The organism is Paracoccus shandongensis (assembly GCF_017315735.1).
In the GTDB taxonomy this organism is placed as follows: Bacteria; Pseudomonadota; Alphaproteobacteria; order Rhodobacterales; family Rhodobacteraceae; genus Paracoccus; species Paracoccus shandongensis.
Map to the genome: position 1 here is coordinate 1 of NZ_JAFLRK010000011.1, position 56240 is coordinate 56240.

The window sequence follows — 56240 nt, forward strand, 5'->3', positions numbered from 1 at the left end:
GATCGTGACGCTGCCCCCGTCAAAGACGCAGAAGCTGCCCGGCGGCACCTCGGTCCAGTCGTTTTCATCCGTTTCCAGCGGTTCGGACACCACCGCACGCCCGTTGCGGGTTTGCGACCAGCGATGGAACAGGCTGGGCGCCCCATCGTCGCTGGCATGGCGGATCGCGTAAAGCCGCTGTCCGTCCGAAAACGCGCAGGCCGCCCGCACATAAGGCGCGCTGCCCCGCCGCATCGCCAGATCGGTCAGCCGCGCCACCGCCCGTTCCATCGCGCCCTTGGGATCGCGGTCCAGCCCCTCGCCCAAGGCGATCAGGAACAGCGCCTCGCTGTCGGTGGCGCCCTTGCGGTGGGGATAAAGGTCGTCGGGGATCATCACGTCGGCATCCCGGCGGAAGGCGTCATAGCCGCCGAACTGGCCGTTGTGCATGAAGGACCAGCGGCCCGACACGAAGGGATGGCAGTTGTTGCGGCTAGTCGCCGTTCCGGTGGATGCGCGCACATGCGCCATGAACAGCCCCGACCGGACCTGCGCGACCAGGCTGTGCAGGTTCGGATCGGACCAGGCGGGCATCACATCGCGGTAAAGACCGGGTTCGGGCCGTTCGCCATACCAGGCCAGGCCAAAGCCGTCCGCATTGACCGGCGTCACGCAGCGCCGCGCCCCCTGGCTTTGCCGGATCAGCGAGTGATCCGGGCGGCTGACGATCTCCTCAAGGAAAATCGGTTGGCCCACATAGGCGGCCCAACGGCACATGACCCTGCCCCTTCGTGTCTTCTTTGCGTCATGAATACCACGAAAGGATGAAGAAAATAGCCTAATCCGCAGGCGGGGGCGTTTCCTCGACGATCACAAGGTCGCGTTCCGAGGCGCCCTTGGCATGGGCCAGCGCCGCCTGGTATTCGCTGCTGTTGTAGCAGGCAACGGCGGCGTCAAAGCTGGGAAAGCGCGCGACCACGTTGCGGGCGCGGTCGTTGCCTTCCAGTTGCTGATACCGCCCGCCGCGCGCCAGGAAAACCCCGCCATGCGCGGCAATCGCAGGCCCCGCGGCCTGCGCGTATTTCCCGTAAGCCTCGGGGTCGGTGACGGTCACATGGGCAATCCACAGCGCGGTCATGCCGTTTCCTCCAGCAGTTTTTCGACCTGGGCAATGGCATCATCCGCAGCCGCCAGGCTGGGCGCGCCGCCCTGCGCGCGGTCGGGCCGCCCGCCGCCGCCCTTGCCGCCAAGCGCGGCGGTCGCGGTCTGCACCAGCGTCACGGCGCTGATCCGGTCCACCAGATCGGGCGTCACGCCTGCGGCGACCGTGGCCTTGCCCTCCGCTTCCGCCAGGACCAGCACCGCGCCGCTGCCCAGCTGCGACTTCATCTCATCGACGAGCGCACCCAGTTCCTTGCCGCCCACGCCCTCGACCCGGCGGCCGATGAACTTGACGCCGCCGATATCCTTGACCGCCTGGGCCTGACCGCCACCCATGGCCAACTGGCGCTTGAGCTGCGCAACCTCGTTCGCCAACGCCTTGCGTTCGTCCGCTAGCGCCTTGACGCGGTTCACGACATCGCCCGCCTGCGCCTTGAGGATGCCCGCGATTTCCGACAACTGGTTGTCCGAATGGCGCAGATGCGCCAGGGCCGCCTGGCCCGTCAGCGCCTCGATGCGCCGCACGCCCGCGCTGGACGCACTATCGCCCAGCAACGCAAAGGCCCCGATGTCGCCCGTGCGCGCGACATGGGTGCCGCCGCAAAGCTCCAGCGAATAGGTCTGGCCGTCCGCGCCCTTGCCGCTGTCGGCAAGCTGGCCCATCGACACGACCCGCACCTCGTCGCCGTATTTCTCGCCGAACAGCGCCTGCGCACCAAGTCCGCGCGCATCGTCCGGCGTCATGATCCGCGTCTCGACCGGGCTGTTCTGGCGGATGAAATCGTTCACCTCGGCCTCGACCCGCGCCAGTTCCTCGGGGGACACGGCGCTGTTGTGGCTGAAGTCGAAGCGCAGCCGGTCGGGCGCGTTCAGGCTGCCCCGCTGCGCGACATGCTCGCCCAGGGCGCGGCGCAGCGCCTCGTGCAGCAGGTGCGTGGCGGAATGGTTCGCGCGGATGGCGCTGCGGCGGGCGTGATCGACGGACAGCGTGGCCCCCTGCCCCCGGCTGATGGTGCCCAACGTCACCTCGGCCACATGCAGGAAGACGCCCGCGACCTTGCGGGTGTCGGTCACGCGGGCAGCGCCCGTTTCGGTCTTGATCAAGCCGGTATCGCCCACCTGTCCGCCGGATTCGGCATAGAAGGGCGACTGGTTCACGACCAGGGACACGGACTGCCCCTTGGTCGCCTGGCCCACATCGGCACCGTCCGCGACAACGGCGAGGATCTGGCCCTCGGCCTCCTCGGTGTCATAGCCCAGGAACTCGGTCGCGCCGTGCTTTTCGGCCAGCTCGAACCAGATGGCGGCATCCTTGGCCTCGCCCGAACCGGACCAGGCTGCGCGGGCCTTGGCCTTCTGCTCGGCCATGGCGGCGTCGAAACCGGCGGTATCGACCGACCGGCCCTGTTCGCGCAGCGCGTCCTGCGTCAGATCCAGCGGGAAGCCGTAGGTGTCATAGAGCTTGAAGGCCGCCTCGCCCGGCAGGTTCGCGCCTTCGGGCAGCCGGGCCAGTTCGTCGTCCAGCAGCCGCAGGCCCCGGTCAAGCGTCTGGCGGAAGCGCGTTTCCTCGCTGCGCAGGGTTTCCTCGATCATGGCCTGCGCGCGGGTCAGTTCAGGGTATGCCGCGCCCATCTGGCGCACCAGCGCGGGCACCAGCTTGTGCATGACCGGATCCTGCGCGCCCAGCATATGCGCGTGCCGCATCGCCCGGCGCATGATCCGGCGCAGCACATAGCCGCGCCCTTCGTTGCTGGGCATCACCCCGTCCGCGATCAGGAAGCTGGTGGACCGCAGGTGGTCGGCGATCACCCGGTGATGGACCTTGCCCGGCCCGTCGGGATCGCTGCTGGTCGCGTGGGCGCTGGCCTCGATCAGGCTGCGCATCAGGTCGGTGTCATAGTTGTCGTGCTTGCCCTGCAACAGCGCGCCGATCCGTTCCAGCCCCATGCCGGTGTCGATGGACTGCATGTCCAGCGCCCGCATGGACCCGTCCTCGAACTGCTCGTTCTGCATGAAGACCAGGTTCCAGATCTCGATGAAGCGGTCGCCGTCCTCATCCGCCGAGCCCGGAGGGCCGCCCCAGATCTTGTCGCCGTGGTCGAAGAAGATCTCGGTGCAGGGGCCGCAGGGGCCGGTCGGGCCCATCTGCCAGAAGTTGTCGGAGGTCGGGATGCGGATGATCCGGTCGTCGGTCAGGCCCGCGACCTTCTTCCAGATGTCCGCAGCCTCGTCGTCGGTGTGATAGACGGTGACCAGCAGCCGGTCCTTGGGGATGGCGAAATCCCTGGTCAGCAGTTCCCAGGCATAGGGGATCGCCTGTTCCTTGAAGTAATCGCCGAAGCTGAAATTGCCCAGCATCTCGAAGAACGTGTGGTGGCGCGCGGTATAGCCCACGTTGTCCAGGTCGTTGTGCTTGCCGCCCGCGCGGACGCATTTCTGTGCCGTGGTCGCGCGCTTGTAGTCGCGGGTTTCCACCCCCGTGAACAGGTTCTTGAACTGCACCATGCCCGAATTGGTGAACATCAGCGTCGGATCGTTGCGCGGCACCAGCGGAGAACTGTCCACGACGCGGTGGCCGTTGCGTTCAAAGAAGCTCAGGAACGTCGAGCGGATGTCGTTCAGTGTGGGCATGGTGGGCCTTCGCGTTCTGGTGGCGCGGCCGGGGATACGCGCGCGGGGTTTGCGCATGATCTATAACCCGCGGCCTGCCCTGTCCAGCAATCGCCGCAAGGGCGCGTGCGCGGGGGCCTCGGACAAGGAAGAACGCGCGGGCAAGGGGTGCCCGCGCGTCCGAAAGGTCATGCCCGGCCGATCATTCCTCGGTCAGGCTGTCGTCTTCGCTTTCGCCGCCCGCCACTGCGAATTCCAGGCCGTGGCTGGCGCGGATCTTGTCCTCGATCGCGGCGGCGCGGTCGGGGTTGTCGCGCAGGAACTGCTTGGCGTTCTCGCGGCCCTGGCCGATGCGCTCGTCGCCATAGGAATACCAGGCGCCCGATTTCTCGACCACGCCGGCCTTGACGCCCAAGTCAATCAATTCGCCGACCTTGCTGATGCCTTCGCCATACATGATGTCGAATTCCACCTGCCGGAAGGGCGGCGCGACCTTGTTCTTGACGACCTTCACGCGGGTGGCGTTGCCGATCACCTCGTCCCGGTCCTTGACGGCGCCGGTGCGGCGGATGTCGAGGCGGACCGAGGCATAGAATTTCAGCGCGTTGCCGCCCGTCGTGGTTTCCGGGTTGCCGAACATCACGCCGATCTTCATGCGGATCTGGTTGATGAAGATCACCATGCAGTTGCTGCGCCCGATGCTGGCCGTCAGCTTGCGCATCGCCTGGCTCATCAGGCGGGCCTGGCTGCCCATCTGCATGTCGCCCATGTCGCCCTCGATTTCCGACTTGGGCGTCAGCGCCGCGACCGAATCGACCACCACAAGGCTGACCGCGCCGGAACGGACCAGCGTGTCCACGATCTCCAACGCCTGTTCGCCCGTGTCGGGCTGGCTGATCAGCAGTTCGTCCAGGTTCACGCCCAGCTTTTTCGCGTATTGCGGATCCAGCGCGTGTTCCGCGTCCACGAAGGCGCAGACGCCGCCCTTCTTCTGTTCCTCGGCCACGACATGCAGCGTCAGCGTGGTTTTCCCCGAGCTTTCCGGCCCGAAGATCTCGATGATGCGGCCCTTGGGCAAGCCGCCGATGCCAAGGGCGATGTCCAGCCCCAGCGACCCGGTCGAGGTCGCCTCGATCTCGGCCACCGGGCTGTCCTTGCCCAGCTTCATGATCGAGCCCTTGCCGAATTGCCGCTCGATCTGGGCGAGGGCGCTGTCGAGCGCCTTCTGCTTGTCCGCGCTGCGCTTGTCGTTCATGTCGAAGATGCTCGCCTGTGCCATATCGTCCTTACCGTTATTTCACAGCCCGGCCGTTACAGCAATCTGCCGGCCACGGGAGGTTGATGTTCACTTCTTGTTCCTGTCCCTAGATGCGTGTTCACCGCCGCTTTTTCAAGCGCAATCCCTTGGGGGGAATCACGTTTTCTTAACCAGTCTGGACCGGAACGGTTAACAAACCGTTCACGCATCCAGGCGGCGCGGCGGGCCCTGCAATTGACGGGCGACGGTCTGGGCAAGTTCGTTCAGGGTGAAGGGCTTGGCGAGGAAGGTGGCGTTGGGGACCGGGTCATGGCCTTCGCCGAAGATGTCCTCGGTATAGCCGGACATGAAGATCACCTTGGTGCCGGGGCGGTCCCGCAGGGCCGTGCGGACCCAGCTTGGCCCGTCCATGCCGGGCATGACCACGTCGGTCACGAAGATGTCCACGGCCAGCGTTCCGTCCAGCAACGACAGCGCCTCCTCGGCGCTGGAGGCCTCGTGGACGTCATAGCCCTTGAGCCGCAGGGCGCGGGCGGCGAAGGCGCGGACGGGGGCCTCGTCCTCGACCAGCAGGACGGTGGCGCGGCGTTCGGGTTGGGGAACGGCGGCCAGGACAGGCGCCGGGCGCGGGGCGGGCTGGCCCGCGGCTTGCGCGGGGAAATAAAGCGAGAAGCAGGTGCCCTTCCCCAGTTCGCTGTCGCAGAAGATATAGCCGCCGGTCTGCTTGACGATGCCGTAGGCGGTGGAAAGGCCCAGGCCGGTCCCCTCGCCCACGCGCTTGGTGGTGAAGAAGGGCTCGAAGATCTTGTCGCGCAGCGCCGGGTCGATGCCGCAGCCCTCGTCGGTGACGCGGATGCGCAGGTAATCCCCCTGCGGCAGCGAGACCTTGCCGCGCGCGCCATCGGCGCCGATGGTCGCCACGTCGGTGCGGATCTCGATGTTGCCGCCCAAGGGCATGGCGTCGCGGGCATTGACGACAAGGTTCATGATGACCTGCTCCAGCTGTCGTTTGTCGGCGCGGATGGCGCGCAGGGCGGTGTCGTGGGCGATGGTCAGCGTGACCTTTTCGCCCACAAGACGGTTCAGAAGATGGGTGAGATCCGCCAGCACGTCGCGCGGATCCAGCGTTTCCAGCTTCAGCTGCTGGCGGCGCGAGAAGGCCAGAAGCTGGCCCACCAGGGCGGCCGCGCGGTTGGCGTTCTGGCCGATCTGGTCCAGGTCGGCATAGTCGGGATCGCCCTTGTCGTGGCGCAGCATCAGAAGGTCGCAATGCCCGCGAATGGCGGTCAGCAGGTTGTTGAAGTCATGCGCCACGCCCCCGGCCAGCTGGCCGATGGCCTGCATCTTCTGGCTTTGCACGAACTGCGCTTCCAGCGTCTTGAGCGCGCTGGCGTCGTTCAGCACCGCGATGACACCAGGCTGTTCCACCGGATCAAGCGCCAGCGTGACCTGGAAATGCTGTTCGCGGGCGGCATCATCGGGGACGCGCAGGCGCAGCACCTCGGACCGGCCGTCGGTGCGCCGCGCCGCGTGGGTTTCGGCGATCCATTCCCCCGCCGGGCGGCCGGGACCGTCCAGCAGGCTGCCGATATGCACGGGATCAGGGCCTTCGGGCAGGCTGTCGCCCAGAAGCCGCCGGGCCGCTGCATTGGCCCGGCGGACATAGCCGTTCGGCGCAATGCGCAGCAAGGCCACCGGGATCGCCTCGAAATCGTCGGGGGCTTCCTCCTCGTCCTCGGCAGCAGGGATGGGCGCGGGGCTGCCCTGGCGGTGATAGGACCAGATCTGCAAGGGCGCATCCTCGGCCCGGCTGAGCGTCAGCGTATCGCCCGAGGCCAGCGCCAGGTCCGCGCAGCCCGCATAGCCCGAGCGGCGCACCAGCCCCTCCATGTCCTGGACGGCATCGGCCCGCAGGCCGGACACCAGCCGCAGGATGTTCTGCCCGGCAATGTCGCCGAAGCCCGTGCGCGAGGCGTCGTTCTGCAGCATCACCAGCCCGTCGGAATCGCAGATCCAGACCGGATCGGGCGCGGCCGCGACCTCGTGCCGGATCTTGGCCAGCGCCCGCCGCGCCGCCAGCCGGTCCAGCACATAGCCCAGCGAGATCACGCCCCCCAGGATATACCAGGCCACCGCAATGGTGCCGACCGCCAGGGCCAGGGCGCCATAGCTGCTTTGCGGGGCCACCAGGGCGACAATGGCCGCGATCCCCACCGGAACCATCAGCAGGGGCAAGGCCATCGCGGCATTGCGCGACAGTGCCGATTGCGTATCCCCCAGAACCATGCGCCGAGCCCCCTTGCCGTTCCTCCAGATGCTCGATACCGCCAAAGCCCTTAAGATAGCGTTAATGGCAGCGCGCGGCCTCATCGGCGGGCCAGCAGCGCCAGGAAGAACCCGTCCCCGGCATCAAGGGGGGTCCAGAAATGGCGCGACAGTTGCGAAAAGTCCGGGTGGCCGCGCAGGAAGGCCGCCACCTGGCCGTCATTCTCGGGGGCAAGGACCGAGCAGGTCATATAGGCGAGATGCCCGCCCGGCGGCACATGCCGCGCGGCCTTGCGCAGGATTTCCGCCTGCAGCGCGACGAGATCGCGCAGCGCGGGTTCGGTCAGGCGCCATTTCGAATCGGGGGTGCGCCGCCAGGTGCCCGACCCCGAACAGGGCGCATCGACGATCACCAGGTCGAAGCGGCCCGCCGGATCGGCGTCCAGCCGCACCCTGACCCCTGCCCGTTCGGCCCGCTGTGGCAGATCGCGCATCCGGGCGGGATCGGCGTCATGGGCCACCAGCGCCAGGCCCTTGGCCCGGGCGGCCACGGCCAGCGTCTTGCCGCCCCCGCCCGCGCAGTAATCAAGGACGCGCATCCCCGGCGCCACCGGAAGGGCGGCGCAGGCCAGTTGCGGCGACAGATCCTGCAACTCGACCAAGCCGTCCCCATAGGCGCGGCCTTGCGACAGGCGGCGTTCGTTTTCCGTCACCCGAAGGGCCGTCGCCAGGCGCGCGTCGGGCACGGCGGCGATGCCGTCCTCGGCCAGGGCGCGGATGGCATCGGCAGGCGTGGCCCTAAGCGTGTTGACGCGCAGCCAGACCGGCGCCCGCTGCCGCATCGCCGCAGCGACCGCATCGGCATCCCCGCCCAGCGAGCTTTTCCACAAGGGGGCAAGCCAGTCGGGTATGTCGGACACGCCATCGGCCGAGCCCGTCCCCTCGCCCGCAGCCAGGGGCGCGGGCGCATGCCCCTCGCCCGTGAAGACCGTTGCCGGATCGCGCCCGGCGGCGCGCAACCCGCCGATCATCAGCCCGCGCCCGCTCAGCGACCCGCCAAGCGCGGCATGGCTGTTGCGGCAGCGCAGCGCGTCGAAGACCAGGTCGCGCACCGCCGCCCGGTCGCCCGAGCCCGCGAACCGGCTGGCCCGCGACCAGCGCAGCAGCGCCTGTTCGGCAGGCTGGCCCGCCAGGATGCGGTCCAGAATGGCGATCGCGGCGGATATGCGGGCGCCCGGGGTCATGCGCCTAGATGTCGCGCTGCAAAAGGTCGCGGGTGAACAGCTTGTCCGCGACATCGGCCAGGTCGTCGTGGCGGCGGTTGGCGATGATCAGGTCCGATTTCGCCTTGAAGGCCGCAAGGTCGCGTTCCACCGGCGAATGGAAGAAGTGATCGGCGTCCAGGGCGGGCTCATAGACGATGCAGGGAATGCCCTTGGCCTTGATCCGCTTCATGATCCCCTGGATGGCGCTGTCGCGGAAATTGTCCGAGCCTTCCTTCATCACCAGCCGGTAGATGCCCACCGTCCGCGGATTTCGCGCCACGATCTGTTCGGCGATAAAGTCCTTGCGCGTGCGGTTGGATTCAACGATGGCCGCGATCAGGTTCTGCGGGACCAGGGAATAGTTCGCCAGCAGCTGCTTGGTGTCCTTGGGCAGGCAATAGCCGCCATAGCCGAAGGACGGGTTGTTGTAGTAATCGCCCACCCGCGGATCCAGCGCGACGCCCCGGATGATGGCGTGCGGATCCAGGCCATGGGTCAGGGCATAGCTGTCCAGTTCGTTGAAATAGGCCACGCGCATCGCCAGGAAGGTGTTGGCGAAAAGCTTGATCGCCTCGGCCTCGGTCGAATCGGTGAACAGGACCGGCACGTCGGAGGCCAGCGCGCCCTGGACCAGCAGGTCGGCAAAGCGGTGCGCGGCCTCGCCCTTGTCGCCCACCACGATCCGGCTGGGGTGAAGGTTGTCGTGCAGCGCCAGCCCCTCGCGCAGGAACTCGGGCGAGAAGATGATGCCGTCGAATCCGGTGCTGGCCCGCATCCGGCTGGTAAAGCCCACGGGCACGGTGGACTTGACGATGATGGGCGTGGCGGGGGCGTGCTGGCGGGCCAGTGCGATCACCGCCTCGACCGAGGAGGTGTCAAAGCCGTTGGTGCGCGGGTCATAGTTCGTGGGCGTGGCGACGATCACGAAGTCCGCGCCGGACAAGGCCTGCGCGGGATCGGTGGTGGCCGTCAGGTCAAGATCGCGCCCGGCCAGGAAGCGGGTGATGTCGGCATCCTCGATCGGGCTTTGGCGGGCATTGACGGCAGCGACCCTGCCCTTGTCGATGTCCAGCGCCACGACGGTGGAATGCTGCGCCAGCAGCACCGCGTTCGAAAGCCCGACATAGCCCAGGCCGACAACGGCAATCTTCATAACATCCTCATTCGCAACGGGCCTTGTGCCCGGTTTTGCCGCAACGACGATGTAAGGGAAAGATGGTGCGGTCGAGAAGACTCGAACTTCCACTCCGGTTAAGGAACAGCGACCTCAACGCTGCGCGTCTACCAATTCCGCCACGACCGCATCCGGGCAGTGCGGCGGGTGATAGCCGAGGCGCGGGGGATTGAAAAGGGGTATTCTGATCTCGCTTGACGGCACCGCCCGGCCGGTCCAGATCCCGCGCATGGTGGACTGGATCACGGCAGACGGGCTGACCGATTACGACGCGGCCCTGGCCTTCATGGAGGCGCGGGTGGCCGCGATCCATGCGGGCCGGGCGGACGAGGCCGTCTGGCTGGTCGAACACCCGCCGCTGTATACCGCGGGCACCAGCGCCAAGGCCGGCGACCTGCTGGAGGCGCGCTTTCCGGTGCATGTGACCGGGCGGGGCGGGCAATACACCTATCACGGGCCGGGCCAGCGAATCGTCTATGTCATGCTGGACCTGAACCGGCGCGGGCGCGACGTGCGCGCCTTTGTCGCCCGGCTGGAAGCCTGGGTGATCGCCGCGCTGGCCGAGTTCGGCGTGACGGGCGTGATCCGCGAGGGGCGCGTGGGGGTCTGGGTGCCGCGTCCCGACAAGACCCCCCTGCCTGACGGATCCCCCCGCGACGACAAGATCGCGGCCATCGGCGTCAAGCTGCGCCGCTGGGTCAGCTTTCACGGCATCGCCATCAATGTCGAACCCGACCTGTCCCATTACGGCGGCATCGTGCCCTGCGGGATCAGCGGCCACGGCGTCACCAGCCTGGTCGATCTGGGCCTGCCCGTCGGCATGGCAGACCTGGACGTGGCGCTGCGCCGCGGGTTCGATGCAACCTTCGCCTGACTTTCTCGTTTTGGCTGCGACCTTCTGACGGGTGGCAAATGCCTCGCGCGGGGTTATGTAGATCCGCTGGGAACTCCAGTTTCTTGGACGAGCGAGGAAAAGAATGAAAATTGCGATCATTGGCGCCCTGATGGGTGCAGCCCTGGCCATGCCCGCACTTGCACAGGACGGCGACGCCGCCACCGGCGAAAAGGAATTCCGCAAGTGCAAGGCCTGCCACATGATCCAGTCGCCCGAGGGCGAGGACATCGTGAAGGGCGGCAAGACCGGGCCGAACCTCTACGGGGTCGTCGGCAGGCCCGCAGGCAGCGAGGAAGGCTTCAAGTATTCCGAGGCGCTGCTGGCCCTGAAGGATTCGGGCGAGGTCTGGACGGTCGAGGATCTGGCCGCCTATGTCACCGATCCCAACAAGTTCGTGCAGGAAAAGACCGGCGACACCTCGGCGCGCACGAAGATGACCTTCAAGCTGAACAAGAACCAGGCCGATATCGCGGCCTATCTGGCAAGCGCCTCGCCCGCCGCGCAGTAACAGCGGGAACCTTTCCTGCAAGGGGCCGGTCCTCCGGGGCCGGCCCCTTTGATTTGATTTGGATCATTCTGCCCTGCCGCCGGACATGGCAGGTTCCTTCCGGGCCCCAAGGGCGGGCCCATTAGCGATGGAGGGGCAATGTTCAAGCATATCCTGATCCCGACCGACGGGTCGGAACTGGCAACCCAGGCGGTGGACAAGGGGATCGCCCTGGCCGCAGGCACCGGCGCGGCGGTGACGGTGATGATCGTGACCGAACCGTTCCGCATCCTCAGCACGGATTCGATGCAGGTCGAAAGCACGCGCGCCAGCTATGACGCGGATGCCACCGCGCACGCGGACCGGATCCTGCAGGCCGCGCGCGCCAAGGCCGAGGCGGCGGGGGTTTCCGTCCGGACCCATCACAAATGGCACGACAGCCCCTACGAGGCGATCATCGACACCGCCCTGGCCGAGGGCTGCGACCTGATCGCCATGGCGTCCCACGGGCGGCGCGGGATGGCGGCGGTGGTGATGGGCAGCCAGGCCACCAAGATCCTGACCCATTCCAAGATCCCGGTTCTGGTGTATCGCTGACCCTTGCGGCGGCCTCTGCCGCCAAAAGCTGCCGTCCCGGCGCCCTTAGGGCATTGCCGGGTCGGCACGGCTGGTCTAGAACAACCTCAGGGAATTGCCGGTCTGCCGGACCGGATCACTATATCTGAGGGAGTTCGGGTATGGCAGACGCAGCCGTTCATGGCCACGACGACCATCACGACCAACGCGGGTTCTTCACCCGCTGGTTCATGTCCACCAATCACAAGGACATCGGTATCCTTTACCTGTTCACCGCAGGGCTGGTGGGGCTGATCTCGGTCAGCTTCACCGTCTACATGCGGATGGAACTGCAACATCCCGGCGTGCAGTACATGTGCGTCGAAGGGGCCCGCTTCATCGCGGACGCCACCGCCGAATGCACGCCCAACGGGCATCTGTGGAACGTGATGATCACCTATCACGGCGTCCTGATGATGTTCTTCGTGGTGATTCCCGCGCTGTTCGGGGGCTTCGGCAACTATTTCATGCCGCTGCACATCGGTGCCCCGGACATGAGCTTTCCGCGCCTGAACAACCTGTCCTACTGGATGTATGTGGCGGGCGTGGCGCTTGGCGTGGCGTCCCTGCTGGCGCCGGGCGGGTCCGACCAGATGGGCTCGGGCGTCGGCTGGGTGCTTTATCCGCCGCTTTCGACGACCGAGGCCGGGTATTCGATGGATCTCGCGATCTTCGCCGTCCACGTCTCGGGCGCGTCCTCGATCCTGGGGTCGATCAACATCATCACCACCTTCCTGAACATGCGCGCCCCGGGCATGACGCTGTTCAAGGTGCCGCTGTTCGCCTGGTCGGTCTTCATCACCGCCTGGCTGATCCTGCTGGCCCTGCCGGTGCTGGCCGGCGCCATCACCATGCTGCTGATGGACCGCAACTTCGGCACCAACTTCTTCAACCCGGCCGGCGGCGGCGACCCGGTGCTGTACCAGCATATCCTGTGGTTCTTCGGCCACCCCGAGGTCTATATCATCATCCTGCCGGGCTTCGGGATCATCAGCCACGTGATCTCGACCTTCGCCAAGAAGCCGATCTTCGGCTATCTGCCGATGGTGCTGGCCATGGCCGCGATCGGCGTTCTGGGCTTCGTCGTCTGGGCGCACCACATGTACACCGCAGGCATGTCGCTGACCCAGCAGTCCTATTTCATGCTGGCCACCATGACGATCGCGGTGCCCACGGGCATCAAGGTCTTCTCGTGGATCGCGACGATGTGGGGCGGAAGCGTCGAGTTCAAGACGCCCATGCTCTGGGCCTTCGGCTTCCTGTTCCTGTTCACCGTGGGCGGCGTCACCGGCGTCGTGCTGAGCCAGGCGCCGCTGGACCGCGTGTATCACGACACCTACTATGTCGTGGCGCATTTCCACTATGTGATGTCGCTGGGCGCGGTCTTCGGGATCTTCGCGGGCGTCTATTACTGGATCGGCAAGATGTCGGGCCGCCAGTATCCCGAATGGGCGGGCAAGCTGCACTTCTGGATGATGTTCATCGGCGCGAACCTGACCTTCTTCCCGCAGCACTTCCTGGGCCGCCAGGGGATGCCGCGCCGCTACATCGACTATCCGGTCGAGTTCGCCTATTGGAACTACATCAGCTCGCTGGGCGCCTATCTGTCCTTCGCGTCCTTCCTGTTCTTCATCGGCGTCGTGTTCTACACCCTGTTCGCAGGCAAGCGCGTGACCGAGAACAACTACTGGAACGTCCACGCGGACACGCTGGAATGGACCCTGCCCTCGCCCCCGCCGGAGCACACCTTCGAGCAGCTTCCCCGGCGCGAGGATTGGGACCACGCCCACGGCCACTGATGCCTTATGAATGGATCGACACGGCCCCGGATCACACCGGGGCCTTATCATATCGGCTGCGGCTGTGGCCCTATCAGTCGCTGCCGCGCCGTGGTTTCGTCTGGTTCATCGGGGTGACGGCGGGCTTCATGGCGCTGCCGGTGGTGGCGATGCTGGGCACGGCGGTCCTGTGGGGGCTCTTGCCCTTTGTGCTGCTGGTGATCGGCGGGGTCTGGTATGCGATCCAGCGCAGCTACGCCCAAGGCGAGAGAACCGAGGAACTGGTGCTGGACCGCAAGACCGCCCGGGTGTCGCGCCGCGATCCGGGCGGGCGGCTGCGCGAATGGACCACGAACAGCTATTGGCTGCGCGCCACGCTGCGGCGCGGGCCGGTCGAATCCTACCTGACGCTTACCGATGGACAGCGGGAAATCGAGCTTGGCGCCTTCCTGACGCCCGAGGAACGCCGCAGCCTGCACGACGACCTGCAACGGCGGCTGGCCAGCCTGCGCTGACCTTTGGCCCGGACGGGTTTGTCCCCGTCAGTTCAGCAACCGCGCCTTGACCATCGGCCCCACGGCGCCGAAATCCATCTGCCCCGCATGGCGGTCGCGCAGTTCCGCCATGACGCGGCCCATGTCGCGGATGCCGGTCGCCCCCAGGGCGGCGATGGCCGCGTCGATGGCCGCAGAGGTTTCGGCCTCGGTCAGTTGCCGGGGCAGGAATTCCTGGATGACGCCGATCTCGGCTTCTTCCTTCTGGGCCAGTTCCAGCCGGCCGCCTTCCTCATAGGCCCTGGCCGATTCCTGGCGCTGCTTGACCATCTTCGACAGGATCGCGATCAGGTCGGCGTCGCCCAGCGTTCCTTCGCCATCGCCGGTGCGGGCGGCGATCTCGCGGTCCTTGATGGCGGCGGCGATCAGCCGCAGCGTGGACAGGCGCGCGCTGTCCTTGGCCTTCATGGCTTCCTTCGTGGCGGCTTGCAGCGTGGCTCGCAGGTCCATGGTCGTCTCTCCGGGGCGCGAAAGCCTGCGGTCTAGGCCAGTCCCCGGGGCAAATCAAGATAGGGCGATGTCCTTGACCTTGCCGCCCCCTGCCCCTATTCACCGGCAGATTTCACACAAGGGGTGCCCGCCATGGCTAAAAAACCGACCGCCTGCCTTGCGCTTGCCGACGGGACCGTCTTCCACGGCCAGGGCTTCGGCGCGCCCGGAGAGGTCGTGGCCGAGCTGGTCTTCAACACCGCGATGACCGGCTATCAGGAGATCATGACCGATCCCAGCTATGCCAGCCAGATCGTCACCTTCACCTTTCCCCATATCGGCAACACCGGCATCACGCCGGAAGACGACGAGGCCCCCGATCCCGTCGCCAGCGGCATCATCGTCCGCTGGGATCCGACCGATCCATCGAACTGGCGCGCGGCGGGCGACCTGCCCGGCTGGATGGCCCGGCGCAACCGCATCGGCATGGGCGGGGTGGACACGCGCCGCCTGACCCGCGCGATCCGCCAGCAGGGCGCGCCCCATGTGGTGCTGGCCCATGACCCGGACGGCAACTTCGACATCGCCGCCATGGTCGCCAAGGCCCGCAACTGGACCGGCCTCGTGGGCCTGGATCTGGCGCGCGACGTGACCTGCCGCCAAAGCTATCGCTGGGACCAGGGCGCATGGGAATGGGGCAAGGGTTTCGGCACCTCGCCCGAGCCCAAGCCCTTCAAGGTGGTCGCGCTGGATTACGGCGCGAAACGCAACATCCTGCGGTCGCTGGTGGCCTTCGGGGCCGACGTGACCGTCCTGCCCGCCACCGCCACGGCCGAGGAGGTCCTGGCCCATGAGCCCGAGGGCGTGTTCCTGTCGAACGGCCCCGGCGATCCGGCGGCGACCGGGGAATATGCCGTGCCGATGATCCAGACCCTGCTGGACCGCGACATGCCGATCTTCGGCATCTGCCTGGGCCACCAGATACTGGCGCTGGCGCTTGGGGCCAAGACCGTGAAGATGGGCCACGGCCACCACGGCGCGAACCATCCCGTGCGCGACACCGAAACCGGCAAGGTCGAGATCACGTCCATGAACCACGGCTTCGCGGTGGACAGCCAGACCCTGCCCGCCGGCGTGATTGAGACCCATGTCAGCCTGTTCGATGGCAGCAATTGCGGCATCCGCGTGCAGGACAAGCCGGTCTTTTCCGTGCAATACCACCCCGAGGCCGCGCCGGGCCCGCAGGACAGCCTGTATCTGTTCCAGCGGTTCGCGGACGCGATGCGCGCCCGCCGCGGGGCTTAACCCCTTCTTAACCGCTTTCGTGCCACCCATGGGCGATCCAACAGGGAATCGCCCATGGCCAGTCCGCACACCTCAGCCGTTCTGCCCGCTGACGCAGCCGCGCCGACCATGGCGCCCCGCAACCAGGCGCCCCTGGGGCAGCTGCTTCTGGAAGACGGCGCCGTCGATCCCGGCAACCTGCTGAAAGCCAGCGTGATGCGCGGGCGGCAGGACAGCCGCCTGGGCCAGATCCTTCTGTCCCAAGGCTGGGTCACGCCCGAGGCGCTGCTGCGCGCCCTGTGCCGCCAATGGCGCACGACCGCGCTGGATCCCGCCAAGACCCCCGGCGATCCGCGCCTCATCGACGCCCTGGGGGCCGAGTTCTGCCTGGCCAATGCCATCCTGCCCTGGCGGCGCATCGGCGGCGTCACTTGGATCGCCACCGCCCGCCCCGAGGCTTTCGCGGCCCTGATCCCGCTGTTCCCCGCCAGCTTCGGCCAGGTGCGGATGCTTCTGTGCAGCGAGGATCAGGTCCAGGCCGCCGTTCTGGCCGTCCGCCGCATCGCCATGATCCGCCAGGCCGAGATGCGCGTCCCCGCTGCGGAAAGCTGCCGGTCCCGGAACGAGGCCCGCACCGGCCGCATCGCCCTGGGCGCGATGGCGGCCCTGGCGCTTGGCCTGTGGCTTGCGCCCGTGATGATCCTGTCGGCCCTGACGCTGTGGGCCACCGCGTCCTTGCTGGCGCAAAGCGGGCTCAAGCTGCTGGCCTTCCTGTCCAGCCGCCGCATCCTGGCCGAACAGGACGCCCTAGCCGAGGATCTGGCCCGGGGCCGCGCCAAGCGGGCGGAAATGACCGGCCCGCTGCCGGTGATCTCGGTCATGGTGCCCTTGTTCCGCGAAAGCGATGTCGCGGGCAAGCTGGTCAGCCGGTTGTCGCGGCTGGATTACCCGCGCGAGTTGACAGACATCCTGCTGGTGATCGAGGCCAGCGACCAGGTGACCCGCAACGCCCTGCAAGGCGCGCGCCTGCCCGGCTGGATCCGCGTGGTCGAGGTGCCGGACGGCCCCGTCCAGACCAAGCCGCGCGCCTTGAACTATGCGCTGAACTTCTGCCGGGGGGCGATCATCGGCGTCTGGGATGCCGAGGACCGGCCCGATCCCGACCAGTTGCACGCCGTCGCCCGCCGCTTCCATTTCGCGCCCGCCGATGTGGCCTGCCTGCAAGGCGCGCTGGATTTCTATAACCCCCGGACCAACTGGCTGGCGCGCTGCTTCACTATCGAATACGCGGCCTGGTTCCGGGTGATCCTGCCCGGTGTCGCGCGGCTTGGCCTGGTCGTCCCCCTGGGCGGCACCACGCTGTTCTTCCGCCGCGACGCGCTGGAACAGGTCGGTGCCTGGGACGCCTGGAACGTGACCGAAGACGCCGACCTGGGCGTGCGCCTGGCCCGGCGCGGCTGGCGGACCGAGATCATCGACACCACCACCGACGAGGAGGCGAACTGCCGCGCCCTGCCCTGGATCAAGCAACGCTCGCGCTGGCTGAAAGGCTATGCGATGACCTGGGGCGTCCACATGCGCAACCCGCGCCTGTTGTGGCGCGAACTGGGGGCTTGGCGCTTCATCGGCTTCCAGATCCAGTTCCTGGGCAGCCTGTCGCAATACCTGCTGGCCCCGGTGCTGTGGAGCTTCTGGCTGCTGAGCCTGGGCCTGCCCCATCCCCTGCGCGAGCCCTTGGCAGGCGTCTGGGGCGGCTATGCGATCCCGGCGCTGTTCGGCACCTTCATCGCATCCGAGCTGCTGTCCATCGGGGTGGGCATGTGGGCCGTGCGCGCCGACAAGCACCGCCACCTGATGGCCTGGGTGCCCAGCCTGCACCTGTATTTCCCGCTGGGCTGCCTGGCCGGGTGGAAGGCCATCTACGAAGTGGTCGTGAAGCCCTTCTACTGGGACAAGACCGCGCATGGCCTTTACGACGCCGACGCCGACGCCGCCGCCGTCGCGGTGCCCGAAGGCACGGTGTCGGTCCCGCTGCTGGGCGCCATCGGCGAGCGCAAGCCGGATGCGGCGCCCGCGGCACCGGTGATCGACGAAGGCCTTGCCCCCGCCGCGGTGCCTGCCCGGAAACGCGCCTAGCCCGCTTCGACCGGCAGGGCCGCGTCGATCAGGGCGGCGGCCTCGGCGCAGGAATCGCGCAGGCGGTCGGCCAGATCCGCGATCGACTTCGCGCCGCTTTCCCGCAGCAGGAATTCCTGCCCGCCCAGGCCGATCTCGTCCATGTCCAGGGGCTTCATCGTCAGCAGCCGCCCCGAGGCGTGAAGCCGCCACAGGAACCGCCAGATGGACGCCAGCCGGTCGGCATCCCGCGCGGCGATCAGTCCCGCCCGCCGCCCGGCGCGCAGTTGCGCCAGCGTCCCGCGCGCCGGATCGCCCGCCCGCAGCGCCAGCGATTGCGCCAGCAGGTCGATGTCCTGCAACCGGCCGGGACCGACCTTCGCTTCCCACGCGCCGTCCAGGGGACGGGCGGCGAAGATGCGTTCGCGCATGTCGGCCAGATCGGGCATGACGCGCGGATCGGTGCCGCGCCCGCGCAGCACGGCCAGCCGCAGCGCCTCGACATCGTTCGCCAGTTCCTCGGCCCCCTCGCCCGCCATCGCCACCACGCGGGCACGGGTCAGGGCCAGGTGTTCCCAGGTCCAGGCCTCGGTCATCTGGTAGCTTTCAAAGCTGCCGATGGCGGTCGCCACCGGCCCCTGCCGCCCCGAGGGGCGCAGGCGCATGTCCACCTCGTAAAGCCGCCCTTCCGCCGTCGGGGCGGAGGCGGCTGTGATCATCGCCTGCGTGAGGCGCGCGTAATAGGGGCGCGCCGCCAGCGGACGCGGCCCGTCCGAACTGTCCGCCCCGTCCGCGTCATAGATCACGATCAGGTCCAGGTCGGATCCGGCGTTCAGCGTGCGCGCCCCCAGCGAGCCCATGCCCAGCACCACCGCCCCCCGTCCCGGGGGCTGCCCGTGCTTGCGGGTGAAATCGCCGGCGGTGACGGGAAACAGCGCGCCCACGCAGGCATCCGCAATATCGGCATATTGGCCCGCGGCCTCGTCCGCGTCGATCAACCCGCGCAGGTGGTGGACGCCCACGCGGAAATGCCATTCATGCGTCCAGCGGCGGGCGGCGTCCAAAGCGGCCTCGTATCCGCCGCCAGGCCCGGTCAGCGCCCCTTGCAGCAAACGATCCGCATCCGCGCGCAGCCCCTGCCCCCCCGGCCAGGGCGAGAAGAAGCTGCCGCCCAGCACCCCGTCCAGCACCGCCGGATGGCGCGTCAGATAGGCGGCAAGCCCCGGCGCGCTGCCGCAGATATCGACCAGCAGGTCGATCAGCTGGGGGTTGGCCTCGAACAAGGAAAAGATCTGCACGCCGGCGGGCAAGCCCGACAGGAAGCCGTCGAAGCGGCGCAGCGCCTCCTTGGGGTGGCCGGTTTTCGCCATGCGCGACAGCAATTCGGGCTCGACCCGCTTGAAGATCTGCTGCGCGCGGGTCGAGCGCAGGGCCGGATAGGCGTGCCACCCGTCGATGATCGCCTGCGATTCGGGCGAGATCGGCGGATGCTCGGCAACCTCGCCGGGGGCGAAGAAGGTTTCGGTCAGCTCGTGCACATGCTCCAGCCGCGCGCGCAGGCGGGCGGACCAGGCCTCGGCGTCCGCCTCGCCCATCATGGCGGCGATCAGCGCCACGCCCGCCGCGTCCCGGGGCAGGCTGTGGGTCTGGGCGTCATTGACCATCTGGATGCGGTGTTCGATGTCGCGGTGCTGGCGGTAATGATCGGTCAGGTCGCGCGCCACATCCGCCGGAATCCAGCCCTTGTCGGCCAGCGCGGCAAGGCCGCCCACGGTGTCGCGCTGGCGCAGGCCGGGGTCGCGCCCGCCCGCGATCAGCTGGCGGGTCTGGGTGAAGAACTCGATCTCGCGGATGCCGCCCCGGCCCAGCTTCATGTTATGGCCCGGAATCTCCAGCCGCCCGCCCAGGCCCTTGTGGTCGCGGATCCGCAGGCGCATGTCGTGGGCGTCCTGGATGGTGGCGAAATCCAGGTGCTTGCGCCAGACGAAGGGGTGCAGTTCGCGCAGGAAGCCTTCGCCCGACGCGATGTCGCCCGCCGCCGCGCGGGCCTTGATGAAGGCCGCGCGTTCCCAGGTCCGGCCCTCGGCCTCGTAATAGGCCAGCGCGGCGGCGGCCGAGATGCAGACCGGCGTGACCGAGGCATCGGGCCGCAGCCGCAGGTCGGTGCGGAAGACATAGCCATGGGCCGTCACCTCGGACAGCATCGCGGCCATCTTGCGGGTGGCGCGGATCAGGGCGGCGCGCGCGTCCTGCTGGTCGGCCTCGCCATAGGCGGCCTCGTTGAACAGCACGATCAGGTCGATGTCGGAACTGTAGTTCAGCTCGCGCGCGCCGCCCTTGCCCATGGCCAGCGCGAAGATCCCGCCCGCGTCGGCATCCGTCGGGGGCAGCTTGCCGCGCCGGCGTTCCTGCGCGACATGGACCCGCAGGGCCAGATCGACGGCGCAGTCGGCAAGATCCGACAGCGCGCCCGTCACCTGTTCCAGCGGCCAGACGCCGCCCAAGTCGGCCAGCGCGGCATGAAGCGCGACCCGGCGCTTGGCCCGGCGCAGGGCGATCGCCAGATCCTCGGGGCCCAGGTCGTCGAAGCCCGCCGTCTCGCGGGCGACCACGTCATCGGCCCCAAGCGCGCCGGGCAGCCACTGGGCTTCCTTTTGCAAAAGCCCCGCCAGATAGGGACTGCACCCCGCAGCACCGCCGATCAGGGCGGACAGCGCGGGATCCAGCGCGGGGAACAGCGACAGGACATGCCGCGCCCGGTCGGGATCGGCGGCAAGGGGATGGCGGGTGATGCGGGCGGCGAAATCCATGCGCGGCAGGTTAGACAAAGGCCCGGCCCGGTCAATGTCCCCTGCCGCGCCCGTTCAAGCTTTAATTCTTTCCCGGCTTGGCGTGTCCCGCATTCATTGCTAGGCTTTCGCGCAAATCAACAGGTGGGCTGACGGATCCTTTTCGGCGCATGATCAGTTCTGGAACGACAACCCGCCACAAGGGCCGCCCGTGATGCGCCATACCCTTCCGCATGCGCCGCAATTCTATGTCACGGCTCCGCAGCCCTGCCCTTACCTGCACGGGCGGGCCGAACGCAAGCTGTTCACGGCGCTGCATGGCGACAATGCGGCCGAACTGAACAATGCCCTGTCGCGCCAGGGCTTCCGGCGGTCGCAGAACGTGCTTTACCGGCCCAGCTGCGAAAGCTGCGTGGCCTGCATGTCGGCGCGGATCCGGGTGGCGGATTTCCAGCCCTCGCGCACGCAGCGCCGGTTGATGCGCCGCAACGCGGGCCTGAAGCGCCTGGCCACCAGTGCCTGGGCGACCGAGGAGCAGTTCGAGCTGTTCCGCCGCTATCTGGACAGCCGCCACGCCGATGGCGGGATGGCCGACATGGACATCTTCGAATTCGCCGCGATGATCGAGGAAACGCCGGTCAAGACCCGCGTGATCGAATACCGCTGCAGCGGCGACCGGCCCGAACGCTTGGCGCCCGGCGACGATTTTCTGGCCGCCGTCTGCCTGACCGACGTGCTGGATGACGGGTTGTCGCTGGTCTACAGCTTCTACCACCCGGTCCTGCAACCGGCGAGCCTGGGGACATATCTGATCCTGGATCATATCGAGATCGCGCGGGCCGCCAAGCTGCCCTATATCTACCTGGGCTATTGGGTGCCGGGCAGCCGCAAGATGGACTACAAGGCGCGCTTTTCCGCGCTGGAGATCTACAAGGGCGGGGTCTGGCAGCCGATCGGCGATCCGCAGGACCATTCCAACGAGGCACATCCCCTGTCGGTCGATCCGATCGTCGAACAGGTGGCCCGCATCGCCCTGCCGCAGTTCGACCGCTGAAAATGGCGAAAGAAAATTACAAAATTTGCGTGATAAGCGTCATTTTATCCGCAACTGCCCATTGACCCTGTCAGGCCGCATCCATAGTTTGCGCCGACGTTCGCGGGCCTCTGCCCGCGACTTGGCCTGATGGAGGAAGCGATGTCCCGAACGATGACGGGTGCAAGAATGGTTGTCGAAGCCCTGCGCGACCAGGGCGTCGATACGGTATTCGGCTATCCGGGCGGGGCGGTGCTACCTATCTATGACGAGATTTTCCAGCAGAACGACATCACCCATGTCTTGGTCCGCCATGAACAGGGCGCGGTCCACATGGCCGAGGGTTATGCCCGGTCCACGGGCAAGCCGGGCGTCGTTCTGGTCACGTCCGGGCCGGGGGCCACGAATGCCGTTACAGGCCTGACGGACGCGCTGCTGGATTCCATCCCGCTGGTGGTGCTGTCGGGACAGGTTCCGACCTTCATGATCGGCACCGACGGCTTCCAGGAGGCCGATACGGTCGGCATTACCCGTCCCTGCACCAAGCACAACTGGCTGGTCAAGGACACCGACAAGCTGGCCGGGACAATCCACAAGGCCTTCCAGGTCGCGACCTCGGGGCGGCCGGGGCCGGTGCTGGTCGATATCCCGAAGGACGTGCAATTCGCGACCGGCACCTATGTCGGGCCGAAGCAGGTCGAGCCCGGCCGCTACCAGCCGGTCCGCAAGGGCGACATCGGCGCCATCACCCGCCTGGTCGAACTGATCGAGGCGGCGGAGCGGCCGGTCCTTTATACCGGCGGCGGCGTCATCAATTCGGGCCCCGGGGCAAGCCAGTTGCTGCGCGAACTGGCGGATGCGACGGGCTTTCCGGTCACGTCCACGCTGATGGGGCTTGGCGCCTATCCGGCATCGGGGCGGAACTGGCTGGGGATGCTGGGGATGCACGGGCTGTACGAGGCGAACCTGGCGATGCACGGCTGCGACCTGATGATCAACATCGGCGCGCGTTTCGACGACCGCATCACCGGCCGCGTGGCGGATTTCAGCCCGCACTCGATCAAGGCGCATATCGACATCGACCCCTCCAGCATCAACAAGGTCATCCATGTGGACATTCCCATTGTCGGCGACGTGGGCCATGTGCTGGAGGATCTGCTGAAGGTCTGGAAATCGCGCGGACGCAAGACCAACAGCGCCGCGCTGGCCCGCTGGTGGCAGCAGATCGAGGGCTGGAAGGCCAAGAACTGCCTGTCCTACCGGAACAGCGACACGATCATCAAGCCGCAATACGCCCTGGAACGGCTGGAGGCGCTGACCAAGGGCCGCGACCGCTACATCACGACCGAGGTCGGACAGCATCAGATGTGGGCCGCGCAATACCTGCATTTCGAGGGGCCGAATCGCTGGATGACCTCGGGCGGGTTGGGGACGATGGGCTATGGCCTGCCCGCCAGCATCGGCGTGCAGATGGCCCACCCGGATGCGCTGGTGATCAATGTCGCGGGCGATGCCAGCTGGTTGATGAACATGCAGGAAATGGGCACGGCGGTGCAGTTCCGCCTGCCGGTCAAGCAGTTCATCCTGAACAACGAACGCCTTGGCATGGTGCGCCAGTGGCAGCAGTTGCTGCATGGCGAACGCTACAGCCAGTCCTGGTCGGACAGCCTGCCCGATTTCGTCAAGCTGGCCGAGGCCTTCGGCTGCAAGGGCGCGGTGGTTCGCGATCCGAAGGATCTGGACGGTGCGATCCAGCAGATGCTGGATTACGACGGCCCCTTCATCCTGGATGTCCTGGTCGAGAAGCACGAGAACTGCTTCCCGATGATCCCCTCGGGCAAGCCGCATAACGAGATGCTGCTGGGCGAGGCCGCGACCTTCGGCGTGATCGAATCGGAAGGCGCGGTTCTGGTCTGAGATCGTCGCGTGGGGGCGTTGCCCCCACACCCCCAGGATATTTGTGCCAAAATGAAGGCAGAACCATGAACGCTTTGAACATCCAGAAGGGCGCGTCCAGCCATTCGGCCTATGACCTGCGCGATCCGAATTCACAGGTCGAGGAAAGCCACACCCTGGCCGTGCTGGTCGAGAACGAGCCGGGTGTCCTGGCCCGCGTGATCGGGCTGTTCTCGGGCCGCGGCTACAACATCGACAGCCTGACCGTGGCCGAGGTGGATCACACCGGGCATCGTTCGCGCATCACGCTGGTGACGCGCGGCACGCCTTCGGTCATCGCGCAGGTCAAGGCGCAGCTGGGGCGAATCGTGCCGGTGCACGAGGTTCACGACCTGACGGTCGAGGGTCCGGCGGTCGAACGCGAACTGGGCCTGTTCAAGGTGCGCGGCCAGGGCGAAAAGCGGGTCGAGGCGCTGCGAATCGCCGAAATCTTCCGCGCCAATGTCGTCGATTCGACGCTGGAAAGCTTTGTCTTCGAACTGGTCGGCACGCCCACCAAGCTGGACGCCTTCGCCGATCTGATGCGTCCCCTGGGGCTGGCCGACCTAGCCCGCACCGGCGTCGCCGCCCTGTCGCGCGGGGTCTGATCGCCCTCAGCTTGCGGCGGCCGCCCTCAGCCCCGGCGGCGTCGCAAGCTGGTCCCGCGCATCGGGCTGGGGGGTCGAGGAAACGACGCGCAGATGCGGCTCGACCGGGGTCGCGCTGGCGCGCAGCATCCCGGGAAGATCGGCGTATTCCTGTTCCGAAAGCAGGCTGACGCGGCGGGCGTTGCGAAGCGCGCCGACGATCTCACTGTCCAGTTCGACCAGATCGCCCGGCTGGGGCCACCATGCCGGGCTGGTCAGATTCTCGCGACCCTGCAGATAGGCAAGGGCTGCATGATCCTCGCACCAGATCACCGCCTTTTCCTTGTCCACGCTACTCCACACAACGACGCCGATCATTCCGCAACTCCAAACGGACGCCCACCGGCATCGCGCTACCATGTCAAGTCACATGCATTTAATGTGCAAGGTAATGGTGACGAAAGCAGATTTCCGCCGATAGGTCAGCTTTTTTTTGCCGATGGAACATAAATTTTCGGCACCTGTGTCGTCCTTGGGCAGGGCTGGATGGAACCCTTTGTTTAGGAAAAAGGTTTTGGGTCGTTTATGGGATTTGCGACAAAGGTCACCGGCTGGGCCCCTTACCGTGCCCCGAAGAACGTGGTAAATTTGCCGCAGGCAAGGGCCTGTCGCAGCCTATCGGATCCGCCCGCTGACCACGTCGTTCACGGCCCGCCGGACCTGGTCAAGCCGCGCCGCGCGGGACGGATGGGTGCCCAGCATGTGATCGCCCGGATCGGGGATTCGCTCGAAGAATCGCGATCCGTTGATCGGGTCGAAGCCCGCGTTCAGCGTCATGATCGCCCCCAGGTAATCGGCCTGAAGTTCCCAATCGCGGGAATAATAGCGTGACCCGACCGATGCGCCGATGCGCTGCGCGGTCTCGATGGCCTCGGGGTTGTTGCCATAGACCGAGGCGATGCTGCCCAGGATCACCGCGCCCGCCGCCGCCGCGCCCGCCTTGCGGTCCAGGTGGTTCAGGACATGGTGGCTGGCTTCGTGGCCCACGACAAAGGCGATCTCGTCGCCGTTGCGGGCCAGCGCGATCAGCGACAGGGTGAATCCGATGATCGGGCGGCCGGTGGGGTCGATGGTCTGGAAGGCGTTGGGTTCCTGCCCCGGGCGGTCGTCCACGACGAACTGGAAGTCGCAGTTGATGGGCTGCGTGCGCCGTTGCAGACATTCGCGTTCCACCGCGGGTTCCATCCGGCGCATCACGGCCACGAACATGCGGGCGGTCGATTGCGGGCTGCCGTCGTTGGTCAGGACGGGCGCGGGTTGGGGCGCGGCATAGGGGCCGGTCGGCAGCGGCGCCTGGTCCATGGGCAGCGGCGCGCAGGCCGCCATGCCCAGAAGCCCCGCACCCAGGATCGCCGCGATCTGCCTCATTGCCCTGCCCCTTGCACGATGCCGCATTTCGCCGTGACGCGGTCTTACCCTTGGTTCGCGGCGATCTTATCCTCTCGCCGGAAGCCGCGCAAACCCTGCCCGCTTGCCGACGGGCGCTCATCACGCGAATGTCGGCCGAACCAAGGAGACAGCGATGTTCACCATCGAGCATGATTTCGACGCCACCGTCATCACCCTGATCGACGAGGTCGAGCCCGAAACCGGCCCCTTGAACGAGGATGTGGTGATCCTGTCCTTCGACGACCGCGTCGTGGTGGAACAGGTCGGCCCCGACGACGAGGTGATGCGCATCACCCTGTCGATGCACCAGCTGGCCGAGTTGCGGCTGGCCCTGAACCTGCCCGAAGGCAACTACCGGATCCAGCGCGGCTAGGTTGCGCCGCCTGCCGCTTTCGGCAAAGAACAGGCGCGAAGGAGACTGCCATGAGTTATCGCAACGACGCCGCGCTGGATTTCCTGGCGACCCGCCGGTCCCATCCGCCCAAGATGCTGCGCGCCCCCGCCCCCGACCGGGCCGAGATCCTGCGCCTGCTGACCCTGGCCGCGCGCAGCCCCGACCACGGCAAGCTGGAGCCTTGGCGGTTCGTGGTGCTGGAACGCGGGGCGCTTGACCGGCTGGCACCGATCTTGCGCGACCAGGTGCTGGCGGCGGGCCAGGATGGGGCGGTGGCGGACAAGGCGGCCTCGGCCTTTGCCTCGCCGGTGATCGTGGCGGTGGTCTCGGCCCCGGTGGCCAGCGACAAGGTGCCCCGGTGGGAACAGTTCCTGTCGGCGGGCGCGGTCTGCCTGGGGCTGGTCAATGCGGCGCTGGCCTCTGGCTGGGGGGCGGCCTGGCTGACCGGGCCTGCGGTGCTGGACGAAACCTTCGGGCGCACCCACCTGGGTCTGTCGGAAAACGAGCGCATCGTCGGTCTGGTTCATATCGGCAGCCGGGGGGAAACCCCACCCGAACGCCCGCGCCCCGATGTCGCGGCCAAGACGACGTGGCTGGAATGACTGTCCTTCGCGCCCTGACGCTGGCCTGGCTGGATCTGCTGCGCCCGCGCATTCTGCGGCTGGCGCTGATGGGCGTGGGGCTGACGATCCTGCTGTTCGTCCTGCTGCAAGCGGCGGTGTTCTGGGCCGTGCGCAGCTTCGTGCCGGGCGGCTTTTCCTTGCCCTGGATCGGCACGCTGGATGTCGGATCGGTCCTGTCCTGGGGATCGCTGGCGCTGTTCCCGCTGATGGGGTTCTTCCTGATGGCCCCGGTCGCCGCAGGCTTTGCCGGGCTGTTCGCCGAACAGGTGGCCGACGCGGTCGAGGAGATCCATTACCCCGCCCTGCGCGGCAAGTCGCTGGATTTCTGGGACGGGCTGCTGGAATCGCTGGCGGTCGTTGCGGCGGTTCTGGTCGTGGCGGTGCTGTCGCTGGTGCTGACGCCTTTCCTGGGGCCGGTGGCGCCCCTGCTGCTGTTCGGCGCGAACGGCTGGCTGCTGGGGCGAGAGTTCTTCCAGATGGCCGCGCGCCGTCACATGGACGAACCGCAGGCCACCGCCCTGCGCCGCGCGAACAGTGCGCGCGTGACGCTGGCCGGGGTGCTGGTCGCGGTGGCGCTGGTCGTTCCGGTCGTGAACATCGCGGTGCCGCTGCTGGCGGCAGCGGCCTTCACGCATCTGTTCCACGGGGTCAGCGGATCAGCCGGTCCAGGTTCGCGATATCCGCGCGGGTGACGAAGCCGCCCAGGATGACAAAGGCGATGGCGGCCCAGATCACCGCCGTGATGGCCGTGGTCCAGATCAGCTTGCGCTTCAGCCGCAGGTCGGCGGGCGCGCCGGCGGGGGTGCCGGGCACGATCTCTCCGGCGTCCTGCTGGCTGCGCTGGCCGATCATCACCACGATGAACAGGGTCAGGAACCACAGCACGGCGAACAGGACGATGCCTCCGGTCAGGTTCATCAGACCTGCTCCAGCTCGATCAGGCAGCCGTTGAAGTCCTTGGGATGCAGGAACAGCACCGGCTTGCCATGCGCGCCGATCTTGGGCTCGCCATTGCCCAGGACGCGCGCGCCTTCGGATTTCAGCCGGTCGCGGGCGGCCAGGATGTCGTCCACCTCGAAGCACATGTGATGGATCCCGCCCGCCGGGTTCTTGTCCAAAAACCCTTTGATCGGGCTGTCTTCGCCCAAGGGATAAAGCAGTTCGATCTTGGTGTTGGGCAGTTCGATGAAGACCACGGTGACGCCGTGGTCGGGCTCGTCCTGAGGCGCGCCCACGCGCGCGCCCAGAGTGTCGGCATATTGCGCCGAGGCTGCGGCTAGGTCGGGAACCGCGATGGCGACGTGATTGAGGCGTCCGATCATCATTTCCTCCGTTTTCCACGCTTCTAGGGCCTTCGGGCAGGCGGCGAAAGGAAAACCCGGCGTTGTTAACCGCTTCTTAGCGAATCAGCCGCTAACTGGACCGGCGACATTGGTAGGGACACTGACATGCAGAACGACATCGCGTCCGACGTGGTCGGGGCTTTGCCCATGTGGCGGGCCTCTTCGCCGAACCGCCCAATGGCCGGGCTGACCGTGCTGGTGGTCGAAGATTCGCGCTTCGCCAGCGAGGCGGTGCGGCTGCTCTGCCTGCGCTCGGGCGCGCGGATCCGGCGGGCCGATTGCCTGCGGTCGGCAGCGCGGCACCTGCAAACCTATCGCCCGGCGGTGGTGATCGTCGATCTGGGCCTGCCCGACGGCGATGGCGCGGGGCTGATCCGCCAGATCGCCGCGACGGAACCGCGCGTGCCGGTGCTGCTGGGCATCTCGGGCAATCCGGACCTGGGGGATGTGGCGCTGGCGGCGGGGGCGGACGGCTTTCTGGCCAAGCCCATCGAAAGCCTGGCGGTCTTCCAGCAGACGATCCTGGCGGCCCTGCCGGTCGAGGCGCGGGGCCACGGCTTGCGCATCCTGCCGGACGAGGTGATCCAGCCCGACCCCTCGGGCCTGCGCGACGACCTGGCCCATGTGGCCGAGATCCTGGCCAGCGCCCAGGACACCACGGCGGTCGATTACATCGCGCATTTCCTGGCGGGCATCGCCCGGTCGGCCCATGACCCGGTGCTGGAGGCCGCCGCCACGGCCCTGCAGCGCGACCGCGAGGCAGGCCATGCCCTGGCCAGCGACCTGGCGCGGATCAGCGGGCTGGTGCAGGAACGCCTGTCCAGGGTCGCAAGCCTCTAGGCCGCGCCGCGCCCCGGCAGCGCCTTGGCGGTCAGGCCCGACAGGCTTTGACGCTGCCCGCCGGCCGCATCGAAGTTCGCATCATCCAGCCAGGCGGCATGGGCCGGCGCCAAGGCCCGCCAATCCGCATCGGTGATCGAGAACCAGGCCGAATCGCGGTTCTCGCCCTTGACGATCATGTGGTTGCGGAACGTGCCCTCGTGGGTGAAGCCCAGCCGAAGGGCCGCCCGCCGCGACGGGGTGTTCAACGCGTTGCATTTCCATTCCACCCGGCGATAGCCGTTATGGAAAGCCCAGCCGATCATCGCCATCAGCGCCGCGCTGGCCGTCCGCGTCCGCTGCAAGGATAGCGTCAGCAGGATATGCCCGATCTCGATCACGCCATTGGCGGTGTCGATCCGCAGGAAGGCGGCATGGCCCGCCGCCCGCCCCGTCCCGGGATCAAGGATCGCCAGGAAAAAGGGATCGGTCGAGGCCTCGGCCCGCGCCATCCAGGCGCGGTGGTCGTTTCGGGACAGGAAGGGGCCATAAGGCATATACGTCCACAGCGCGTCATGCCCTGCCTGCGCGTCGAACAGGTCCGCGGCGTGCCGGTCCGCCGACAAGGGTTGCAGGATGTCGCTGCGCAGGGGCTGCGCCGCCGGATGCGGGGGCGGCACGAAATCCGCCAGCGGCATGTGGTTCCCGACCTGCATTCCGCGCCTCCTGTCCGATCACGCCAGAATGCGCGGATTGTCCCCCATGTCGAGGCCGGGAAAGACGCTGCGTTCCAGCACGTCGGGGGCGATGCCGAACAGGTCGCGCAGGGACCAGGCGGCATAGGCGCGGATGTCGCGCAGGGGCATCAGGTCGCGCCCGGCGTAAAGGTCGCTCTCGGCCAGGCCCGGCCAGTCGCCCAGGGCGCGCCCGCCCCGGATGTTGCCGCCCGCCACCAGCAGCGCCCCGCCGGTGCCGTGGTCGGTGCCGCCCGTGCCGTTTTCGCGCACGGTGCGGCCGAACTCGGTCATCGCCAGCACGGTTGTCCGCGACCAGTTCGCCCCCAGGTCGGCGCGCAGGGTCAGGATCGCGGTGCCCAACCGTTGCAAGGCGCGGCCAATGACCTGCGGCTGGCGGGCATGGCTGTCCCAGCCAGAAATGGAAAAAGTGGCGATCCGCGTCTCGCCGTTCAGGCGGTCGGCGGCGAAGCGCGCCAGGGCCTGCGCGTCGCGGGTCGGGCCCGCCTCGGTCTCGATGGTGGCAAGGCCGTCGTTGATGATGTCCACCGCCTGTTCGCCCGCCGGACGGAACAGCGGATCGTCGTGCCAGACATGGGTCAGCAGGCGCTGGCCCTGCGCCGACAGGCGGAACCGCGTCTGCGGCGCCCAGCTTTTGGCAGGCGCCGCACCGTCCAGGATGCGCATGTCATCGAGGCCCACCGAATAGGCGGTTTCCGACTGCACGCCCGGCATGGCCTGCAGCAGGCGGTTCAGCCAGCCGTCGCGCTGCTGCATCGCCTCGACATCGGTGCCGGTCCCGGCCTCAAGCACGTCCTGGCCGTCGAAATGGCTGCGCTTGTCGCGATAAGGGGTGGACACGGCGGGCGCAAAGCCCAGCTCGCCCGCGCGCCACAAGGGCATCAGGTCCGCCAGCGCGGGATGCAGCGCGAAGAACCCGTCCAGATCCTGGGCCCCGCCCTGGGGTCCGACCGACAGCGTCTTGCGCAAGGTCCGCAGGGCCGGGTCGCCATGGGGCTGGAACACGTCCAGCCCATCCATCGCGCCGCGCAGGATGATGACGACCAGCCGGTTCTCGCCCGGGGCGCTGGCGAAGGCGATCGCGGACAGCAGCGGATGGGCGGCGGCCGAACAGCCGATCAGGGCGCTGGATTTCAGGAACAGGCGGCGGGACAGCATGGCGTCATCTCCGGTTGAAATCGGGCGAGGCCAGGATCACGGCCATCCCCTCGGCCGGGCTTTCGGCCTTGGGCACCGCCCAGCGAAGCGCCTCGGACGCGCTGTCGCCAAGGGCTGTCTGCAGGAAGGCGCGGGGGTCGGGCTGGTCCGGCAGCAGCCTGGGCAGCATCCGCATGGCCCAGTCGATGCGCCCCGCCAGCCCCTGCGCGGTGGCCCAGGCGTCCGCATCCTCGGGCCAGCCGTCGGGGCCGCGCGGCATGCCCCAGCGTTGCCCCATCGCGGCCATGCCGCCCATCAGCAGGTTTCTGAAGGCGCGTTCCTCCAGCGCCATGATGTCCCCGTGCGAGAAACCGCAGCCGCGCAGCGCCGCCACGATATAATCGAAGGGCTGGCGGACCTTATGGCGGAAACAGTCGCGCAGTTCCGGCGCCTCGGCCAGCACCAGATAGAGCGCCGGCAGGTCGCCGCCGCTGCCGCGAAAGGCCCGGGCCAGCCGCCGGACCAGGCTGTCGGGGGGATCGTCGGACACGAAATGCACCGCCAGCTTGCGCGCAATGTGGCGCGCGGTCGCGTCATGGGCGGCCAGATCGGCGATGACCTCGCGGACCACGCCCCGCCCCTCGCCCCGCCTGTAGGTCTTGCCCAGCACCGCGAAGGGACCGGGTTCCGCCCAGTTCGGGTTGAAGCTGCTGGCCGCGTCGCGGTTGGCGCGGAAGGTCAGCCCGGTCAGCAACAGCGCCAGCTGGCGCACGTCGCGCTGGTCATAGCCCGATCCGGCGCCCAGGCTGTGCAGCTCGATCATCTCGCGGGCGAGGTTCTCGTTAACGCCGCGCCCGGCCCTTCCCGCGCGGGACTTGGGCCCGACCGAGACCGCCTGGTCCAGATAGGTGATCATCCGGGGATGCGTTTCGGCGGCGAACATCAGGTCCGCGAAGCGCCCGCCGACATGGGGCCGGATCGCCTCGTCCACGAAGGCCGCAGCGGTGACCGCGTCAAAGACGCTGCCATTCGTCACGGTGAAATGGTCGGCCCAGAACTGCACCAGCCGCTCGCCAAAGCCGCCCACGTCGCCCACCGCGCGGGCCATCCGGATGCGGGGCGCGCGCAGGCCGATGTCGCGCACCTGGTTGCGCAGTGCCTGTATCTGCGCGGCCCTGTCCGGCGCGGTCGAACGGTTCAGGTCGGCAAAGCGCGCGCGATGGGGCAGATGGTCCCGGGCCACCGAAAAGGCATCCGCGTCCGGCCCGGCGGTGCTGATCGAAGCGACCAGCGCCACCGGATCGGCAGGCGGGCTGGACAAGGGCGACAGCCCATAGCCCAGCCGGATCGCGGCAAGTTCGGGATAGGACAGCATCCACGGCCCCCGGTTGAAAGTCACGCCGCAAGGCTAGGCAACCGGGGTGGGAATGTCAGATCACTCTTTCGGCAGGACGCGCAGGCGCAACTCGCGCAGCTGTTCGTTGGTGGGTTCCGACGGGGCGCCCATCATCAGATCCTCGGCCCGCTGGTTCATCGGGAACATGATGACCTGGCGGATGTTCACCTCGTCCGCCAGCAGCATCACGATCCGGTCGATGCCCGCCGCGCAGCCTCCGTGCGGCGGCGCGCCATAGCGGAATGCCTTGACCATGCCGCCGAACCGCTTTTCAACCTCGGACGCCGGATAGCCCGCGAGTTCAAAGGCCTTGAACATGATTTCCGGCTTGTGATTGCGGATCGCGCCCGAAATCAGCTCATAGCCGTTGCAGGCGAGGTCGTACTGGTAGCCCTTGACCTGCAAGGGGTGGCCGTTCAGCGCCTCCAAGCCCCCCTGCGGCATCGAGAACGGGTTGTGGCTGAAGTCGATCCTGCCGTCGTCGGTTTTTTCATACATGGGAAAATCGATGATCCAGGCGAACTTGAACTGGTTTTCCTGGGTCAGGCCCAGTTCGCGGCCGATCTCGTTGCGGGCGCGGCCCGCGACGGCCTCGAACTGCTCGGGGCGGCCACCCAGGAAGAAGACGGCATCGCCCTCGCCCAGGCCAAGCTGGATGCGGATAGCTTCGGTTTTCTCAGGGCCAAGGGCCTTGGCGATGGGACCGGCGGCCTCGGTGGACCCATCCTCGGCCTTGCGCCAGAAGATATACCCCATGCCCGGCAGCCCCTCGCGCTGCGCGAAGGCGTTCATGCGGTCGGCGAACTTGCGCGACCCGCCAGTAGGCGCGGGGATGGCGCGGACCTCGGTGCCCTCCTGCTCCAAGAGCTTGGCGAAGATGCCGAAACCGGACCCGCAGAAATGGTCGCTGACCACCTGCATCTCGATCGGGTTGCGCAGGTCGGGCTTGTCCGACCCGTATTTCAGCAGCGCCTCGGCATAGGGGATGCGCGGCCAGTCGGCATCGACCGGGCGGCCGCCCCCGAACTCCTCGAACAGGCCCTGGATGACGGGCTGGATGGCGGCGAACACATCCTCCTGCTCGACGAACGACATCTCCAGGTCAAGCTGGTAGAAGTCGGTCGGGCTGCGGTCGGCGCGCGGATCCTCGTCGCGGAAGCAGGGGGCGATCTGGAAATAGCGGTCGAAGCCCGCGACCATGATCAGCTGCTTGAACTGCTGGGGGGCCTGCGGCAGGGCATAGAACTTGCCCGGATGCAGGCGCGAGGGGACCAGGAAGTCGCGCGCGCCTTCGGGGCTGGACGCGGTGATGATCGGCGTCTGGAACTCGGTAAAGCCCTGATCCCACATGCGGTTGCGGATCGAGCGGATCACCTTGGACCGCAGCATGATGTTGTTGTGCAGCGACTCGCGCCGCAGGTCCAGGAAGCGATAGGCGAGGCGCGTTTCCTCGGGGTATTCCTGGTCGCCGAAGACCGGCAGGGGCAGTTCGTCCGCCGGTCCCAGAACCTCCAGGTCGGTGGCATAGACCTCGATCTCGCCCGTGGGCAGCTTCGCGTTCACCAGCGCGGCGTCGCGCAGCTTCACGCGGCCGTCGATGCGGATCACGGTTTCCGCGCGCAGCTTGTCCATCGCGGCGAAGGCCGGGCTGTCGCTGTCGGCCAGCACCTGCGTCATGCCGTAATGGTCGCGCAGATCGACGAACAGCACGCCGCCATGATCGCGGACCCGGTGGACCCAACCCGACAGGCGGACGGTTTCCCCGGCATGGGCGGCGGTCAGGTCGCCACAGGTATGGCTGCGATAGGCGTGCATGGTCGGTCCCCGAATAATCCGCCCCGCATCAAGCGCGGCAGGGGCGGGAAGTCAACCGGCTTAGAACGGGCGCACCACGTTGCCGCTGTAGAAATAGACGCCCATGCCCACGGTGAACAGGATGTTGCCCGCAACCGCGTGCAGCAGCCAGGCGGCGGGAAAGCCGTGGCGCAGATAGGCGCGCGCGAAGATCCAGCCGCCCACGAAGGTCATGGCCGCCACGACCGGCGACCAGTACATCAGATGCGCAAAGGAAAAGACCGCCGCGTTGACGGCGATGGCCCCCTGCCCCGCCGGCAGCAGCGCGCCGTAGCGGTGGAAGAACAGCGGGCGGAAGATCAGTTCCTGCGGCAGCGCGGACAGCAGCGGGTAAAAGACCCAGATCAGCGGCAGCATCCCCGACCGCAGCATGGTGAACAGGCGTTCGGGATGGGTGAAGTAAAGGATCACCACCCCCGCCAGCAGGGTGACGACAGACAGGGCCAGGACTTCCAGCCAGGGCAGCCTGCTCCACCCCCGGACAAGCGAGCGGAAGCCGAAGCCGCCGGTGCGCCACAGCAGCAGCAGGCCCGCGACGGAAAACACCGCCAGCGCCTCGAACAGCAGGCGGCCCGGCATGAACAGCGCAATGGCCAGCGGCGCCCCGAGATAGAGCGCCGCGAACTCGATCCCCAGCCAGAGGCGGGATCCTACCGTGTCAGGCGTGTCTGCAGCCATCGCACCCAATCCGCGCGGGTTCCGGCGAATGCGTTGAGGTCGGTGTTGCCCCGGATGCCCGGAACGATGCCGGTCCCGGTATATTGCCAGAAGGCCCACCGCTGCCCCGGATAACGCTCGCTCGGGTGACCGGCGGTCGAGCGCAGCCAGAATTCCGCGCGCATGTCGCCCAGGCGGTTGTCGCGATAGAAATCGACCGTCGTGTAGATGATCGGCCGCTGCCCGTAATGCCGCCCCACGATGTCCATGAAGATCGAGGCCTGCTGCTTGATCTCCTGCGGCGAGGGCCGATAGGGGCAGGTCTGCGAATGGGTCCATTCCAGGTCGATGACCGGCGGCAAGGATCCGATCTCGCGCGGCACCTGGCGGATGAACCAGGCCGCCTGTTCCGCGCCCGAACGGCAGAAGTAGTAATAGTGATAAGCCCCGCGCGGGATCCGCGCCGCCGCGGTCTCGCGCCAATAGCGGTGGAAGCTGGGGTCGTAGTGGTCGCCCCCCTCGGTCGCCTTGATGAAGGCGAAGCTGATGCCCGCATTGCGGACGCGGTTCCAGTCGATGTCGCCCTGCCAGCGCGACACGTCGATGCCGTGGACCGCGTGGCCGTAGGGGTGGCGGCCGCCCCAGTCATGGGGGGCCGAATCGCCCAGTTGCGGGTTGGCCCCCGGCCCCGGCGCCGCGCGATAGCCGCCCCGTTCGGGGGTGCGCGCGCAAGCCACCGCCAGCACAAGCATCAGCCCCATCAATATCTTGCTGAAATACCGCATCCTGCCCCTTCGACCTTGCCTTGGCGCTTGCCGCGCCGTTTTGGCGCTTATCGCAAGGTCGTGAGGGAAAGTCACCGGGCCGTGACGGTCACGAGTGCGTCAGTCAGTTCGCCTCTTGCGGCGCGTCCTCGGTCGCGGGGGCCGTGTTTTCCGTGGCGGGCGCGGCTTCGGTTCCCCGGACCTCGCTGTCCTCTGGCTCCGGCAGGCCCTCGGGCGAGACGACCGGGGGGGCGGTGCCGTCGGTTCCTTCGGCATTGGTGATCGGCGTGCCGGCGGGCGGGGGCGTGGTGGCCAGCCCCTCGTTCTGCTCGTCCACGCCGGGGCGGAACACCATGAAGGCCAGGAAGGCCGCGATCAGGACGATGGCAAGGGCGGTCAGCGCCGGCACATGGCGGCGGGCTGACCGCGAAGCGTCGTTGTCATTGTGGGACATGGGGTTTTCTCCGATGGCTTGGCAAGGCAACTGCCGAAAAAGGGCCTAGTTCCTGTCGGGCACCAGCTTTCCGGGGTTCAGGATGCCATGGGGATCCAGCGCCGCCTTGATCTGGCCCATCAGCTGCCAGCCTTCGCCATGCTGGGCAGCCATCAGCCCGCGCTTGCCGATGCCGATGCCATGTTCGCCGCTAATCGTGCCGCCCACGGCCAGCGCGCGTTCGGCCATGCGGGTGGCGATGCGCTTGGCCGCCGCGATCTCGTCGGGGCTGGCGGGATCGACCAGCAGAAGCGCATGGAAGTTACCGTCGCCGACATGGCCCAGGATGGGGCCGATCAGCCCTTCGGCGGCGATGTCTTCCGCTGCGGCATGGACGGCGGCGGGCAGGTGCGACATAGGCACGCAGACATCGGTGGCCAGCCCCGAGGCGCCGGGCCGCAGCGCCAGGCAGGCGTGATAGGCCCCGTGCCGCATCCGCCACAGCCGGGCGCGGTCTTCCGCCGTGGTCGCCCAGTCGAAACCCTGGGCGCCGAACTCGGCCGCGATGTCGCCGAAGCGGGCGGCGTCCTCGCGCACCGCGCCGGGGCTGCCGTGGAACTCGACCATCAGATGCGGCTGTTCGGGCATGGCGCTGCCGGAATGAAGGTTGAAGGCCCGCGCGCTGGCCGCGTCGACAAACTCGATCCGCGCCATGGGGATGCCCGACTGGATCGTGGCGCTGACGCATTCCACGGCGTGATCCAGGCTGTCGAAGGCGCAGACGGCGGCGGCCACCTCCTCGGGCTGGCCGTGCAGGCGCAGGGTCAGTTCGGTGATCACGCCCAGCGTGCCCTCGGACCCGACGAACAGCCCGGTCAGGTCGTAACCGGCGCTGGACTTCGCCGCCCGCGTGCCGGTGCGGATGATCCGCCCGTCGGCCAGCACCACCTGAAGCGCCAGCACATTGTCGCGCATCGTGCCGTAACGCACGGCGGTCGTCCCGCTGGCCCGCGTGGCCGCCATCCCGCCAAGGGACGCATTGGCCCCCGGATCGACCGGGAAGAACAACCCCGTCGCGCGCAGTTCCGTATTCAGCGCCTCTCGGGTGACGCCCGGCTGGACGCTGGCCTGCATGTCCTCGGCCCGGACCTCCACCACCTTGTCCATCCGCGACAGATCGAGCGAAAGGCCCCCCTTCATCGGCAGCGCGTGCCCCTCCAGCGAGGTGCCGGTGCCCCAGGCGACCACCGGGACGCGGGCCTCGTTGCAGGCCCGCAGGATCGCCGCCACCTCCTCGGCGCTCTCGGGCCAGGCCACGGCGTCGGGCGGGGGCGAGCGGTGGAAGGCCTCGGACTGGGCATGGTGGTCGCGGTCGGCGGCGGTCTGGGACAGGCGTGTTCCCAGGATGCCACGCAGGCGGTCGGAAAGGGCGGCGGGCAGGCTCATGATGGTTTCCTCGGCTATCGCGGGCAGGTTAGCCTTTGGATGAACCTTGGCAAAGCCCACCGCGTTCTGTCATGGACGGTTCATGAAAATGCCATAAGGTCGCGCCAAACCGCCGCCAGACTTCTTTGACTGCCCAGGATAGCCGATGGACACCACCCGGATCTCGCCGCTGTATCCCGCCGCAACACACGGCAGCGGACCCGCCCTGCCCGACGGCCTGCTGGCTGAAACCCCGGCCCGATCCGACCATGCCTATGTCACGCTGGTCACCAATCCCGACTACCTTCCGGGGGCCGAGGCGCTGCTGCGGTCCTTGACGCTGACCGGCACGCGCGCCGACCTGGTGGTCATGCACCGCGGCTTGGGCCCGGCCCATCTGGCGCGGCTGCGCGCCCACGGCGCCCGGCTGATCGCCGCCGACCTGCTGCCCACCAGCGAAGGCTTCGACCGCGCCCATGCTCGCGACGCCCTGCACGCCCGCGCGGCCTTCACCCAGGGCGGCAAGCCCGATTTCCACACGCCCTTGGACAATTTCGTCAAGCTGCGGCTGTGGCAGCTGGATTACGACCGCTGCGTCTTCATCGACGCCGACGCGGTGGTGCTGCGGTCCGTCGAAAAGTTGTTCGACCTGCCGGAATTCTGCGCAGCCCCCAATGTCTATGACGGGCTGGACGGGTTCCACCGCATGAATTCGGGCGTCTTCACCGCGCGCCCCGACATCCGCACCTATCACGCGATGATGGCCCATCTGGACCGCCCCGGCGTCTTCTGGCGGCGCACCGACCAGACCTTTCTGCAGGACTATTTCCCCGACTGGCACGGGCTGTCGATCCATCACAACATGCTGCAATATGTCTGGATGAACATGCCGGAACTGTGGAGCTGGGAGGACATCCGCATCCTGCATTTCCAATACGAGAAGCCCTGGCAGGACCACGACAAGGCCCATCTGCTGCGCCCGCTGATCGAGTTGTGGCGCGCCATCGCCGAAGGCCATCCCGTCCCCGACCTGGCCGCGCAGGCCCGTCCCGCCGCCTGATGCGCATCGCGCTGACCGGCGCATCGGGCATCGTCGGCGGCTTCGTGCTGCGCGCGGCGCAAGCGGCGGGCCATCAGGTGACGCGGCTTGACCGCAGCACCGGCTTCCAGTTGGGCGACACGCCAGACCTGTCAGGCCACGACGCGCTGATCCATTGCGCCTTCGCCCACACCCCCGGCCGCTATCGCGGGGGCGAGGGCGACGACCCCGAAACCTTCCTGCGCCTGAACCGCGACGGAACCCTCCGCCTGCTCGAGGCAGCCGTCCGCGATGGCGTGGACCGGGTGGTATTCCTGTCCTCGCGCGCGGTCCATGACGGGTATCCGCCCGGGACCGCCCTGCCCGACGACCTGCCCGCCCGGCCCGCCAACCTCTACGGCCAGGTCAAGGCCGACGCCGAAGCGCACCTTGCCAGCCTTCCCCTCAAGGGCACCGCGATCCGGGCCACCGGCGTCTATGGCCTGCCCGGCAAATGGCACGGCCTGTTCAGCGACTATCTGGCAGGCCGTCCCGTCCAACCCCGCATCGCGACCGAGGTTCACGGCGACGACCTCGCCGCCGCGATCCTTCTGCTGCTGGACCAGCAAACCCCGCCTTCCCAGGTGAATTGCAGCGACCTGATCCTGGACCGCCATAACCTGCTGGCGCAGGTTCAGGCGCTGACCGGCTGCCCGCACTCCCTGCCCGCCCGCGCCGACCCGGCCCCCTTGCGCGTGCAATGCTGCGACCGCCTGCGCGCCATGGGCTGGCAACCCGGCGGCATAGCGAAACTGCGCGCCACCCTGCCCTTTCTGCTTTCTTCTTCAGAAAAATATCCTCGGGGGTAGGACGCCCGCAGGGCGTCCGCAGGGGGCGGAAAGCCCCCTGTCTGTCCCCGCGGGACGCGGGTCAGGCGCGGCGAGCCATCCCCAGGGCCCGCGCCCTCTTGCGCGGATCGGCGTCGAACAGCGCGGCCAGTTGCTCGGTAATCGCGCCGGCCAACTGGTCCGCATCCGTGATCGTCACCGCGCGTTCGTAATATCGCGTCACGTCATGGCCGATGCCGATCGCCAGCAGTTCCACCATGCGCTTCTTCTCCACCATGGCGATCACGTCGCGCAGGTGCTTTTCCAGATAGTTCGCCGGATTGACCGACAGGGTCGAATCATCGACCGGCGCGCCGTCGGAAATCACCATCAGGATCTTGCGCGCCTCGCTCCGCCGCACCAGCCGCTTGTGCGCCCATTCCAGCGCCTCGCTGTCGATGTTTTCCTTGAGGAGACCCTCCTTCATCATCAGCCCAAGGTTCGGCCGCACCCGCCGCCAGGGCGCGTCGGCGGGCTTGTAGATGATGTGGCGCAGGTCATTCAGACGCCCCGGCTGGGCGGGACGGCCCGCCTGCAGCCAGGCCTCGCGCGATTGCCCGCCCTTCCAGGCCCGCGTGGTAAAGCCCAGGATCTCGACCTTGACGCTGCACCGCTCCAGCGTGCGGGCCAGAACGTCCGCGCAGATGGCGGCGATGCTGATGGGCCGGCCCCGCATCGACCCAGAGTTGTCGATCAGCAGCGTCACCACCGTGTCGCGGAACTCGGTGTCCTTTTCCACCTTGAAGGACAAGGGCGTGGTCGGGTTCGCCACCACGCGCGCCAGGCGGCCCGCGTCCAGCACGCCCTCCTCCTTGTCGAACTCCCAACTGCGGTTCTGCTGGGCCTGCAGGCGGCGCTGCAACTTGTTGGCCAGCCGCGACACCGCCCCGCGCAGGGGTTCCAGCTGCTTGTCCAGATAGGCGCGCAGCCGTTCCAGTTCGGCCGGATCGGCCAGATCCTCGGCGCGGATTTCCTCGTCCCAGGTCTGGGCGAAGACCTTGTAATCGGCACTGGCCTCGCTGACCGGGGGCGGCAGGTCGGGCGGGGTTTCCGATTCGGGCATTTCGGCCTCGTCGGTCAGCTGCTCGTCGGACTGGTCGTCCATGCTGACCTGGGCCTGGCGTTCGTCCTGCTGCTGTTCCTGGGACCGCTCGGGCGAGGCCTCGGCATCCTCGCTGTCGTCCTGGTCGCGGGACTGGTTGTCGCCCGCTTCCTCGTCCTGTTCGGCGTTTTCGTCCGAATCGTCGTCTTCCTGCTGGTCGGGATCGTCACCCAGCTGGTCGCCGTAGCCCAGGTCGCTGATGACCTGCCGCGACAGGCGCGCGAAGGCCGCCTGGTCGGCCAGCACCTCGTTCACATGCGACAGCGACCCGCCCGCCTGCTGTTCGACAAAAGGCCGCCACAGGTCGGCCACATGCTGCGCGCCCACCGGCAGCGCGCGGCCCGTCGCGGCCTGGCGGACGATGTAACCGGCAGCCACCGCCAGCGGCGCGTCGGCGGGGGCCTTGATCTGGCCGTAACCCTTCTTGTCCGCATCCGCGCCGATCCGGGCGTCGATGTTGGACAAGGCGCCCGGCATGTCGCGCGCGCCAAGCGCCTCGCAGCGGGCGGTTTCCATGGCCTCGTAAAGCTCCTTCGCCATGGGCCCGGCGGGAGAGAACCGGGCATGGGTCGCCGCGTCGTGGTGGCGCATCCGCATCGCCAGGGCGTCGGCGGTGCCCCGGGCCAGCAGGATCTCGTCCCGGCCCATGCGGCGGCTGACCTGCGGCAGGCGCATCGTGTCGCCCGCCACGCCCGAGGGATCGGCGCTGAAGGTCACGTTCAGTTCCCGGTCGTCGGCCAGGGCGCGCGTCGCCTCGGACAGGGCCTTCTTGAAGGGATCGGCGGGGTTGTCGGACTTCTTCATGGGATTGATAGACCACCGCCGCGCCCGTCAGGCAAGGCCCGTTGTGCGAAAACGCAAGAACGGCTGTGCGCCCCTGCCCGGCGATTTGCCGAACCGTGCGGCCCGACAGGCGTTAGGCTGGCCGTGCCCCATGACCCAACAAGGACCAGCAGACATGACCAAGCCCCGCATCGGCGTCATCATCAGTTCCACCCGTGACACCCGCTTTGCCGACAAGCCCACGGCCTGGCTGATGGACAAGGTCAAGGACCATCCCGACCTGGACTTCGCGCTGATCGACCTGCGCGACCAGAACCTGCCCTTCTTCAACGAACCCGCGTCGAACCTGTGGATACCGTCCAGCGATCCGAACGCCGTGGCGTGGCAGGAAAAACTGGCGGGCCTTGACGGCTTTGTCTTCGTCGTCGCGGAATACAACCGATCCATCACCGGGGCACTGAAGAACGCGCTGGACCAGGCCTACAAGGAATGGAACCGCAAGCCCTTCTCGGCGCTGGCCTATGGCAGCCTGGGCGGCGCGCGCGCCCTGGAACACCTGCGCCTGATCGGGATCGAGCTTCAGATGGTGCCCCTGCGCAATGCCGTCCATATCGGCGGAGGCGATTTCTTCAAGGTCTCTCCCCTTGGCGCCAATGCCCCGATGAGCGAGATCGAGGACCACCTGGAAGGCTCGCTCAAGGCCATGCTGGACGAATTGACCTGGTGGGCCAGGACGCTGCAAACCGCGCGCGGCTGAGCGGATTTCCGGGCAGCACCGTGACAGGCGCTGCCCGCTGCGATGTCAGAAGCGATCCATCTGCGCTTCCAGCGCGGCGGCAACCTCGCGGCGGATCACCGCGCGCAGGTTGGCCGAGAATCGCTGGCCCAGCTCTCCGTTCAGTTCCTCTTGCACCATCTCGCGCAGCATGTCGCGGATGTCCTGATCGGTGCTTTCCCCGTCGGCCTGGGCCTGGAGTTCGGCATCGAAGGCTTCGGCCGCGGCGGCCAGTTCGGCGACGGGATCGGTCGCAGGCTCGGGCGGCAGGGTCCAGCCAGAGGGGCGCTGGTCCACCGGCTTGGCGGCCAGGACGGGGGCGGGTTCTTCCAGTTCGGGCCGCATCCGTGCCTTCCAGTCGAAGGCTTCGGCGAAATCGTCCGCATCATCGCCGATATCCAAGACCGCCGGTTCAAGGCTGGCCGGGGCGGGCGCGGGTTCGGGCAGGCGCGCGGTTTCGCGCATCTCGGGCCGCAGCCAGGCCCGCCAGCCCGAGGGCTTGGCCCCTTCCGGTTCGGCAATCCGGCGCTCGGCCCCCAGGCGGAGGGGCACGGCATTGGCGGCAGGCTTGGCGCCGGCGCGCAGGATGAAGGCCGGAACCTGCGGGGCATCATCCGCCTCGGGCAGTTCGGGGGCCACCGGCCGCGTCGATTCGGCGGTTTCGACCATCTGCCGCGCCAGGGCGGCATTGCCGCCATAGCGGCGCGCCAGGAATTCGGCCGCATCGTCCTGGACCAGGTCGCTGCGGCCCGCCCGGAGCCGGTCCCGCGCGGTGCTGAGCGCATCGTCATCGGCGATCATGCGGCGGATGGCGGTCAGGACATCGCCGATGTCTTCCGACAGGCGGGCGGCGTTTTGTGAAAAGCGGGGGTCAGCCATGGACACCCCCGCGGATCAGGCATTCAGTTGCGGCCGATCGCGCGAAGCACGCGGTCAAGGCTTTCGCCCTGCTTGCTGGTGTAGGGCGCGTCGCGCACGGCATTGTAGTATTGCGAAGGGTCATAGGTCGGAATCCCCAGGTTCAGGTGTTCTACCGTAAGACGACCCATAGCAGCCAGAAGTTGATAATGTGCTAATTGCAGGTTGGCTTCCGCCGTAATCTTGTCGGCCCGCGCCTCCAGCAGCGACTGTTCGGCGTCCAGCACGTCCAGCGTGGTGCGCGCGCCAAGCGCCGCTTCCTCGCGCACGCCGTTATAGGCCTGCTGCGCCGCCGAGATCTGTTCGTCGATGGCGCCGATCTGGGCGCGCGCCACGTCGATGTTGGCCCATGATTCGCCGACCAGCTGGCTGATCTGGCGCGACACGTTCAGCAGGTTCGCCCGCGACTGGTCGCGCAGCGCCATGGCACGGCGATGCGCGGCCGGCAGGCGGCCCCCGGAATAGATGGTCTGGCTGAGGTTCAGGCTGACCGAGGCGCTGTTGCGGTTGTCGTAATCGCCCTCGCCCAACAGTTGCTGCTGCCGACTGCGCGTGACGCCCGCCGCGACGTTGGCCGACAGCGACGGATTGCGTTCCGCCGCGGCCTGGGCGACGCCCAGTTCAGAGGCCGCGGCCTGGCGCTGCGCCTGCGCGATCAGCGGGTGGTTGCGCTGCCCGATAGCCCGCGCCTCATCGACCGAGGCGGGCAGCTTGGGCAGCGGCGGGGGCGCGTCCAGCCCGCTGGGAAAACGCCCGGTCGCGGCCAGATAGGCTTCGCGCGCGATTTCCAGATCCCCTTGGGCCGCGGCCAGCCCGGCCTGGGTTTCCGCCAGTTGCGCATCGGCCAGCGCCACGTCGGTCACGGTGATCTCGCCCACGTCGAAGCGGTCCTGCGCAGCCTGGCGTTCCCGCGTCAGCACCTCGACCGAGTTCTGTTGCAGGGCCACCCGTTCGGTCGCCTGCCGGATGTCGAAAAAGGCCACGGTCGCGGCCAGCAGAACGTCCTGCTCGACCGCGACAAGGCCCTGGCGCGTCGCCAGAACCTGTTCCTTGGCCGCGTCGATGGCCAGTTGCGACCGGCCCCAGTCATACAGCAGCATCTGCGCGCCGATCTGCAACGAGGTCGAGCGCGCGGTGCTATAGTCCAGCGCCCCCTCGCTGCGCGAGACCTGATGGCTGGCCGTCCATTGGACGATGGGGCGCAATTCGGCCAGGGCCGCGGCCACGTCCTCGTCGGCGGCGCGCAGCACGGCGCGGTTCTGCTCGATCAGGGCGGAATGGCGATAGGCGGCGACCAGCGTGTCGGCCAGCGATTCGGCCCAGACGGCATGGCCGGTGAACGCCATCAGCGCGATGGCGGCGGCCCCTGAAAAGCGGCGCAGTCCTTTCACAATACAAACCCCCGCGCTCGCTCGAACCCCGGCAGCAAGGGGGCTTGGGCATTGAAACCATATCGCCAGTTGACGCGCCCGTGAAGCCGGTGGCCGATGCGGACGACGCCCAGGGCGCCTTCCAGGAACAGCGCGGTGATGCGCCCGCCTTCCTTCAGCTGGTCCAGGATCGCGTCCGGCACCTCCTCGACGCCGCCGCCGATCAGGATCGCGTCAAAGGGGCCCTGCTTGGCCGCGCCCTGCGCATGGGGGGCGTTCAGCACCGCGACGTTGAAGACGCCCGCCTCGCCCAGGCGGCGCTCGGCCTCGGCGGCCATTTCGGGCTGTTCCTCGATGGCGACGACGGCCTGGACCATCCGCGCGACGACCGCCGCCGAATAGCCATAGCCGCAGGCCAGATCCAGCACCAGGTCGTCGGGCTGCAGGTCCAGCATGTCGATCATCTTGCCCAGGGTGCGCGGCTCCAGCAGGACGCGCCCATGGCCCAGGTCCAGGTTTTCGCCCGTATAGGCCACCGCCCGGCGCGAGTCGGGCACGAAATCCTCCATCGGGACGGCCAGCATGGCCTCGATCACGGGGAACTTGGTGACATCGTTGGGGCGGACCTGCGTGTCCACCATCATCGTGCGCCGGGTGGCGAAATCGCTCATCTCGGGGAGCCTCTGCAAGTGCTTTCCAGCTTTATTGCCATGATTTCGTGGGCCTCGCAACGCCACACATTCCCGTCTTGCAAGCGGCGGGCCGATCCTTTATTCCATGCCCACCTCAACGGCGGCGGGTTGGCGGAGAGGTTACGCAGCGGATTGCAAATCCGTGAAGACCGGTTCGATTCCGGTACCCGCCTCCACCTTTCCCGGAATGCGCCGTTTTCCTTCAGCCCTTGGCCTGGCGCCGCAGGGTGATCGACATCTGCCAGGGCGCGCCAAAGCGCAGCCATAGGGCGGAAATCCACCACAGCGCCAGCATCGCCCAGACATCGACAGCCATGCGCCGCGCGATGCCTTGGCCCGGGGGGTTCATCTGGAAGGCGTCGCCCAGCACCGACAGCAGCACGCAGGCCAAAAAGGAAAACAGTCCGCCCCGGCCGATCTGCTGCAAGGCCACGCCCAGGCGGCTTGCGGCCATGCGTTCCATGATGCGGGCCAGGGGCACGGCGACCAGCCAGCTTGCGCCCATGATCGCCATGTAGCGGGTGCCGTCCAGATCCCACTTGCCGATCTCTCCGCCATAGATCAGGCGCAGGGCGTCGCGCAGGGGCAGCGCGGGTTCGCCGAACTTGGCGGCCACCACGATGGCGGTGCCGAACAGGAACATGCCCGCCGACAGGATCGTCAGCAGCCGCCGGTGCTGCATCAGAACCGGCATGGCCCGTTCGCGGTAAAGGCCCATGGCGATGCCGGAAAAGAACAGCATCTGCCAGCCGAAGGGGTTGAACAGCAGCCCGCCCAGACGGTGGTTCGGCACAAAGGCGTTCAGCACCGGGGCAAAGCACCAGACCGCGAAAGACCCGGCCGCAAAGCTGAGGGGATGGCGCAGCATCACCGGCACCAGCACCGGGACCGAGGCCAGCAGGATCACGTAAACCGCCAGCACGTCCAGAAGGTTCGGCTGAAGCCACATGCTGGCCAGCACGCCGAAGAAACCCAGCGGGTTTTCCAGCACCCAGATCGCGTATTGGTGCCAGATCGCCGTGTGGTCCATGTCCAGCGCCAGAAGCCCGGCCGACACAAGCGCCATCAGCATCCCGCCAAAGACCAGGGCGCGCCAGACCTCGAAGGCGCGGCGGGCGAAACGCCATTGCGCGGCGCGCAGGCCCGCCTTGCGTTCGACCGACAGCCAGACCATGCCGACCAGGAAGCCCGACAGCAGCACGAACAGTTCGGCCGCGTCGAAGATGGCGAAATTGGCCAGCGTGAACCAGCGCAGTTCGGAAATCGGCATGTGGTCCAGCATGATGCAGACCAGCGCGTAGCCGCGCAGCATGTCCAGCGCGATAAGCCGCTTCATGACGGAAGGACGCTCCATTGCCGCAGCAGCGCGGGGTCCGAGACCAGCGCGTCGGTCTCGTCCCGGGTCAGAGTATCCAGCGCCTCGGACCGGGTGGCGGCATGGGCGATCTTGGCGCCCGCGGTGATGCGGTGCAGGCGCTTGTCCCGGGGCAGGTCGGGATGGTCGGGCAGCAGCGCGACATGGCGGTCGATCATCTGGGGATCGCCGCCCAGGTGCAGAAGCCCCGCCGCGCCCTTCAGGGGCCGGGGCATGGACCGGACGACGGCGCTGGCATCGGACAGGATCGCGGGGGGATTTCGCTCCTCGGGCGTGACCAGAAGGCCGCGCATCCGCGCCCAGCGGCCGAAGACCGGGCTGGCCGAATAGCGCGAGGTGACAGGCGACAGGATCAGCCCGGCCAGGATCGGCGACAGCCAGATCAATTGCGCGGGGGAAAACTGCGCCAGCACGATCAGCGTGCCGATGCCAAGGCCCACATGCACCCAGTGCCGCGCGATCACCACGTTCCAGTCGGGCATGGATCCGGCGCGGACCTGGGCGTTCCAGCCGCTGTCCCGGCCCCGCAGGATTTCATAGATCTGGCGCGTCTGGATCAGCATCTGCACCGGCGCGATCAGGGCGGACAGCAGGATCTCGAACAGGGCGCTGGCGAAGATGCGGGCCGGGCCGCCCGCGTTCTGCGCCAGGGGCCGTCGCCAGGCACGAAAGATCGCGATCAGCTTGGGCAGCAGCAAGAGCGCCATGGCGGCGACGAACAGCCACAGCATCCGGCGGGCGTCGAAGACCGGCCAGTCGGGGAACAACTGATAGGCGTTGGGGAAGTATTCCGGCGTTGACAGCAGCACATTGGCCGACAGCACCAGGCCCACCAGGATCAGGGCCAGCCACAGCGGGCTCATCAGAAAGCCCAGGATGCCGATGGTGAAATGCGCCAGCGTGATGGCGCGGGCCCCGCGCATTCCGAACAGGCGCGAATGCTGCAGGTTGCCCTGCGCCCAGCGGCGTTCGCGCACGGCCATGTCCAGAAGCGTCGGCGGGCAGCCCTCGAAACTGCCGCGCAGGTCGTGGTCCAGCCGGACCTTCCAGCCCGCCCGGCACAGGGCGGCGGCTTCCACGAAATCGTGGGACAGGATGGTGCCCCCGAAGGGCGGCTTGCCCGGAAGGCGCGGCAGACCGCAGGCGGATGCAAAGGCCGACAGGCGGATGATGGCGTTGTGGCCCCAGAAGTTGCCGGTGTTGCCCGACCAGGCGGACACGCCGCGCGCGATCATCGGGCCATAAACGCGGCCCGCGAACTGCGTCAGGCGGGCAAAGATCGTCTCGCCCCCCACCAGGATCGGCATGGTCTGGATCAAGGCCAGCCGGGGATCGGCGTTCATGCGGGCGGACAGGGCGCGGATCGTGGCACCGGTCATGATGCTGTCGGCGTCCAGCACGACCATCTGGTCATAGCGCCCGCCCCAGCGGCGGATGAAGTCGCTGATGTTGCCGGTCTTGCGATCCTCGTTGGTGACGCGGCGGCGATACCAGATCGGCAGGGGCGATACCCGGCGCGCCGCGTCGATCACCAGCGTCTCGTTCACGGCGATCACCGGGTCCCGGCTGTCGGACAGAACGAAAATCTCGGCCCGATTGGCCATGCCCTCGCGGTCCAGCTCGCGCGCCAGGGCGGTCAGCAGGCCGATGCTTTTGGCCGCATCCTCGTGATAGATCGGCATGACCACGGCCAGGCGCGCGTCGTTCGGCCCCTCGGGCGTGGCCAGGTCGGGCGCGAACAGGCCCGCCAGCACGCCGCAGAAGGAAAAGCCCACCCAGGCGAATGTCGGCACGAACAGGACCAGCAGCGCCCATTGCATCGGCGTCGGATCGTCGCCGAAGGATTGCAGCATCTGCAGAAAGCCCACGACCGCGATGGCCGCCGTTCCGCCGAAGGCCACCAGCCGCGCCGCCCAGACCCGCCAGCCGTTGCGCAGGCGCGGAAAGGCCTGCGGGGGCCGGGCGCCGAAATCCTGCACGGGCATGGCCAAGGGCGCCTCGGGCGGGGTGGCGGGAAGCGTGGTCGTGGGCCGGTCCATGGCGGTCATGCGGTCCAGCGGGCCAGCCAGGTTTCGCTTAGCACGACACCCTCGGGGCTGGTCAGCACGGCCTGCAGTTCCGCCAGGGTGGCGTCGCCGGGCTCGAACTCGAAGGCCAGGCGCAGCACGCCCTGGTGCGGCAGCGGCTTGAGATAGGCATGGGCGATGTTGCCGGCCGAGGTCGTGACCTTGGATTCGGGCAGCGTGTCCGCGAACAGCGACAGATCGAAATCGACGATAAAGCTGCGTGCCGCCTGCGAATTGACCGACCGGCCGGACCGCACCTGCACCACCCGGGCCAGCGGCAGGTCGTTGGCGGGCAGCGGCGCGAAGCCCAGGCGATAGCGGAATTCGTGGCGCTTGTCGCGGACCAGCGGCTCCTTGGGAACCCAGCAGGTGACGATGTTGTCGTTGAACTCGTTCTCGACCGGGATCTCGACCAGGCGGACCTCGCCCTCGCCCCAGTTCTCCTCGGGCTGGATCCAGGCCGAGGGGCGCAGGTGATACAGTGCCTCGGAATCCTGGTAATCGTCGAAATCGCGCTTGCGCTGGATCAGGCCGAAGCCGCGCGGGTTGTTGTCCACGAAGGACGAGATCTGCAGCGTCTTGTGCGCGCCAAGCGTGCGCCACAAGGCCTGCCCCGCGCCCGTGTGCATCTGCACGCCGTCGCTGTCATGAACGGCGGGGCGGTAATCGTCCACCTGCCGGCGGCTGGCGGGGCTGAACCAGAACATCGAGGTCAGGGGCGCAAGCCCCGTGTTCTGCAGATCGACGCGCGGGAACAGCGCGACGCGCACCCGCACCATCGACACCGCGCCGGGGTTGATGTCGAACTGATAGGCGCCCGCGACCGACTTGCTGTCCAGAAGCGCATAGATGCGCACCCATTCCGACCCGTCGGACGGTTCCTGGATCCAGAAGTCGGTGAACAGCGGGAACTCCTCGCCGTCCGGGCTGCCGGTCTTGATGGCAAGGCCGCGCGCCGACAGGCCATAGATGGTGCCGCGCGCCACGGCGCGGAAATAGGTCGCGCCCTGGAAGACCAGGAATTCGTCCATCACGCCGGGGCGGTTCAGGATCGTCCGCATCCGAAAGCCGGACCAGCCCATGTTCCCCTTGTTCTGCAAGTCCGCGCCGTCGGGGAACTGCGAGGGATCGAACTCCAGCATCGAGGGGTCGAAGTCCAGCCGGTGCGGCACGCCGTCGCGGACCACGCTGATGTTCACCGGCTCGTAGAAGATCGAACCCGGCGGCAGCAGGTCCATGCCGAAGCGGGGATTGCCCGCGAAGGGGTCGCGGTCGCGCCGGAAGCGGATCGCCCGATACTGGTCATAGGTCAGGTTGGCAAAGCTGCCCACCAGATCGGCCACCGGCTGTTCATAAACGCGCGTCGCCCGTTCCGCCGCAAGGGCCGCCACCTCCTCGAAGCCGAAGACGGTGGGGGCGGGCGCAGGCGGCGTGTCACCGGCGCCCGGGGGCGGCGGCGCAGATTGATCCGCTGGGGTCTGCGCTTGCACGGGCACGGCGGCAAACGAGCCTCCGGCGGCCAGGGCGGTGGCTGCGTTAAGGAATTGACGGCGTTTCATATCGGGTGATGGTTGCCAAAAACCGTTTCACTATAAGGGTGATGCCGTGCCGCAGCAAGGCGCAAGCCGAACCCGCGCCCCCTGGGAAGGTTGCAGGTTTGCAGGCCCGTCGCGGGGGCGCTGCCTGTTTTCGCGCCTTTCCGCCTATTGGCTGGCCAGCCATTCCGTGACGGGCTGGCGCAGGTTCGGCAAGCCGCGGTCCAGCCCCTCGTCGATGACCTGGCGCAGGCCGGTGATGGACACGCGGCGGATCAGGTGCTTGACCGGCCCGATGGAGGCCGGGCGCATCGACAGCCGCCGGATCCCCAGGGCGGCGAAGGCCAGCGCCTCGACCGGGCGGCCCGCATCCTCGCCGCAGAAGGACAGGGGCACGCGCGCCTCCTCGCAGCGTTCGACGATCTGGCGCAACAGCAGCAGGAAGGACGAGTTCAGCGTGTCGTAACGCCGCCGCACCCGTTCGTTTTCCCGGTCGGCGGCGAAGAAGAACTGCTTGAGGTCATTGCCCCCGATCGAGATGAAGTCGCACATCTCGAAGAACCTTTTCGGCGCAAAGGCCAGGGACGGCGTTTCCAGCATGGCGCCCACGCGGATGTCGCTGGGCATCGGATGGCCAAGCCGCTGTTCGCGCGACACCTCCTGCATCAGGATCTTGTACGCCGCCTCGTATTCCGCGATGTCGGCGATAAAGGGGAACATCACGTGCAGCGGCCGCCCGACGGATGCCCGGATCAGCGCCTGCAACTGCATCCGCAAGACGCCGCGCTTGTCCAGGCCCACGCGGATCGCGCGCCAGCCCATCGCCGGGTTGGGTTCGTCCTGCGGCTTCATGTAGGGCAGCACCTTGTCGGACCCGATGTCCAGCGTGCGGAACATCACCGGCCTGCCCTGGGCATTGTCCATGACGCGGCGGTAAAGCTCGGCCAGTTCGCCCCGGCGGGGGACGTGGTTGCGGATCAGGAACTGCAATTCGGTGCGGAACAGGCCCACGCCCTCGGCCCCCGACCCGGCCAGGGACGGCAGGTCGGCCATCAGGCCCGCGTTCATGTAAAGCTGGATCGTCGTGCCGCAGGTGCCCGTCGCGGGCAGCGCGCGCAGGCTGGCATAGCGGTTCTGCGCCTCGGCCTGCATGGCGATCTTGTCCAGGAAGGCCTTGTGGACGCTTTCCTCGGGGCGCAGGTGGACGATGCCCTGGTCGCCGTCGATCAGGATCGTGTCGCCGTTCAGCGCCTCGGTCGTGATGCGGGAAGCATGGATCACCAGCGGGATCGCCAGCGCGCGGGCGACGATGGTGGCGTGGCTGCCCACCGATCCGTCCTCCAGCACCACGCCGCGCAACCGGCGGCCATATTCCAGCAGTTCCGCCGGGCCGATGTTGCGCGCGACCAGGATCGGGTTGTCGGGCATTTCCGCGCCGGTATTGATGCCCTGCCCGGTCAGGATCCGCAGCAGCCGGTTCGACAGGTCGTCCAGGTCGTGCAGGCGGTCGCGCAGATAGGGGTCGGCGGCCATTTCCAGCCGGGCGCGGGCGGCGGACTGTTCCTTTTCCACCGCGGCCTCGGCCGATAGGCCAAGCTGGATGTCCTCCTCCATCCGCTTCAGCCAGCTGCGCGAATGGGCGAACATGCGATAGGTTTCCAGAACGGCGGTATGCTCGCCCTCGCCGCCCATGTCGGCGGCGGCGACCATCTTGTCCACGGTGCTGCGCAGCATCGCCACGCCCTCGTGCAGGCGCGCGAGTTCGCGGTCGGGGTCGTCGCCCACGGGGTTGGTGACGACCACGCGCGCCTCGTGCAGCCAGACGCGGCCTTCGGCGGCGCCCTCCTGCCCGGTCGATCCCCGGATCATCAGCGGAAAGCGGTGCGCGGGCGGCAGGCTGTCGGACTGGCTGCCCTGGAAGGCGCCAAGCTCGGTCATCTCGGCCAGGACCATGGCCACGACCTCCAGGCCATAGATCTCGTCTTCGGAAAACAGCCGCGCCTCGCGGCACTGGACCACCAGCACGCCCAGCCGTTCGCCGACCCGCTGGATCGGCACGCCCAGGAACGAGGGGAACACCTCCTCGCCCGTTTCCGGCATGAAGCGGAAGCCCGGCTGGGACGGCGCATCGGCGGTGTTCACATGCCGGCCGGTGCGGGCCACGCGGCCCACCAGTCCCTCGCCCAGGCGAAGGCGGGTGCGGTGGACGGATTCGGGGCGCAGCCCCTCGGTCGCGCAAAGCTCCAGCGTGTTGGGATCGCGGAACAGGTAGATCGAGCAGACATCCGTTCCCATCGAATCGGCGATGTGATGGGTGATCTCGTCCAGCCGGTCCTGGCCGCCGCCGGGGGCGGCCAGAATTCCCTTCAACCGTTGCAGCAACTTGCGAGAGTCGCTGTCCTTGCGGTCTTGCATCGCCGGCCCGCCTTGCTTTGCGATAACCCGCCGCCGCCGCAAAGGGGCGGGCCGTCAGGAAATGTCAGGCCGCTTCCAGGCCAAAGGCATCATGCAGCGCCTGCACGGCCAATTCCATATACTTGCGGTCGATCAGCACCGAAATCTTGATCTCGCTGGTGGAAATGACCTTGATGTTGACGTTTTCATCAGCAAGCGCCTTGAACATCTTCGCCGCCACGCCCGCATGGCTGCGCATCCCGATGCCCACGACCGACACCTTGGCGACCTCGGTATCCACGACCAGCTCGTCATAGGCGATGTGGCCCGCGGCCATCGCCTCCTCCATCGCGCGCTTGGCGCGTTCCACCTGGTTGATGGGGACGGAAAAGGTCATGTCGGTCACGGAACCCGGATGATCCTCGTAATCCTTTTCGGAAATGTTCTGGACGATCATGTCCACGTTCACGCCCGCCTCGGCCAGGGGGGCGAAGATGGCGGCGGAAATGCCGGGGCGATCCTCGACCGTGACCAGGGTGATCTTGGCTTCGTCGCGCGAGGAGGCGACGCCATTGACGACTTTCGATTCCATGATTTCCTCCTCGGCACAGATCAGGGTGCCCGAATTTTCGTCCGTGTCCTCGAACGAGGATAGCACGCGCAGCCGCACCTTGTAGCGCATGGCCAGTTCCACCGACCGGGTTTGCAAGACCTTCGCGCCCAGGGAGGCCAGTTCCAGCATCTCCTCGAAGGCGATCTTGTCCAGCTTGCGGGCCTTGGTGGTGATGCGCGGATCGGTCGTGTAAACGCCGTCCACGTCGGTATAGATGTCGCAGCGTTCGGCCCCGAAGGCGGCGGCGAAGGCTACGGCGGTGGTGTCCGATCCGCCCCGGCCCAGCGTGGTGATGCGCCCGTCGGGGCCAAGCCCCTGGAAGCCCGCCACGACCGCGACCTTGAAGCCCTCGGCGAACTTCTGGTCGATGTTGGCGCGCGGGATGTCGACGAAGCGCGCCGCCGAATGTTGCGCGGTGGTGTTGATGGGCACCTGCCAGCCCTGCCAGGACCGCGCGGGCACGCCCATCTCCTGCAAGGTCAGCGCCATCAGGCCGGCGGTGACGTTCTCGCCCGAGCTGACCACCGCGTCGTATTCGCGCGCGTCGAACAAGGGCGAGGTCTGTTCGACCCAGCCGACCAGTTCGTTCGTCTTGCCGGACATGGCGCTGACGATGACGATCACGTCATAGCCGCGCTCGACCTCGCGCTGCACCTTGGTGGCGGCGTTCTTGATCCGGTCAAGATCGGCCACCGATGTGCCGCCAAATTTCATCACCAGAAGCGGCATCGCGGGCCTCCGACCTGGGGGTTCCTGTTCGGCGCGGCTTTTATGGGCGGGGGGGCGAAACCGCAAGGGCGGAAAGGGGATGGCAGGGGAGGCCGATGCAGAAATCCCGCCTTCTGCCTGGCGATGCGTCCGCCCCCCCCCCAGGCGGGCGGTGGCCTTTCCTGATCATGGGGTGGCACCGTCTCTGGTGGCACCGCCGCGCGAAGGGCGGGGAAACGCGCGTCGCGTTCCGCTCCCGCCCAGGAACCGTCAGCCTGTCCTAGTTCGTCTTCTGGCGCGGGATGAACGGCAAGGGCGCGACCGGCACGCCTTCCTCGATCAGCTTGCGGGCTTCCTCGATCTTCGCCTCGCCATGGATGGCGCGGGTGGGGGCGCGGCCCTCGTGCATGGCGCGCGCCTCGTCCGCGAATTTCAGGCCGACATAGTCGCTGTTCGCCTCGACCTGCTGGCGCAGGGCCTGCAACGCGGCCTCGACCGGGTTCACGGGGGGTTCGGCCTTCCGGGCGGCGGGGACCGAGGGCGCCATCAGCGACTTTTCCACCGTGCCCGACCCGCATTGCGTGCAGGCGACGTGACCGGCCGCCCGCGTCGTCTCGAACGCGTCGGACGAACGGAACCAGCCGTCGAAGTCATGGCCTTGGTCGCAGCGCAAAGCATAGCGGATCATCGGTTGAACCCTTTTCCTTTCCCTGCCTTATATCGGGTCAGCCTTGCGCGCCTGCAAGTTCCCGCAGGCGTCCGATCAGCGCCGCCGGATCGCCCGCCCGGTCGTCCAGCACCGCGCGGGCCGCCTGCCCCATCCGCCGGGCCGCCAGGGCATCGCCCGCCAGGTGCGCCAGGCGGTCCGCCAGCGACCCGGCATCGACCGGACGCGCCGCCCCCGCCGCGTCCAGCGCCCCATAGGCTTCGATGAAATTGCCCACATGCGGCCCGTGCAGGATCGCCGAGCCATGGGCCGCGGGCTCCCACGGGGTATGGCCGCCCCGGTCGGTCAGGGAACCGCCCACGAAGCAGATCCCCGCCGCCGCATACCAGCGGTCCATCTCGCCCAGCGTGTCGGCCAGCAGCACCGCGCCCCCCGTTCCCCCGGCGGAGCGCCGCTGAAAGGCGACCCCGCGCCCGACCAGCAGGGCGGCCACCTCGTCCCCCCGTTGCGGGTGGCGGATGGCCAGGATCAGCCGCAGGCCGGGATGGTGCCTTCGCGCCTGCATCCAGGCGTCCAGCGCCACCGCCTCCTCGCCCTCGTGGGTCGAGGCTGCCAGCACCGTCCGGTCGCGCGCTGTCGAAGGCTGCGGCGGCGTGATCCCGGCAGGCCCCAGCAGCTTCAGGTCCAGCCGGGGCAGGACCGCGCGGTCAGACAGGCCCAGGGCGCGCAGCCGCGCCTCGCTGCCCGGATCCTGCGCCGACAGCACCGCCAGCCGCTGCAAGACCGGCCCGATCAGGCGCGGCAGCCGCGCCCAGCGGCGGGCCGAGCGTGCCGACAGCCGCGCCCCGATCACCGCCTGCGGGATGCCCCGGTCGGCCAGGGCCTGCGACCGCAGCGGCCAGAACTCGCCCTCGACCGTGACCTGAAGGCGGGGCCGCGCCTGATCCAGGAACCGCGCCAGCGCGCCCGGCAGATCCAGGGGCGCCAGCCGGGCGGGCAAGCCCCACCCCGCCGCCATGTCCCGCCCGGTCAGGCTGTTGGCCGTGACCAGCACCCGATGCGTCCGCGCCAGGGCCGCGATGACCGGCCGGGCCGAGGTCAGCTCTCCCACCGAGGCGCCGTGGACCCAGATATCGGCGGGACCGACAGGATCCAGGACCAGCCGCTCGCGCAGCGCATCCTGCCCGCGCGGCAGGGCACGCAGGCGGAAACCCTGTTCCAGAAAGGCGGCGGCGGCGCGATAGATCATGGCGGTCGCTATAGCCCAGGCAGGACGGCCGCGAAAGGCGGGGAACCTTGGCGCCAAGCTGACGTTGGCTTCACAACCACATAATATCAGGAGCTTTCCATGAAGGGTCTGTTCGCCTGGTGGCTTGGCGTGCCCATCATCGTCATCGTCATCCTGTATGTTCTGGGTGTCTTCTAGAACACAGGATGGAAGTGGCGGACCCGGAGCGATTCGAACGCCCGACCCCCAGATTCGTAGTCTGGTGCTCTATCCAGCTGAGCTACGGGTCCGTCGTAGGGCGGTGATCTATCCCCCTGTTCCGGGGGATGCAAGAGGGGTTTGGCAGAAAAAAGTCCCGCCCCCGTTTTTTATCGCCCGCCCGCCGCCTGTCGCGCCGGCAGGATCGCCATGTCGCGCGGAATATGGATCATGAACTCGCTGCCCTCGGTGTCGCTGCGGACCAGATCCAGCCGCCCGCCATGGCCGCGCACCAGATCGGCCGCGATGGTCAGCCCCAACCCGGTGCCGCCCTTGCGCACGCTGCCGGAAAAAGGCTTGAACAGGTATTCCCGCGCCTTTTCCGGCAGGCCCGGGCCGGTGTCGCCCACGCGGATCCACCAGTCGCTGTCGGTCTCGCCCGCGCCGATCTCGACCGTGCCGGGCCCGCCCGTGCCCTCGATGGCCTGGCGGGCGTTGCGGGTCAGGTTCGCCAGAACCCTGTAAAGCTGGTCGCGGTCGGCGCGGATGGTCAGGGTGGGGGGAATGTCCATCAGGAAATCGACCTGGGCCGCGGGGCTGGCCAGGGACTCGGCCTCGATCACCTCGGCGGCCAACTGGGCCAGCGAAA

General features: G+C 67.9%; 50 protein-coding genes and 3 tRNA genes (1 of these 53 running past the window's edge). 18 read left to right on the top strand and 35 right to left on the bottom strand.

Features of this window, described 5'->3' with window-relative positions:
• The 8 genes from JX613_RS09225 to JX613_RS09260 all read right to left on the bottom strand — a co-directional run.
• A partial coding sequence (locus JX613_RS09225; protein WP_207101175.1) for a class II glutamine amidotransferase occupies window positions 1-756 on the bottom strand: 756 nt, incomplete at its 3' end.
• Between the two features lie 61 nt (window positions 757-817).
• On the bottom strand, window positions 818-1117 hold the full coding sequence (locus tag JX613_RS09230) for a DUF1330 domain-containing protein (RefSeq protein WP_207101176.1): 300 nt from the start codon (window positions 1115-1117) through the stop codon (window positions 818-820).
• Entirely contained in the window at window positions 1114-3771 is a 2658-nt protein-coding gene (alaS, locus tag JX613_RS09235; protein ID WP_207101177.1) for an alanine--tRNA ligase, read from the bottom strand. The genes JX613_RS09230 and alaS overlap by 4 nt, the downstream gene beginning before the upstream one ends.
• 181 nt (window positions 3772-3952) lie before the next feature.
• Entirely contained in the window at window positions 3953-5029 is a 1077-nt protein-coding gene (recA, locus tag JX613_RS09240) for a recombinase RecA (protein WP_207101178.1), read from the bottom strand.
• A gap of 180 nt (window positions 5030-5209) precedes the next feature.
• On the bottom strand, window positions 5210-7294 hold the full coding sequence (locus JX613_RS09245; protein WP_237168478.1) for a hybrid sensor histidine kinase/response regulator: 2085 nt from the start codon (window positions 7292-7294) through the stop codon (window positions 5210-5212).
• Between the two features lie 80 nt (window positions 7295-7374).
• Window positions 7375-8517: an RsmB/NOP family class I SAM-dependent RNA methyltransferase gene (locus tag JX613_RS09250; protein WP_207101180.1), complete on the bottom strand. Its 1143-nt coding sequence runs from the start codon at window positions 8515-8517 to the stop codon at window positions 7375-7377.
• Between the two features lie 4 nt (window positions 8518-8521).
• On the bottom strand, window positions 8522-9691 hold the full coding sequence (locus tag JX613_RS09255; protein ID WP_207101181.1) for a nucleotide sugar dehydrogenase: 1170 nt from the start codon (window positions 9689-9691) through the stop codon (window positions 8522-8524).
• A 63-nt stretch (window positions 9692-9754) separates the two neighbouring features.
• Window positions 9755-9841, bottom strand: a tRNA-Leu gene (locus JX613_RS09260).
• Window positions 9842-9941: 100 nt separating this feature from the next.
• On the opposite strand from JX613_RS09260, the gene lipB reads away from it, so the two are divergent.
• The 5 genes from lipB to JX613_RS09285 all read left to right on the top strand — a co-directional run bounded on the left by lipB (window position 9942) and on the right by JX613_RS09285 (window position 14002).
• A complete protein-coding gene (lipB, locus tag JX613_RS09265) occupies window positions 9942-10586 on the top strand; it encodes a lipoyl(octanoyl) transferase LipB (RefSeq protein WP_207101262.1) in 645 nt (214 codons plus the stop codon).
• Between the two features lie 103 nt (window positions 10587-10689).
• Window positions 10690-11115, top strand: a complete 426-nt coding sequence (locus JX613_RS09270) for a c-type cytochrome (protein ID WP_207101182.1) — start codon at window positions 10690-10692, stop codon at window positions 11113-11115.
• Window positions 11116-11253: 138 nt separating this feature from the next.
• The gene (locus JX613_RS09275) at window positions 11254-11691 is read left to right on the top strand and encodes a universal stress protein (protein ID WP_207101183.1); all 438 of its coding nucleotides are present in this window, start codon (window positions 11254-11256) and stop codon (window positions 11689-11691) included.
• Between the two features lie 140 nt (window positions 11692-11831).
• Window positions 11832-13508: a cytochrome c oxidase subunit I gene (locus tag JX613_RS09280; RefSeq protein ID WP_207101184.1), complete on the top strand. Its 1677-nt coding sequence runs from the start codon at window positions 11832-11834 to the stop codon at window positions 13506-13508.
• Window positions 13508-14002, top strand: a complete 495-nt coding sequence (locus JX613_RS09285; protein ID WP_207101185.1) for a DUF2244 domain-containing protein — start codon at window positions 13508-13510, stop codon at window positions 14000-14002. Before JX613_RS09280 ends, JX613_RS09285 begins: the two co-directional genes overlap by 1 nt.
• 27 nt (window positions 14003-14029) lie before the next feature.
• Here the strand turns inward: JX613_RS09285 and JX613_RS09290 are convergent, their stop codons facing one another.
• Complete coding sequence (locus JX613_RS09290; RefSeq protein WP_207101186.1) at window positions 14030-14491, bottom strand: GatB/YqeY domain-containing protein; 462 nt, start codon at window positions 14489-14491, stop codon at window positions 14030-14032.
• 132 nt (window positions 14492-14623) lie between these two features.
• Between JX613_RS09290 and carA the strand changes: the two genes are divergently transcribed.
• Entirely contained in the window at window positions 14624-15775 is a 1152-nt protein-coding gene (gene carA / locus JX613_RS09295) for a glutamine-hydrolyzing carbamoyl-phosphate synthase small subunit (protein ID WP_207101187.1), read from the top strand.
• A 54-nt stretch (window positions 15776-15829) separates the two neighbouring features.
• Complete coding sequence (locus JX613_RS09300) at window positions 15830-17890, top strand: glycosyltransferase (protein WP_207101188.1); 2061 nt, start codon at window positions 15830-15832, stop codon at window positions 17888-17890.
• Here JX613_RS09300 and JX613_RS09305 read toward each other — a convergent pair.
• Complete coding sequence (locus JX613_RS09305; protein ID WP_207101189.1) at window positions 17887-20679, bottom strand: [protein-PII] uridylyltransferase family protein; 2793 nt, start codon at window positions 20677-20679, stop codon at window positions 17887-17889. The genes JX613_RS09300 and JX613_RS09305 overlap by 4 nt on opposite strands.
• 193 nt (window positions 20680-20872) lie before the next feature.
• Between JX613_RS09305 and JX613_RS09310 the strand changes: the two genes are divergently transcribed.
• From JX613_RS09310 to ilvN, 3 genes are all read left to right on the top strand, one after another.
• Window positions 20873-21712 (top strand): arginyltransferase, encoded by an 840-nt coding sequence (locus JX613_RS09310; RefSeq protein ID WP_154763300.1) that lies wholly within the window; start codon window positions 20873-20875, stop codon window positions 21710-21712.
• Between the two features lie 141 nt (window positions 21713-21853).
• A complete protein-coding gene (locus JX613_RS09315; protein ID WP_207101190.1) occupies window positions 21854-23608 on the top strand; it encodes an acetolactate synthase 3 large subunit in 1755 nt (584 codons plus the stop codon).
• 65 nt (window positions 23609-23673) lie between these two features.
• On the top strand, window positions 23674-24234 hold the full coding sequence (ilvN, locus tag JX613_RS09320) for an acetolactate synthase small subunit (protein WP_207101191.1): 561 nt from the start codon (window positions 23674-23676) through the stop codon (window positions 24232-24234).
• A 6-nt stretch (window positions 24235-24240) separates the two neighbouring features.
• On the opposite strand, the gene JX613_RS09325 is transcribed toward ilvN, so the two are convergent.
• Both JX613_RS09325 and JX613_RS09330 read right to left on the bottom strand, forming a co-directional pair.
• Window positions 24241-24591, bottom strand: coding sequence for a hypothetical protein (locus JX613_RS09325; RefSeq protein ID WP_237168479.1), 351 nt, complete (start codon window positions 24589-24591; stop codon window positions 24241-24243).
• 297 nt (window positions 24592-24888) lie between these two features.
• Window positions 24889-25641 carry a M48 family metallopeptidase gene (locus JX613_RS09330; protein ID WP_207101192.1) on the bottom strand — a complete coding sequence of 251 codons (753 nt, stop codon included), beginning with the start codon at window positions 25639-25641 and terminating at the stop codon, window positions 24889-24891.
• 154 nt (window positions 25642-25795) lie between these two features.
• On the opposite strand from JX613_RS09330, the gene JX613_RS09335 reads away from it, so the two are divergent.
• Genes JX613_RS09335 through JX613_RS09345 form a run of 3 tightly spaced genes read left to right on the top strand, consistent with a single transcriptional unit; the run spans window position 25796 to window position 27371 of the window.
• Window positions 25796-26035 carry a hypothetical protein gene (locus JX613_RS09335; protein ID WP_207101193.1) on the top strand — a complete coding sequence of 80 codons (240 nt, stop codon included), beginning with the start codon at window positions 25796-25798 and terminating at the stop codon, window positions 26033-26035.
• A 50-nt stretch (window positions 26036-26085) separates the two neighbouring features.
• Window positions 26086-26658 (top strand): nitroreductase family protein, encoded by a 573-nt coding sequence (locus JX613_RS09340; protein WP_207101194.1) that lies wholly within the window; start codon window positions 26086-26088, stop codon window positions 26656-26658.
• Window positions 26655-27371, top strand: coding sequence for an EI24 domain-containing protein (locus JX613_RS09345; RefSeq protein WP_207101195.1), 717 nt, complete (start codon window positions 26655-26657; stop codon window positions 27369-27371). Before JX613_RS09340 ends, JX613_RS09345 begins: the two co-directional genes overlap by 4 nt.
• Here JX613_RS09345 and JX613_RS09350 read toward each other — a convergent pair.
• On the bottom strand, window positions 27328-27597 hold the full coding sequence (locus tag JX613_RS09350) for a DUF1467 family protein (protein WP_207101196.1): 270 nt from the start codon (window positions 27595-27597) through the stop codon (window positions 27328-27330). The genes JX613_RS09345 and JX613_RS09350 overlap by 44 nt on opposite strands.
• On the bottom strand, window positions 27597-28001 hold the full coding sequence (gene mce / locus JX613_RS09355) for a methylmalonyl-CoA epimerase (protein ID WP_207101197.1): 405 nt from the start codon (window positions 27999-28001) through the stop codon (window positions 27597-27599). The genes JX613_RS09350 and mce overlap by 1 nt, the downstream gene beginning before the upstream one ends.
• 126 nt (window positions 28002-28127) lie before the next feature.
• On the opposite strand from mce, the gene JX613_RS09360 reads away from it, so the two are divergent.
• Window positions 28128-28862, top strand: a complete 735-nt coding sequence (locus JX613_RS09360; RefSeq protein ID WP_207101198.1) for a response regulator — start codon at window positions 28128-28130, stop codon at window positions 28860-28862.
• Here the strand turns inward: JX613_RS09360 and JX613_RS09365 are convergent.
• From JX613_RS09365 to JX613_RS09400, 8 genes are all read right to left on the bottom strand, one after another.
• Complete coding sequence (locus tag JX613_RS09365; RefSeq protein WP_207101199.1) at window positions 28859-29557, bottom strand: GNAT family N-acetyltransferase; 699 nt, start codon at window positions 29555-29557, stop codon at window positions 28859-28861. The two genes, JX613_RS09360 and JX613_RS09365, sit on opposite strands and share 4 nt — an antisense overlap.
• 18 nt (window positions 29558-29575) lie before the next feature.
• Window positions 29576-30754 carry a DUF1501 domain-containing protein gene (locus tag JX613_RS09370; RefSeq protein WP_207101200.1) on the bottom strand — a complete coding sequence of 393 codons (1179 nt, stop codon included), beginning with the start codon at window positions 30752-30754 and terminating at the stop codon, window positions 29576-29578.
• Window positions 30755-30758: 4 nt separating this feature from the next.
• Window positions 30759-32108 carry a DUF1800 domain-containing protein gene (locus JX613_RS09375; protein ID WP_207101201.1) on the bottom strand — a complete coding sequence of 450 codons (1350 nt, stop codon included), beginning with the start codon at window positions 32106-32108 and terminating at the stop codon, window positions 30759-30761.
• 60 nt (window positions 32109-32168) lie between these two features.
• Entirely contained in the window at window positions 32169-33944 is a 1776-nt protein-coding gene (gene aspS / locus JX613_RS09380) for an aspartate--tRNA ligase (protein ID WP_207101202.1), read from the bottom strand.
• Window positions 33945-34004: 60 nt separating this feature from the next.
• Window positions 34005-34661, bottom strand: a complete 657-nt coding sequence (locus tag JX613_RS09385; RefSeq protein WP_207101203.1) for a CPBP family intramembrane glutamic endopeptidase — start codon at window positions 34659-34661, stop codon at window positions 34005-34007.
• Window positions 34634-35401 (bottom strand): glycoside hydrolase family 25 protein, encoded by a 768-nt coding sequence (locus JX613_RS09390; RefSeq protein ID WP_237168480.1) that lies wholly within the window; start codon window positions 35399-35401, stop codon window positions 34634-34636. The genes JX613_RS09385 and JX613_RS09390 overlap by 28 nt, the downstream gene beginning before the upstream one ends.
• A gap of 127 nt (window positions 35402-35528) precedes the next feature.
• Window positions 35529-35858: a hypothetical protein gene (locus JX613_RS09395; protein WP_207101205.1), complete on the bottom strand. Its 330-nt coding sequence runs from the start codon at window positions 35856-35858 to the stop codon at window positions 35529-35531.
• A 45-nt stretch (window positions 35859-35903) separates the two neighbouring features.
• Entirely contained in the window at window positions 35904-37283 is a 1380-nt protein-coding gene (locus JX613_RS09400; RefSeq protein ID WP_207101206.1) for an FAD-binding oxidoreductase, read from the bottom strand.
• Window positions 37284-37428: 145 nt separating this feature from the next.
• On the opposite strand from JX613_RS09400, the gene JX613_RS09405 reads away from it, so the two are divergent.
• Both JX613_RS09405 and JX613_RS09410 read left to right on the top strand, forming a co-directional pair.
• Window positions 37429-38322 (top strand): glycosyltransferase, encoded by an 894-nt coding sequence (locus JX613_RS09405; protein ID WP_207101207.1) that lies wholly within the window; start codon window positions 37429-37431, stop codon window positions 38320-38322.
• The gene (locus JX613_RS09410) at window positions 38322-39149 is read left to right on the top strand and encodes an NAD-dependent epimerase/dehydratase family protein (protein ID WP_207101208.1); all 828 of its coding nucleotides are present in this window, start codon (window positions 38322-38324) and stop codon (window positions 39147-39149) included. The genes JX613_RS09405 and JX613_RS09410 overlap by 1 nt, the downstream gene beginning before the upstream one ends.
• A 61-nt stretch (window positions 39150-39210) precedes the next feature.
• On the opposite strand, the gene cobT is transcribed toward JX613_RS09410, so the two are convergent.
• A complete protein-coding gene (cobT, locus tag JX613_RS09415) occupies window positions 39211-41073 on the bottom strand; it encodes a cobaltochelatase subunit CobT (RefSeq protein WP_207101209.1) in 1863 nt (620 codons plus the stop codon).
• Window positions 41074-41227: 154 nt separating this feature from the next.
• On the opposite strand from cobT, the gene JX613_RS09420 reads away from it, so the two are divergent.
• A complete protein-coding gene (locus JX613_RS09420) occupies window positions 41228-41809 on the top strand; it encodes an NADPH-dependent FMN reductase (protein ID WP_207101210.1) in 582 nt (193 codons plus the stop codon).
• 45 nt (window positions 41810-41854) lie between these two features.
• Here JX613_RS09420 and JX613_RS09425 read toward each other — a convergent pair whose 3' ends face one another.
• The 3 genes from JX613_RS09425 to JX613_RS09435 are packed head-to-tail and all read right to left on the bottom strand — an operon-like array spanning window position 41855 to window position 44786.
• Window positions 41855-42706: a hypothetical protein gene (locus tag JX613_RS09425; protein ID WP_207101211.1), complete on the bottom strand. Its 852-nt coding sequence runs from the start codon at window positions 42704-42706 to the stop codon at window positions 41855-41857.
• A gap of 23 nt (window positions 42707-42729) precedes the next feature.
• Window positions 42730-44136, bottom strand: coding sequence for a TolC family outer membrane protein (locus JX613_RS09430; RefSeq protein ID WP_336512288.1), 1407 nt, complete (start codon window positions 44134-44136; stop codon window positions 42730-42732).
• On the bottom strand, window positions 44133-44786 hold the full coding sequence (locus tag JX613_RS09435) for a protein-L-isoaspartate O-methyltransferase family protein (protein WP_207101212.1): 654 nt from the start codon (window positions 44784-44786) through the stop codon (window positions 44133-44135). The genes JX613_RS09430 and JX613_RS09435 overlap by 4 nt, the downstream gene beginning before the upstream one ends.
• A gap of 123 nt (window positions 44787-44909) precedes the next feature.
• On the opposite strand from JX613_RS09435, the gene JX613_RS09440 reads away from it, so the two are divergent.
• Window positions 44910-44983 (top strand) — tRNA-Cys (locus tag JX613_RS09440).
• Between the two features lie 26 nt (window positions 44984-45009).
• On the opposite strand, the gene opgC is transcribed toward JX613_RS09440, so the two are convergent.
• The 9 genes from opgC to JX613_RS09485 all read right to left on the bottom strand — a co-directional run.
• Entirely contained in the window at window positions 45010-46143 is a 1134-nt protein-coding gene (gene opgC, locus JX613_RS09445) for an OpgC domain-containing protein (RefSeq protein ID WP_207101213.1), read from the bottom strand.
• A complete protein-coding gene (gene mdoH / locus JX613_RS09450) occupies window positions 46140-48230 on the bottom strand; it encodes a glucans biosynthesis glucosyltransferase MdoH (RefSeq protein ID WP_207101214.1) in 2091 nt (696 codons plus the stop codon). Before mdoH ends, opgC begins: the two co-directional genes overlap by 4 nt.
• Entirely contained in the window at window positions 48227-49807 is a 1581-nt protein-coding gene (locus JX613_RS09455; RefSeq protein ID WP_207101215.1) for an OpgD/OpgG family glucan biosynthesis protein, read from the bottom strand. Before JX613_RS09455 ends, mdoH begins: the two co-directional genes overlap by 4 nt.
• Window positions 49808-49951: 144 nt before the next feature.
• Window positions 49952-52198, bottom strand: a complete 2247-nt coding sequence (ptsP, locus tag JX613_RS09460; protein WP_207101216.1) for a phosphoenolpyruvate--protein phosphotransferase — start codon at window positions 52196-52198, stop codon at window positions 49952-49954.
• A gap of 64 nt (window positions 52199-52262) precedes the next feature.
• Window positions 52263-53519, bottom strand: coding sequence for an aspartate kinase (locus JX613_RS09465; RefSeq protein ID WP_207101217.1), 1257 nt, complete (start codon window positions 53517-53519; stop codon window positions 52263-52265).
• A gap of 259 nt (window positions 53520-53778) precedes the next feature.
• Window positions 53779-54186: a DUF1178 family protein gene (locus JX613_RS09470; protein ID WP_207101218.1), complete on the bottom strand. Its 408-nt coding sequence runs from the start codon at window positions 54184-54186 to the stop codon at window positions 53779-53781.
• A 37-nt stretch (window positions 54187-54223) separates the two neighbouring features.
• Entirely contained in the window at window positions 54224-55414 is a 1191-nt protein-coding gene (locus JX613_RS09475) for a 3-deoxy-D-manno-octulosonic acid transferase (protein WP_207101219.1), read from the bottom strand.
• 192 nt (window positions 55415-55606) lie between these two features.
• A tRNA-Arg gene (locus JX613_RS09480) sits at window positions 55607-55683 on the bottom strand.
• A gap of 78 nt (window positions 55684-55761) precedes the next feature.
• Window positions 55762-56240, bottom strand: partial view of a sensor histidine kinase gene (locus tag JX613_RS09485; RefSeq protein ID WP_207101220.1) — the final stretch only. It continues 940 nt past the right edge of the window; only the last 479 of its 1419 coding nucleotides appear in the window; its start codon lies beyond the right edge, outside the window; the stop codon is at window positions 55762-55764.

Excerpts from the sequence above, each read along its gene's own strand:
- JX613_RS09230 (WP_207101176.1), bottom strand. The coding sequence starts at position 1,117 with ATGACCGCGCTGTGGATTGCCCATGTGACCGTCACCGACCCCGAGGCT.
- alaS (WP_207101177.1), bottom strand. The coding sequence starts at position 3,771 with ATGCCCACACTGAACGACATCCGCTCGACGTTCCTGAGCTTCTTTGAA.
- recA (WP_207101178.1), bottom strand. The coding sequence starts at position 5,029 with ATGGCACAGGCGAGCATCTTCGACATGAACGACAAGCGCAGCGCGGAC.
- JX613_RS09245 (WP_237168478.1), bottom strand. The coding sequence starts at position 7,294 with ATGGTTCTGGGGGATACGCAATCGGCACTGTCGCGCAATGCCGCGATG.
- JX613_RS09250 (WP_207101180.1), bottom strand. The coding sequence starts at position 8,517 with ATGACCCCGGGCGCCCGCATATCCGCCGCGATCGCCATTCTGGACCGC.
- JX613_RS09255 (WP_207101181.1), bottom strand. The coding sequence starts at position 9,691 with ATGAAGATTGCCGTTGTCGGCCTGGGCTATGTCGGGCTTTCGAACGCG.
- lipB (WP_207101262.1), top strand. The coding sequence starts at position 9,942 with ATGGTGGACTGGATCACGGCAGACGGGCTGACCGATTACGACGCGGCC.
- JX613_RS09270 (WP_207101182.1), top strand. The coding sequence starts at position 10,690 with ATGAAAATTGCGATCATTGGCGCCCTGATGGGTGCAGCCCTGGCCATG.
- JX613_RS09275 (WP_207101183.1), top strand. The coding sequence starts at position 11,254 with ATGTTCAAGCATATCCTGATCCCGACCGACGGGTCGGAACTGGCAACC.
- JX613_RS09280 (WP_207101184.1), top strand. The coding sequence starts at position 11,832 with ATGGCAGACGCAGCCGTTCATGGCCACGACGACCATCACGACCAACGC.
- JX613_RS09285 (WP_207101185.1), top strand. The coding sequence starts at position 13,508 with ATGCCTTATGAATGGATCGACACGGCCCCGGATCACACCGGGGCCTTA.
- JX613_RS09290 (WP_207101186.1), bottom strand. The coding sequence starts at position 14,491 with ATGGACCTGCGAGCCACGCTGCAAGCCGCCACGAAGGAAGCCATGAAG.
- carA (WP_207101187.1), top strand. The coding sequence starts at position 14,624 with ATGGCTAAAAAACCGACCGCCTGCCTTGCGCTTGCCGACGGGACCGTC.
- JX613_RS09300 (WP_207101188.1), top strand. The coding sequence starts at position 15,830 with ATGGCCAGTCCGCACACCTCAGCCGTTCTGCCCGCTGACGCAGCCGCG.
- JX613_RS09305 (WP_207101189.1), bottom strand. The coding sequence starts at position 20,679 with ATGGATTTCGCCGCCCGCATCACCCGCCATCCCCTTGCCGCCGATCCC.
- JX613_RS09310 (WP_154763300.1), top strand. The coding sequence starts at position 20,873 with ATGCGCCATACCCTTCCGCATGCGCCGCAATTCTATGTCACGGCTCCG.
- JX613_RS09315 (WP_207101190.1), top strand. The coding sequence starts at position 21,854 with ATGTCCCGAACGATGACGGGTGCAAGAATGGTTGTCGAAGCCCTGCGC.
- ilvN (WP_207101191.1), top strand. The coding sequence starts at position 23,674 with ATGAACGCTTTGAACATCCAGAAGGGCGCGTCCAGCCATTCGGCCTAT.
- JX613_RS09325 (WP_237168479.1), bottom strand. The coding sequence starts at position 24,591 with ATGATCGGCGTCGTTGTGTGGAGTAGCGTGGACAAGGAAAAGGCGGTG.
- JX613_RS09330 (WP_207101192.1), bottom strand. The coding sequence starts at position 25,641 with ATGAGGCAGATCGCGGCGATCCTGGGTGCGGGGCTTCTGGGCATGGCG.
- JX613_RS09335 (WP_207101193.1), top strand. The coding sequence starts at position 25,796 with ATGTTCACCATCGAGCATGATTTCGACGCCACCGTCATCACCCTGATC.
- JX613_RS09340 (WP_207101194.1), top strand. The coding sequence starts at position 26,086 with ATGAGTTATCGCAACGACGCCGCGCTGGATTTCCTGGCGACCCGCCGG.
- JX613_RS09345 (WP_207101195.1), top strand. The coding sequence starts at position 26,655 with ATGACTGTCCTTCGCGCCCTGACGCTGGCCTGGCTGGATCTGCTGCGC.
- JX613_RS09350 (WP_207101196.1), bottom strand. The coding sequence starts at position 27,597 with ATGAACCTGACCGGAGGCATCGTCCTGTTCGCCGTGCTGTGGTTCCTG.
- mce (WP_207101197.1), bottom strand. The coding sequence starts at position 28,001 with ATGATCGGACGCCTCAATCACGTCGCCATCGCGGTTCCCGACCTAGCC.
- JX613_RS09360 (WP_207101198.1), top strand. The coding sequence starts at position 28,128 with ATGCAGAACGACATCGCGTCCGACGTGGTCGGGGCTTTGCCCATGTGG.
- JX613_RS09365 (WP_207101199.1), bottom strand. The coding sequence starts at position 29,557 with ATGCAGGTCGGGAACCACATGCCGCTGGCGGATTTCGTGCCGCCCCCG.
- JX613_RS09370 (WP_207101200.1), bottom strand. The coding sequence starts at position 30,754 with ATGCTGTCCCGCCGCCTGTTCCTGAAATCCAGCGCCCTGATCGGCTGT.
- JX613_RS09375 (WP_207101201.1), bottom strand. The coding sequence starts at position 32,108 with ATGCTGTCCTATCCCGAACTTGCCGCGATCCGGCTGGGCTATGGGCTG.
- aspS (WP_207101202.1), bottom strand. The coding sequence starts at position 33,944 with ATGCACGCCTATCGCAGCCATACCTGTGGCGACCTGACCGCCGCCCAT.
- JX613_RS09385 (WP_207101203.1), bottom strand. The coding sequence starts at position 34,661 with ATGGCTGCAGACACGCCTGACACGGTAGGATCCCGCCTCTGGCTGGGG.
- JX613_RS09390 (WP_237168480.1), bottom strand. The coding sequence starts at position 35,401 with ATGGGGCTGATGCTTGTGCTGGCGGTGGCTTGCGCGCGCACCCCCGAA.
- JX613_RS09395 (WP_207101205.1), bottom strand. The coding sequence starts at position 35,858 with ATGTCCCACAATGACAACGACGCTTCGCGGTCAGCCCGCCGCCATGTG.
- JX613_RS09400 (WP_207101206.1), bottom strand. The coding sequence starts at position 37,283 with ATGAGCCTGCCCGCCGCCCTTTCCGACCGCCTGCGTGGCATCCTGGGA.
- JX613_RS09405 (WP_207101207.1), top strand. The coding sequence starts at position 37,429 with ATGGACACCACCCGGATCTCGCCGCTGTATCCCGCCGCAACACACGGC.
- JX613_RS09410 (WP_207101208.1), top strand. The coding sequence starts at position 38,322 with ATGCGCATCGCGCTGACCGGCGCATCGGGCATCGTCGGCGGCTTCGTG.
- cobT (WP_207101209.1), bottom strand. The coding sequence starts at position 41,073 with ATGAAGAAGTCCGACAACCCCGCCGATCCCTTCAAGAAGGCCCTGTCC.
- JX613_RS09420 (WP_207101210.1), top strand. The coding sequence starts at position 41,228 with ATGACCAAGCCCCGCATCGGCGTCATCATCAGTTCCACCCGTGACACC.
- JX613_RS09425 (WP_207101211.1), bottom strand. The coding sequence starts at position 42,706 with ATGGCTGACCCCCGCTTTTCACAAAACGCCGCCCGCCTGTCGGAAGAC.
- JX613_RS09435 (WP_207101212.1), bottom strand. The coding sequence starts at position 44,786 with ATGAGCGATTTCGCCACCCGGCGCACGATGATGGTGGACACGCAGGTC.
- opgC (WP_207101213.1), bottom strand. The coding sequence starts at position 46,143 with ATGAAGCGGCTTATCGCGCTGGACATGCTGCGCGGCTACGCGCTGGTC.
- mdoH (WP_207101214.1), bottom strand. The coding sequence starts at position 48,230 with ATGACCGCCATGGACCGGCCCACGACCACGCTTCCCGCCACCCCGCCC.
- JX613_RS09455 (WP_207101215.1), bottom strand. The coding sequence starts at position 49,807 with ATGAAACGCCGTCAATTCCTTAACGCAGCCACCGCCCTGGCCGCCGGA.
- ptsP (WP_207101216.1), bottom strand. The coding sequence starts at position 52,198 with ATGCAAGACCGCAAGGACAGCGACTCTCGCAAGTTGCTGCAACGGTTG.
- JX613_RS09465 (WP_207101217.1), bottom strand. The coding sequence starts at position 53,519 with ATGCCGCTTCTGGTGATGAAATTTGGCGGCACATCGGTGGCCGATCTT.
- JX613_RS09470 (WP_207101218.1), bottom strand. The coding sequence starts at position 54,186 with ATGATCCGCTATGCTTTGCGCTGCGACCAAGGCCATGACTTCGACGGC.
- JX613_RS09475 (WP_207101219.1), bottom strand. The coding sequence starts at position 55,414 with ATGATCTATCGCGCCGCCGCCGCCTTTCTGGAACAGGGTTTCCGCCTG.